The following is a 56,317-nucleotide window of genomic DNA, read 5'->3' as shown; positions in this document are numbered from 1 at the left end:
TCACCGCCCTCAAGGGCATCGACCTCACCGTCCGCCAGGGCGAGGTGGTCGCCCTGCTCGGCGCCAACGGCGCGGGCAAGTCGACCACGCTGCGGACGATTTCGGGCCTGCTGCAGCCGGTCTCGGGCGAAGTCCGCTACGGCGGCGAGCGGATCGACGGGGTCCCCGCCCACCAGGTGGTGAGCCTCGGCATCGGGCACTCGCCGGAGGGGCGCCGCGTCTTCGCCGACATGACCGTCCTGGAGAACCTCCGGATGGGCGCCTACCGCTTCGGCAAGGCCGACCCGGCCGATCTCGACCGCGTCTTCGCCCTCTTCCCCCGCCTCGCCGAACGCCGCCGCCAGGCCGCCGGCACCCTCTCCGGCGGCGAACAGCAGATGCTCGCCATGGGGCGCGCCCTGATGGGCCGGCCCGACCTGCTGCTGCTCGACGAACCCTCGATGGGCCTGGCCCCCATCATCGTGGCCCAACTCTTCGACATCATCCGCGAGATCAACACCCAGGGCACCACCGTCCTGCTGGTCGAACAGAACGCGGCCCAGGCCCTCGCCCTCGCCGACCGCGCCTACGTCCTGGAGACCGGCACCATCACCGTCCACGGGCCGGCGACCGACCTGCTCCACGATCCGCGCATCCGCGAGGCCTACCTCGGCGGGTAGCACTTTCTGAGGCAGTACCTTCTCTGGGGCAGTACCTTCTCTGGGGCAGCACCTGCTCTGGGGCAGCACCGCCAGGGGCGCGGGGAACTGCGCGAAGCGGAAGGAACCGGCCCGCGGCCTCCCGCTTCGCGCAGTTCCCCGCGCCCCTGGGATAGTGCAACTGGCTCCATGCGAAGCCGATCTGCGACGCCTCTCCCGATTTCGCGCAGTTCCCCGCGCCCCTAGCGAAGGCACTGCCCCACAAAGGTGGAGGCCAGCTCCGGTGCGCCGGCCCAGTGCAGGTGCAGGTACGAGGCGTGGACAGAGCCCTGGACGAAGCCCTCCGTCCTCGGTGTCCCGTCCGGCCCCCGCCAGCCCCAGGCCGGCTGCTCGCCCGCCCCCGGCTCGACCACGGTGCGGTGGAACTCGTGGCCGCGGACCCGCGTGCCCGCCGGGGCCAGGACGGAGTCCCCGAGCGCGACCGCCTCCCGGTAGCCAAGGGTCAGCCGCTTCGTCATCCGGGCGGAGCCGTCGAGCACGCCGCACATCGCCTCCCCGTCCAACTCCCGCCCCAGATACAGCAGTCCGGCGCACTCCGCGCTCACCGGCAGCCCCGCCGCAGCCCGAGCCGCGATCTCCTCCCGCAGTCGCACGTTGGCGCTCAACTCGCCCACGTACATCTCCGGGAAGCCGCCGCCGATCACCAACCCCCGGACGTCCTCCGGGAGTTGTGAATCCCGCAGCGGATCGAACGGCACGACCTCCGCCCCCGCCGCCGCCAGCAGCTCCGCGTTCTCCGCGTACGAGAACGAGAACGCCGCCCCCGAGGCCAGCGCGATCCGGGGCCGCCCGGCCGCCGCGGACACCTCCTCGGCCGCCGACCAGGCCGCCCCTCCCAGCGGAGGAGCGCTCTGCGCCAGCGCGACCACAGCGTCCAAGTCGACCGACGCGGCGACCAGTTCGCCCATCTCCCGGACCGCCGCCACCGCCTCGGCCGAGCGCTCGACGGCCGGCACCAGCCCGAGGTGCCGAGAAGGCGTCGCGACGGACGAAGCCCGCCGCACGGCGCCGAGCACCGGCACCCCCGACCCCTCCTCCAGCGCCTCCCGCAGCAGCTGCTCGTGGCGGTCGGAGGCGACCCGGTTGAGGATCACCCCGGCCAGGCGCACCTGCGGATCCCAGGAGGCGAAGCCGTGCACCAGCGCGGCCACCGACCGGGACTGCGAGGAGGCGTCGACCACCAGCACCACCGGCGCCCGCAGCAGCTTCGCGACATGCGCGGTGGAGGCCAGCTCCCCACGCCCGGCAGCGCCGTCGAAGAGGCCCATCACGCCCTCGACCACCGCGATGTCGGCCCCCGCCGCGCCGTGGTGGAAGAGCGGGGCGATCCGCTGCTCGCCGCACATGAAGGCGTCCAGGTTGCGCCCGGGGCGCCCGGCGGCGAGCCCGTGGTAGCCCGGGTCGATGTAGTCCGGGCCGACCTTGTGGGGGGAGACCTTGAGGCCGCGCGCGCTGAGCGCGGCCATCAGGCCGGTGGCGATGGTGGTCTTGCCCGCGCCCGAGGAGGGCGCGGCGATGACGAGGCGGGGGATGTTCAACGGAGCTTCCGGTCTACCACTCGATACCGCGCTGGCCCTTGCGGCCGGCGTCCATGGGGTGCTTGACCTTGGTCATCTCGGTGACCAGGTCGGCGACTTCGAGCAGGGGCTCCTTCGCGTAGCGGCCGGTGATGACCACGTGCTGGCTGCCGGGCCGCTCCCGGAGCACCTGCACGACCTCCTCGACGTCCACCCAGCCCCAGTGCATCGGGTAGGTGAACTCGTCCAGCACGTAGAAGCGGTAGGTCTCGGCGGCGAGGTCGCGCTTGACCTGCTCCCAGCCCTCCTTGGCCGCCTCCTCGCTGGAGATCTCCGCCTCGGCGGAGCGCTGCACCCAGGACCAGCCCTCGCCCATCTTGTGCCAGGCGACGCTGCCGCCCTCGCCGGACGCGCCGAGCACCTTGAGCGCGTTCTCCTCGCCGACCTTCCACTTGGCCGACTTCACGAACTGGAACACCCCGACGGACCAGCCCTGGTTCCAGGCCCGCAGCGCCATCCCGAAGGCGGCGGTGGACTTGCCCTTGCCGGGGCCGGTGTGCACGGCGGTGATCGGCAGGGTACGGCGCTGGCGGGTGGTCAGGCCGTCGTCGGGGACGGACTCGGGAACGCCCTTCGGCATGGCTCAGGCAGCCTTTCGGTCGAACTTGCCAACGGATCGGTGCGCGTGCACCAGTGCTGCCACGCCCTCGGCGCGCAGCTCGTCCAAGGTGACGGCGGTGCCGCCGAGTTGACCCGCCAGGGTGCGGGCCAGGCCGAGCCGGACCGGCCCGGCCTCGCAGTCGAGCACCACACTGGCGATGCCCTGCGCGCCGAGCAGCCCGGCGGCCTGCCCGGCCCGGGCCAGCGCGTCCTTGCCGCCGGTGGCCCGGCCGTCGGTGACCACGACAAGCAGCGGGCGGCGGTGCGGGTCCCGCATCCGCTCGACCCGCAGCACCTCATGGGCCCGCAGCAGACCGGCGGCCAGCGGCGTGCGGCCGCCGGTCGGCAGCTGCTCCAGGCGGGCGGCGCCCACCTCCACCGAGGAGGTCGGCGGCAGCGCCAGCTCGGCGCCCGAGCCGCGGAAGGTGATCAGGCCGATCTTGTCCCGGCGCTGGTAGGCGTCCATCAGCAGCGAGAGCACGGCGCCCTTGACGGCCGTCATCCGCTGCCGGGCCGCCATCGAACCGGAGGCGTCCACCACGAACAGCACCAGGTTCGACTCCCGCCCCTGGCGCACCTGCTCGCGGAAGTCGTCCTTGCGCAGCACCAGGGCGCGCGAGGCCCGCCCGCGCGCCACCTGGTGCGGGGCGGCCGCCTGCAGCGTCGCGCTCAGGTGCAGCCGGGCCAGCAGGCCCTGCGGCCGCCGGGAGCGGATGGTGTGCCCGCCGTCGGTCTCGGCGGGGGAGCGGCGCCCCTGGGCACCCTTGCCCGTCCCGGGCACCTTGAACAGCCTGGTCCGGTACGGCTCCCCGGCCGCCGCCACCGGGCCCCCGGAGGGCGCGGGCGCACCGCTGCCCGGCGGCGGAGCGTCGGAAGCCTCCGGGCCGGCCTCGGGTGTGGCAGGCGCGGAGCGAGCCGAAGGCTCGGGAGCCCCGCCGCCGCCACCGTCCGGGCCACCGTCCGGGCCGTCGTCGCCGCCCTCCGGGCCGTCAGGACCTTCGGGGCCGGGGCCGTCCTCCCCCGACCCCGCTCGGTCAAAAGGGTCGCTGCCCTCCGGGGCCGCGTCGTCGGCGGAGTCGTCCGAAGCGGCGTGCTCGGCCAGCGTCCGGTCCAGCTGCTCCTCGTCCAGCCCTGGCGCGTCGAAGGGGTTGCGCCGCCGCCGGTGCGGCAGCGCCAGCTGCGCGGCCTTGCGGACGTCCTCCTCGAGCACCTCGAGCCGCCCGTTCCAGGCGGCCAGCGCGACGGCGGTGCGGGCCATCACGATGTCCGCCCGCAGCCCGTCCACCTCGAAGGCCGCGCAGACGGCGGTGATCTGCCGCAGCGCCTGGTCCGTCAGCTCGACCTGCGGCAGCAGCGCGCGAGCGGTGGTGATCCGCCCGGCCAGCGCCTCCTCCTCGGCCTGGTACGCGGCCGCGAACGAAGCGGGGTCGGCGTCGTACGAGAGCCGTCGCCGCACCACCTCGGCCCGCTCGCCCGGCTCCCGGGTGGCGGCGATCTCGACGGTCAGGCCGAAGCGGTCGAGCAGCTGAGGCCGCAGCTCGCCCTCCTCGGGGTTCATGGTGCCGACCAGCAGGAAGCGCGCGGCGTGCCGCACCGAGACGCCCTCGCGCTCGACGTACGAGCGGCCCATAGCGGCGGCGTCGAGCAGCAGGTCCACCACGTGGTCCTGCAGCAGGTTCACCTCGTCGATGTAGAGCACACCCCGGTGCGCCTTGGCGAGCAGCCCGGGCTCGTACGCCTTGACGCCCTCGGCGAGTGCCCGCTCCAGGTCGAGCGAGCCGACGATCCGGTCCTCGGTGACGCCGACCGGCAGCTCCACCAGGTGGGCCGGCCGGTCGGTGCCGGAGGCGGCGGCGTGCGGCCCGTCCGGGCACTGCGGGTCCGCCCCGGCGGGGTCGCAGGCGAACCGGCAGCCGGTGACGGTCGCGATCTCGGGCAGCAGCCCGGCGAGCGCGCGCACCATGGTCGACTTCGCGGTGCCCTTCTCACCGCGCACCAGCACCCCGCCCACGGCGGGGGAGACCGCGTTGAGCAGCAGCCCGAGCCGCAGGTCGGCCATGCCGACGATCGCGGTGAACGGGTATCGGACGTCAGTCATTCAGCTCTCCTGAGGCCGGGGCGCGCCCGGCGGTACGAACGGCAGCCCCTCGGCGGGCACCCCGCCCTCGATCAGCTTCCACAGCGCGTCGGTGTCGGCGTGCTCCTCGATCAGGTCGCCGAGGCGGTCCAGGCGCTCCTCGCGGGCGGCGGCGAAGCAGGTGTCCGGCGCGGGGACGAAGGCCCGGCCGGCCAGCTCGGCGACCTCGCGCAGGAAGGCCCGGCGGAAGCCGTCGTTCTCCAGCGCGCCGTGCCAGGTGGTGCCCCACACCGCCCCCTCCCGGCAGCCGTCCAGGAACGGAGAACCGCCCTCCACGGCCACCACCCCGTGGTGGATCTCGTACCCCTCCACCCGCTCGCCGTACGCCTCGCCGACCGGCCGGGCGAGGACCTTCTCCCGGCCGAACTCGACCCGGGTCGGCAGCAGCCCGAGCCCGGGCACCCGCCCGGCCTTGGACTCGACCTGGTCCACGATCTCCTGAGCCAGCATCTGGTACCCGCCGCAGACCCCGAGCACCGGCCGCCCCTCGGCGGCCCGGGCGAGCAGCGGCGCCTCCAGGCCGCGCTCGCGCAGCCAGGCCAGGTCCGCCACGGTGGCCCGGGAGCCGGGCAGCACGACCAGGTCGGCGTCGGCCAGCTCCTCGGGCCGGGTGGCCCAGCGCAGCAGCACACCGGGCTCCTGGGCCAGGGCGTCCAGGTCGGTGAAGTTGGAGAGCCTCGGCAGCCGCACCACGGCCACCCGCAGCACGTCGGCGCCGAACGGGCCCTGGACCAGGCCCCGGTCGACCACCGTGGTCAGGTCGAGCGAGTCCTCGGCGTCCAGCCACAGGCCCGACAGCATCGGCAGGGTGCCGATCACCGGACGGCCCGTCAGCTGGTGCAGCATGTCGAGCCCGGGGGCCAAGAGCCGGGTGTCGCCCCGGAACTTGTTGACGAACCAGCCGGCCACGTGCCGCTGGTCCTCGGGGGAGAGCAGCGCCAGGGTGCCGTACATCGCGGCGAAGACCCCGCCCCGGTCGATGTCCCCGACCACCACCACGGGCAGCTTCGCGGCGACCGCCAGGCCCATGTTGGCGATGTCCCGGTCCCGCAGGTTGATCTCGGCGGGGGAGCCGGCGCCCTCGCAGACCACCACCTCGTACCGGGACCGCAGGTCGGCCAGGCACTCCAGGGCGCGCTCGAGCAGGACGGGCTTGCGCTCGCGGTAGTCCAGCGCGCCGACCTCGGCGACGGCCTTGCCGAGCAGCACCACCTGGCTGCGGCCGTCCGCCCCGGGCTTGAGCAGCACCGGGTTCATCGCCGCCTCGGGCTCGATCCGGGCCGCCGCCGCCTGCATCGCCTGGGCGCGGCCGATCTCGGCGCCGTCGGCCGTCACGAAGGAGTTGAGCGACATGTTCTGCGCCTTGAACGGCGCGACCCGCACCCCCTGCCGGGCCAGCCAGCGGCAGATGCCCGCCGTCACCACGCTCTTCCCGGCGTCCGAGGTCGTCCCCGCCACCAGCAGTGCGCCGCTCATCCCTTGTTCCTCCTAAGCATCGCGGCAGCCACCGCCGTCACACCGAGCGCCAGCGCCCCCACCCGGCGGGAGAGCTGACAGGCCCGCTCCACGTCGTCCACCGTCACCGGCCGCAGCTCCCCGCCGAGCACCGGCCGGTGCTCCACGCGTTCGCCGTACTGCAGGGTGCCGCCGAGGCGGACGCCCAGCGCGCCCGCGAAGGCCGACTCGGCCTGGCCGGCGTTGGGGCTCGGGTGGGAGGAGCCGTCCCGGCGCCAGACCTTCCAGGCGGTGCCCGGCGAAGGCGCGGCGGCGCAGGCGAGCAGCGCGGTGAGCCGGGCGCCGGGCCAGCCGGCCACGTCGTCCAGGCGGGCGGCGGCCCAGCCGAAGCGCAGGTGGCGGGGGGAGCGGTGGCCGACCATCGCGTCCAGCGTGTTGACGGCCCGGAAGGCCAGCAGGCCGGGCGCCCCGGCCAGCGCGCCCCAGATCAGCGCGTTGACCACGGCGTCGGCGGTGTTCTCCGCGACCGACTCGACCACGGCCCGCGCGATCTGCGCCTCGTCCAGGCCGCTCGGGTCCCGCCCGCACAGGTGCGGCAGGCGCTCCCGGGCGGCGGTCAGGTCGCCCGCGCGCAGGTGGCCGCCGATGGTCCGGGCCTCCCGGGTCAGCGAGGTGCCGCCGAGCACCGTCCAGGTCGCGGCGGCGGCGAACAGCGCGCGGCCGGCCTTCCGGCGCCCGAGCGCCCGCTCGGCCAGCGCGGCCCCGGCCGCGACGCCGCCCACGCAGACGGCGGTGTGCAGGGCGCCCACACCGCGGTGGTCACGCCAGAGGGCCTGCTCGAGCCGGTGCGCGGCGGAGCCGAAGACGGCCACCGGGTGGCCACGCCTGGGGTCGGCGAAACGGACGTCGGCGAGGTACCCCACCACACTGCCGAGCGCGAAGGCGGTGCCCCGCCTCAACGCGCGCACCGCACAGCGGGAGGGGTCGGCGGTAGGTACGCCACGGTGACGGGTGTCCTCACTCAGGGTCCGCGCCCTGGCTCGACGAAACCGGAGGTGAGAGTCTCCTGGCTCCCGGGCCGCTTCCGCGTGCGCCCGGTGACAGTGGCGGGACCGCGCCGGACTCGCACCGGCTTCCTCTCCTTGCCTCCGTTTGGCTGAAAGATCCCACCACGCGCCCGGACCGGGAGTCAACAAACCGTCACGGTGGGCTGGGTCACCCGGCGGGCCGGACGATGACCCGTCAGTATCTCCGAGACCGGAGCCCGCTCGGCCCTCGAGGGTTGTGCGATCAGCCAGGGGCGGGTGGGCCCCGGCGGGCCGGGGTTCGTGTGTTCAGCGGCTGTGGGAGCCGTGCGGGGCCCCCGTACGGTCACCAGGTATGCGACGCAGACCGCTTCCTCCTGCCACCCCCACGCCCGTCCCCTTCTCCCCGGCCGCCGCCCGGGCCCACCGGGCCGGCCTAGGCCTCACCCCGGGGCAGGTGGCGGAGGGGATGGCGGCGCACGGGGTGCGGCTGCTGCCGGGGCACGTGCTCGGCTGGGAGAACGGCGAGCTGCGGCCCAGCGAGGAGGAGTTCGTCGCGCTGGCGCGGGCCCTGTGGTGCCCGCCCGCCCAGCTGATGGGCGCAGCCCCGGCCACCCTGCGGGACTTCCGGGTGGCCCGCGAGTACACCCAGGAGCAGGCGGCCCAGCGGCTCGGGCTCTCGCTCGCGGCCTACGCGAAGGCCGAGACCATCGGCCGCTGGTCCGGCGACGAGGAGCAGACCCACACCCTGGCCCACGTGCTCGGGATCGGCCTGCGGAGCCTGGTCCGGGTGACCGGACGTCAGGACGAGTTCGAGCAGTGCCTGCGCAGCAGCATCGACGGCCGCTGGCAGGCCCAGCTGGGGCCCCTCGCCCGCCTGGTCCCGGCCCCCCGCTCCGCCCTCACCGCCGTCCTGACCGCCCTCCAGTCCGAGTACCAGGTCCCGCTCTCCTGGGGCACCCCCGCCGCCGCCCCCACCACCCCGCTCCCCGACCGCTTCTGGCAGCTCCTCGCGGGCCACGACACCGACATCCCGGTCTGAGGCTCCGGCGGGCCCCTGAACAGCCGCCCCGGCTGGCGGGCCCCGGCCCCCGGTAGTGGGATGGAGTGCGAACGGTCCGTCACCAGCGACTCCCAGGGAGCGTCATGCGCTGGCAATCCGCCGCCTTCATCGCCGCCGCCGGCGCCGGAGCAGGGATCCTGCTGCTCGGCCGCAAGCTCTCCGAGGGGGCCGTCAACCCGGCCGCCGCCCAGCAGGAGTCCGTCCGCCCGCCCGCCGTGCTGAAGGTCCGGGCCCTGGGCCCGGGCCGCGTGACGCTGACCCGGACGCCCGACTCCGCCCGCCCGGGGCGGTACGCGCTGGAGTGGGGCGAGGACGGCCACGCCGTGGTCGGCGGGATCCTCGCCTCGGACGCCGCGGGCGTCACCCGCCGCCTCGAGCGCGCCGACGCCGGCACCCTGGCCGTCGGCACGGAGCTGCGGATGACCCCGCGGGTGCTCCTCGGCGACCCCACCTCCGCGCTCGCGATGGACTTCGCCGAGACCACCGCCGTGGGCGAGCTCGGCCCGCTCCCGGCCTGGCTCACGCCCGGCGTACGCGGCACCTGGGTGATCCTGGTCCACGGCCCGGGAGCGGGCCGTGAGCAGGCCCTCCCGGCCCTCCCCACCCTCGCCTCGCTGCGCCTGCCGACCCTCACCGTCACCTACCGGGGTGACGAGGGCGCCCCGGCCTCCCCGGACGGCCTGAGCCACTTCGGTGAGACCGAGTGGCGGGACGTCGAGGCGGCGCTGCGGCTCGCGCTGGACAGCGGCGCCGGGCGGGTCGTGCTGTACGGCTGGTCGCTGGGCGCGACCATGGCGCTGCAGACGGCGGCCCGCTCCGACTGGCGGGACAAGATCGCCGGCCTGGTCCTCGACTCGCCGGTGCTCGACCCGTCCGCGAGCATCCGCCGGGACGCTGTCCGGTCCGGGGTGCCCGCCGCCCTCGCCGAGCTCGGCGCCCTCGCGGCCCAGGGCCGCACCGGGGTCGACCTGGCCGGCTTCGCCCGCCTCGCCTCGGGCGCCGACCTGACCGTCCCCACTCTGCTGCTGCACAGCCCGGCCGACGCCTCCGCACCGTACGAGGCCGCCGCCGCCCTCGCCCACCACCGCCAGGAGCTCGTCAGCCTGCACCCCGTCCCGGACGCCGAACACGCCGCCCTCTGGAACGCCGACCCCGACGCGTACGCCGAGGCCCTGCGCCGCTTCCTCACCCCGCTGCTCTGAACCCCGCTGCCCTGACCGAGAACCTGACCAGCTCATGGCGTGGACATGGCAGCCAAGGGCCCGGTTTGCGCTGTGTTGCCCGATCTCCGGCGGCAGTTCGGCCTTGGCGCCGAAAGAAGCCGGTTGGCGGATGTGACAGAAGGCCGGTGCACGGGGAAGACTGCACGGCGTGACGTCTCGGAACCCGCGCGACCGTGATGCCCCGCTCCAGCCGACGATCGGTACGGGTGCGACGGTGACCCGTCTCCCCGGAGCGGCCCGCCGTGCCGACGGCCCCCGCCAGGCCGACGGCCCGGCCCGTCGCCGCACGCCCGCCAAGCCCGGCCGCGGCCGGGTGCCGGTGCCGGACGGCTTCCCCGCCCCCGCGGAGCTCGCTCCGCTGGCCCGGCGGATGCTCGCCGACGCCGTCAGGATCGCCCGCTGGGCGGGCGAGCTGGAGCGCGTGGACAAGCGGGGCGAACTGCTCCCCGAGGACGCCCGCGCGGCCGGGCGCGCCCTCGCCATGACCGTCGGCGCCGCCGCCAAGGCGTGGGGCCAGGCCCTGCTGGTCGGCCTGGTGGAGGCCCGGGACGGCGGCGCCGCCCCCGGCTGGCGCCTGCACGCCTGGGAGCACGACGACGAGGCCGTGGTCCGCGGCTGGTCCGCACTCTTCGACGCCTGGACGCTGCTCGCCCCCGTCCCGCCCGCCCCGCTGCGCGGCGTCTTCGCCGTGCTCGCCGGGCAGGCCGTGGACCAGGCGCCGCAGCTGCTCTCCTTCCTGCACCTGGTGGCCGGCCCGGTGGCCGACAGCGAGCTGCTCGAGCTGCTCCGCCGGGGCCTGGACGAGCGCCGCCACGGCGCCGGCACCGGCGCCGCGGTGCTCTCGCCCGTGCCGCACGCCGCCTCGGCCGTCTCCGCCGTGCGCGGCACCTGCCGCGAGCCGCAGGTCGACACCCCGCCGGCCGTCGCCGACGTGGCGGCCGTCCTGGACTGGATGCTGGACGGCCTGGCGGCCGTCGGCGCCGTGGTCCGCCGGGACGAGGCCGCCGAGCTCTCCCCGCTGGGCCACTGGGCCGTGCGGGCCAAGCTGGAGGAGATCTGCACCGTCGCCCAGACGGCGGCCGGCCACATCGAGCAGAGCGCCCTGGAGCTCCTGGACGCCTGCGCCCGCTACACCCCGGGCCCGGCCCGGGCCGAGTACCGCGCCTGGGTCGCCGCCCGCCCGGTGGACCGCGCCGTGGCCGAGCTGCTCGACGCCGCCCAGGGCGAGGACGCCCTGCGCCGCGGCCTCGCCTTCGAGGCCCTGCGGGTCGCCGGCGGCACCGCCGAGCAGGCCGTCCGGGCGGCCGTCGAGATCCCCGTCCTGCGCCCCTACGCCCTGCTCTGGCTGGCCGAGCAGTCCGAGGAGGAGGGCATCTCGCCCTCCGACGTCCTGACCGCCGAGGACGCCGCCTGGCTCTGGGTGGACACCGCCGCGGCCGTCCTCGACCACGGCGAAACGGAACTGCTGGTCGGCCACGTCGAGGGCGCCTCCGCCGGCGAGCCCGTCCGCCTCTTCAACCGGGCCCGCCAGTCCGGCCACCCCCGCGCCGCATCCGTCCTGACGGCCGTCAGCTCCGTCCACCCCGACCCGGCCGTGGCCCGGGCGGCGAGGCGCAGCGCTTTCAGCGTCCATCGAGGTGGCGCGTAAGTTGCACTATCCAGGGGCGCGGGGAACGGCGCGGCCAGCCACCCACCTCGCGTCACTGAGGGCACAGCAGTCAGTTGCACTATCAGCGGCATCAGTAAGCAGAAGGGCCCCACTCCGGTTCACCCGGAATGGGGCCCTTCTCGCGTCCAAGCGACTAGCAGCCGCGCGACTCCGCGCGGCGCGCCCGCACGTCCCCGACCTTCTGCCCCACCTTGCGGCGGATGACCAGCAGCGGAGCCATCGCGGCCAGCGTGATCTGCGCGATCGCACCGATGTGCATCAGCGTGTCACCGCCCGGCAGCCCGGCCGCCCAGGCCGCCAGGCAGCCGATCGAGACGACGATCCAGCACAGCGTGGCGGTGGCCAGCAGGCCCTGCGGCTTCGGGTACTCGATCCGGCTCACCATCAGGTAGGCCACCCCGAAGATCATCGCCAGCCCGATCAGCATCGGCGGGTCGAGCAGCACGATCGCGATGACCGTCATGGCCCCCATCGGGCACGGCATGCCCTGGAAGACCCCCGGCCGCATCTTGACCGCCGAGAAGCGGGCGAGACGGAGTACGACCGCCAGCAGCACCGTCAGGGCGATGAACGCCGACAGCTGCTGGTTGCTGTCGGGGGAGACGATGCCCCAGACGGCCACGAAGTACGCCGGCGCGATCCCGAAGCTGATCAGGTCGGCGAGGTTGTCCAGCTCCGCGCCCAGGGCGGAGGAGCGCAGCTTGCGCGCCACCAGCCCGTCGAAGAGGTCGCACATCGAACCGATCAGCAGCAGCGTCACCGCGGTGGCGGCGCTGTTGCGGTTCGGCGAGGAGGTCTCCCCGGTGAGGTGCGGCATCAGGACCCCGGTGGTGATCGAGTAGATCGCCAGGAAGCCGCAGACGGCGTTCCCCAGGGTCAGGAAGTCGGCGGTGGAGAGGTGCTGGGGCGAACGGGGAGCGCGGAGCTCGCGGTCGCGCGCCCAGCGGCGGCGGCGCAGGTCCGTCTCCTCGTCCTCGCCCAGGCCGACGAGCGTCTCAGGATCAGTCACGGTCAAGGCGCGTCACCCCGGCGGTGGTCTTCTGGCCCACCTCGACGCCGACCTCGACGCCGGGCGGGAGGTAGGTGTCGACGCGGGAGCCGAAGCGGATCAGACCGACCCGCTCGCCCTGCTCGACCTTGGTCCCGGCGGCCATGTACGGCACGATGCGGCGGGCCACGGCCCCCGCGATCTGCACCATCTCGATGTCGCCGATCTCGGTGTCGAAGTGCCACACGACGCGCTCGTTGCGGTCGCTGTCCTTGTTGAACGCCGGGACGAAGCCGCCGGCGATGTGCTCGACGGAGGTCACGGTGCCCGGCAGCGGCGCGCGGTTGACGTGCACGTTGAGCGGGCTCATGAAGATCGCGACCCGGGTGCGGCCGTCCGGCCACGGGTCGATGCTCTGCACCACGCCGTCGGCGGGGGAGATGACTCTCCCGGCGCTGATCTCACGCTCGGGGTCCCGGAAGAACCACAGCATGCCCGCGCTCAGCGCACAGGCCGGTACGGCCGCCAGGGCCCACTTGCCGCTGCGCCGGGTGAGGGCGGTGGTGATCGCGGCGGTGGCCAGGGTCGGCACGAACCAGGGGGTGGCTCCGCGGGCGATGGTCACGCGCGGACGGCGACCGGCCGCCTGGGCGGCGAGGGCGTCGCCGGCCGGAACGGAGGTGTGAGGGGACGGGCTGATGGGCATCGAAGACCTTAGTCGCGGGGGATCATGGCCGCTGGACGGGGGCCACCGCGGGGATCGAGTGAAAAGGGGACGGCTGCTGTCCCGGGGATGCTATCGGGACCAGGCGGTAGGTGGGCAAGCCGCCTGCATGTCCAGGTGTCCGTCGCGGTGCCGATCTGTGCCTGCTATGTATACGACCGTAGCTCGGGGAGTGGCGGTTCCCCAAGGGCTCGGAGCACTCGCGTGAGCCATGTCTCAATACGAACAGGGCAGGCTTACCCGCACGTTCGGGCGGTTTCGGTGGTGTGCGCGGAACCGTAGGGCGCGCACCAGGTGGTGCGCGCCCTACGGCCCTTTCCCCGGGGCCGCCAGCCCGCTCCCCCCGGCTGACCAGGCCGGGGATCGGTACGGTCGTGGCGGCGGGCGGAGGACGGGCCCGCACGCCCGGTCCTCCTGGTTCATGGTCCGGGCGGACCGGTGCCGTCGGGCGGATTCGAAATCCGGACGGCCGATCTCTTTCCCGGAGTCAGCGGTGAGCTGCGCGGATCACTCCGCGATCTTGTACTCCTCGAGCAGGCGGCGGCCCACGATCATCTTCTGGATCTCCGCCGTACCTTCACCGATCAGCAGCATCGGAGCCTCGCGGTAGAGGCGCTCGATCTCGTACTCCTTGGAGAAGCCGTAGCCGCCGTGGATGCGGAAGGCGTCCTCCACGACCTCCTTGCAGTACTCGGAGGCCAGGTACTTGGCCATGCCGGCCTCGAGGTCGTTGCGCTCGCCGCTGTCCTTCTTGCGGGCGGCCATCACCATCATCTGGTGCGCGGCCTCGACCTTGGTGGCCATCTCGGCCAGCTTGAACTGGATGGCCTGGTGCTCGGCGATCTTCTTGCCGAAGGTGGAGCGCTGCTGGGCGTAGGAGATGCCCAGCTCGAAGGCGCGGCGGGCGACGCCGCAGCCACGGGCGGCGACGTTGACGCGGCCGACCTCGACGCCGTCCATCATCTGGTAGAAGCCCTTGCCCGGGACGCCGCCGAGGACGCGGTCGGCCGGGATGCGGACGTCCTGCAGCACCAGCTCGGTGGTGTCGACGCCCTTGTAGCCCATCTTCTCGATCTTGCCGGGCACGGTGAGGCCGGGCACCGACTCGTTCGGGCCGAAGCCCGGGGTCTTCTCGATCAGGAAGGTGGTCATGTTCTTGTAGGGGCTGGAGCCGCCCTCGTCGGTCTTGCAGAGCACCGCGACGACGCTCGAGGTGCCGCCGTTGGTCAGCCACATCTTCTGGCCGTTGAGGACGTAGAAATCGCCGTCCTTGACGCCCTTGGTGGAGATCGCCGAGACGTCGGAGCCGAGGGCCGGCTCGGACATCGAGAAGGCCCCGCGGAGCTCGCCGGCGGCCATCTTGGGCAGGAAGTACTCCTTCTGCTCCTGGGTGCCGTGCGCGTTGATCATGTGGGCCACGATGAAGTGGGTGTTCACGATGCCGGAGACGGACATCCAGCCGCGGGCGATCTCCTCGACCACCAGGGCGTAGGTGAGCAGCGACTCGCCGAGGCCGCCGAACTCCTCGGGGATGGTCAGGCCGAACAGGCCGAGCTGCTTCATCCCCTCCACGATCGCGGTCGGGTACTCGTCCTTGTGCTCCAGCTCGGTCGCGACCGGGATGATCTCCTTCTCGACGAAGTCCCGCACGGTGGCGAGGATGTCCCGCTGGATCTCGGTGAGGCCGTCGGTCTGTGCGAGGCGTGCCATCGTGCGGCTCCTGGTCAGGGAAGTGGGGGGTGTCGCGCGCAGCGCGTCCCAAGAAGGGTGGCGGCGGGCGACGGGTGGGCGAGGGTGAGTTGCGGGGGCTCCGCGAAGCGTGACTTCCGCGGAGCCCCCTGGCCGGTGGAGCGAGCGATGACGGCGCGCGCCCCGGACCGGGGTCCTTAGGAGAGGGGAGTGGGGCGGCCGGGCTGGTCGCCGCCACGCTCCTCGAGGTACTTCTCGGTCGGCACCATCACCTTGCGGCGGAAGATGCAGACGACCGTACCGTCCTGCTTGTAGCCCTTGGTCTCGACGTAGACGATGCCGCGGTCCGGCTTCGAGGTCATGTTCTTGTCGAGGACCGTGGTCTCGCCGTAGATGGTGTCGCCGTGGAAGGTCGGCGCGATGTGGCGCAGCGACTCGATCTCCAGGTTGGCGAGCGCCTTGCCGGAGACGTCCTCGACGCTCATGCCGAGCAGCAGCGAGTAGATGTAGTTGCCGACCACGACGTTCTGGCCCTGCACGGTGGTGGTCGCGTAGTTGGCGTCCATGTGCAGCGGGTGGTGGTTCATGGTCAGCAGGCAGAAGAGGTGGTCGTCGTACTCGGTGACCGTCTTCCCGGGCCAGTGCTTGTAGACGGCCCCGACCTCGAACTCCTCGTAGGTGCGTCCGAACTGCATGGCTCAGCTCTCCGGGATCTCGAACTTGGTGGTGCGCTCCATGCCGGCGGCCCGGCCCTTGCCCGCGATGACCAGGGCCATCTTGCGGCTGGCCTCGTCGATCATCTCGTCACCGAGCATCGCGGAGCCCTTGGCGCCGCCCGCCTCGGAGGTGCAGTAGTCGTACGCGTCGAGGATGAGCTCGGAGTGGTCGTAGTCCTCCTGCGAGGGCGAGTAGATCTCGTTCGCGGCGGCGACCTGGTCCGGGTGGAGCACCCACTTGCCGTCGAAGCCCAGCGCCGCGGAGCGGCCGGCCACCTCGCGGTAGCCCTCGGCGTTGCGGATCTGCAGGTAGGGGCCGTCGATGGCCTGCAGGTCGTTGGCACGGGCGGCCATCAGGATGCGCATCAGGATGTAGTGGTAGGCGTCGGCGTTGTAGCCGGGGGGCTGCTCGCCGACCACCAGGGACTTCATGTTGATCGAGGCCATGAAGTCGGCCGGGCCGAAGATGATGGTCTCCAGGCGCGGCGAGGCCTCGGCGATCGCGTCGACGTTGATCAGGCCCTTGGCGTTCTCGATCTGCGCCTCGATGCCGATCTTGCCGACCTCGAAGCCCATGGTCTTCTCGATCTGGGTGAGCAGGAGGTCGAGCGCCTTGACCTGCTCGGCGGTCTGCACCTTCGGCAGCATGATGCAGTCGAGGTTCTGGCCGGCGCCCTCGACGACGGTGATGACGTCGCGGTAGGTCCAGTGGGTGGTCCAGTCGTTGACCCGGACGACCTTGGTCTTCTTGCCCCAGTCGCCGTTGTTCAGCGCGTCCACGATGTTGTGGCGGGCGCTCTCCTTGACGAGCGGCGCGCAGGCGTCCTCCAGGTCGAGGAAGACCTGGTCGGCCGGGAGGCCCTGGGCCTTCTCCAGGAAGCGCGGGTTGCTGCCCGGGACGGCCAGGCAGGAGCGGCGCGGGCGGAGGCGGTTGACAGTCATGAGGTCCTTCCGGGGTCAGCTCGTGGCGGCCGTGGTCGCGGCCCAGGGCTGAAGCCTGTTGGCCAGCCGGATCTCGTCGACGATCCGGCCGATGATGGTGGTGATGCCGAAGTCCTTCGGGGTGAAGACCGCGGCGACGCCGGCGGCCTTGAGGGCCTCGCCGTCCGCTGCGGGGATGATGCCACCGACGATCACCGGCACATCCTCCACCCCCGCGCGCCGAAGTCGGTAGAGCACGTCCGGCACCAGCTCCGGGTGGGCACCCGAGAGGATGGACAGGCCCACGCAGTGCACGTCCTCCGCGACGGCGGCGGAGACGATCTGCTCGGGGGTCAGCCGGATGCCCTGGTAGACCACCTCGAACCCGGCGTCGCGGGCCCGGACGGCGATCTGCTCGGCGCCGTTGGAGTGGCCGTCGAGGCCCGGCTTGCCGACCAGCAGGCGCAGCTTGCCCGCGCCGAGCTCCTCGGCGGTCGCGGCCACCGCCGCGCGGACGGCGGCCAGCTCGCTGCCGTCCTCGGCCGCGACGGCGACGGGCGCGCCGCCCACGCCGGTGGGTGCGCGGTACTCGCCGAACACCTCGCGCAGCGCGAAGGACCACTCGCCGGTGGTCACCCCGGCGCGGGCGCAGGCCAGGGTCGCGGCCATCAGGTTGGCCTCGGTCGCGGCCACGGCCTTGAGCTCGGCCAGTGCGGCCTGCGCGGCGGCCTCGTCGCGCTGGCCGCGCCAGGCCTCCAGCTGGGCCAGCACGGACCGCTCGGAGGCCGGGTCGACCACCATGATCGCGGTGTCGAGGTCGGCCGTCAGCGGGCTCTCCTCGGTGGTGTCGAAGCAGTTCACGCCGACGATCTTGTCCTCGCCAGCCTCGATCCGGGCCCGGCGCGCCGCGTGCGCGGCCACCAGGTTGGACTTCAGGTAGCCGGACTCGACGGCCGGAATGACGCCGCCCATCTCGAGCACCTTGGCGATCTCCGCCTCGGCCCCGGCCAGCAGCTCGGCCGTCTTGGCCTCGATGACCGCCGAGCCGTTGAAGATGTCGCCGTACTCGAGCAGGTCCGACTCGTAGGCCAGCACCTGCTGGATGCGCAGCGACCACTGCTGGTCCCAGGGCCGGGGCAGGCCCAGCGCCTCGTTCCAGGCGGGCAGCTGGACGGCGCGGGCGCGGGCGTCCTTGGAGAGGGTGACGGCCAGCATCTCGAGCACGATCCGCTGGACGTTGTTCTCCGGCTGCGCCTCGGTCAGGCCCAGCGAGTTGACCTGCACGCCGTAGCGGAACCGCCGCTGCTTGGGGTCGGTGATCCCGTAACGCTCGCGGGTGACCTTCTCCCAGAGCTGGGTGAAGGCGCGCATCTTGCACATCTCCTCGACGAACCGCACGCCGGCGTTGACGAAGAAGCTGATCCGCGAGACCACCTCGCCCATCCGTTCCGGGGCGACCTGCCCCGAGTCACGGACGGCGTCAAGGACGCTGATCGCCGTGCACATCGCGTACGCGATCTCCTGGACGGGGGTCGCCCCGGCCTCCTGCAGGTGGTAGCTGCAGATGTTGATCGGGTTCCACTTGGGGATGTGTCCGACGGTGTACGCGATCATGTCGGTGATCAGGCGCACCGAGGGGCCGGGCGGGAAGACGTGCGTCCCGCGCGACAGGTACTCCTTGACGATGTCGTTCTGGGTGGTGCCGGTGAGCTTGGCGATGTCCGCGCCCTGCTCCTCGGCGACCACCTGGTACATCGCCAGCAGCCACATGGCCGTGGCGTTGATCGTCATGGAGGTGTTGGTCTGCTCCAGCGGGATGCCCTCGAAGAGCGTCCGCATGTCGCCGACGTGGCCCACCGGCACCCCGACCCGGCCGACCTCGCCACGGGCCAGCACGTGGTCCGAGTCGTAGCCGGTCTGGGTGGGCAGGTCGAAGGCGACCGAGAGACCGGTCTGGCCCTTCGCCAGGTTGCGCCGGTAGAGCGCGTTCGAGTCCTTCGCCGTCGAGTGGCCGGCGTAGGTACGCATCAGCCACGGGCGGTCGCGCTTCAAGGGCTCGCTCATCAGATGTTCCGGAAGCGGTTGATCGCGTCGAGGTGCGTGGCGCGGAGCTCGTGGTCGCGGACGCCCAGGCCCTCCTCGGGGGCGAGGCAGAGCACGCCGACCTTGCCCTGGTGCTTGTTGTGGTGCACGTCGAGGGCGGCCTGGCCGGTCTCCTCCAGGGAGTAGACCTTGGACAGGGTCGGGTGGATCTTGCCCTTGGCCACCAGGCGGTTGGCCTCGAAGGCCTCGCGGTAGTTGGCGAAGTGCGAGCCGACGATGCGCTTGAGCGACATCCACAGGTAGCGGTTGTCGTACTGGTGCATGTAGCCCGAGGTCGAGGCACAGGTCACGATGGTGCCGCCCTTGCGGGTGACGTAGACCGAGGCACCGAAGGTCTCGCGGCCCGGGTGCTCGAAGACGATGTCCACGTCCTCGCCGCCGGTGAACTCGCGGATCTTGGAGCCCAGGCGCTTCCACTCGCGCGGGTCCTGGTTGTTCTCGTCCTTCCAGAACTTGTAGCCCTCGGCCGAGCGGTCGATGATCGCCTCGGCGCCCATGGCGCGGCAGATCTCGGCCTTCTGCTCGCTGGAGACCACACAGATCGGGGTGGCGCCGCCGGCCAGGGCGTACTGGGTGGCGTAGGAGCCGAGGCCGCCGCTGGCACCCCAGATCAGCACGTTGTCGCCCTGCTTCATGCCGGCGCCGTTACGGCTGACCAGCTGACGGTAGGCGGTGGAGTTGACCAGGCCGGGGGAGGCGGCCTCCTCCCAGCTGAGGTGCTTGGGCTTGGGCAGCAGCTGGTTGGTCTTCACCAGGGCGATCTGGGCCAGGCCGCCGAAGTTGGTCTCGAAGCCCCAGATGCGCTGCTCCGGGTCCATCATCGTGTCGTTGTGGCCGTCGGGGCTCTCCAGCTCGACCGACAGGCAGTGCGCGACGACCTCGTCACCCGGCTTCCAGGCGTTGACGCCCGCGCCGGTGCGCAGCACCACGCCCGCGAGGTCGGAGCCGAGCACGTGGTACGGCAGGTCGTGACGCTTGGTCAGCGGGGAGAGGCGGCCGTAGCGCTCCAGGAAGCCGAAGGTGGAGACCGGCTCGAAGATCGAGGACCAGACGGTGTTGTAGTTCACCGAGCTGGCCATGACGGCGACCAGGGCCTCGCCCGGGCCGAGCTCCGGGAGGGCGACGTCGTCGAGGTGGAGGGACTTACGGGGGTCCTTGTCGCGGCTGTCGAGGCCCGCGAACATCTGCTCCTCGTCCTTGTGGAGCGTGACGGCTCGGTAGTGCTCCGGAAGCGCCAGGTTGGCGAAGTCCGCCGAGGTGCTGTCGGTGGAGAGGATTGCGTCGAGGATTTCCTGCATGGCTGCCTCCGAAGGCGTACCTGTGTGAGGGGGCACAGGGCGTCTGGGGGAGCCGGGAGCGGACACCGGCTTCGCTGTCGGTCTGAGGGTGGTCTTCGGGTGGTGCGGCGACGTCTGGTGGGGTCGCACAGACGAGGCGCGCCATGGTGGGAAGCCGCGGCGCCGCGACTGATGGGTAACAAGGTAGTGGCACCCTGTGCCACTCGTAAAGACACGCGGTGCCATCAAATCGCGGTGTCATCGAAGCGTGATCCGACCCCCTGCGAAGGCAAGGCAAAGGCCCGCCCCACGGCACTGGGACGGGCCTTATCTACCCCACTGACCTGCGAAAACGCAGTGGTCAGTTGGATCTTGGGCTGCCGAGGGCAGCACGGATGGAGTCCACCACGACGTCCAGCGGAGCGTCCGTGCGGGCGACTGTGATGAGCACCTCACCGCCCGGCGTGGCACTGAGTGCGCTGATGGCACTCGCCTCGTCCGGAGTGACTGTGTCACCACTGGCACCGGGTGCCACACCGAAACCGCGGCGCCGGGAGCCCCGCGGCGCGGTCGCCCAGAAGGTGTTCCGGATGACCTCGAAGGAGTGGTCGAGCTGCGCCTCCGGGTCACCCAGACCGCCCGCCCGCAGCCAGCGCCGCAGCACGTGGTTGTGGGCCGCGACCACCGCCGCAGCCGAGACCTCGGCCAGCATCGAGTCGTCGTCCCCGCCGCGCTGCCAGCCCGGCGGGATCTCCTCGGCCGCGTCGAAGCGGCCGAGCAGGTAGCGGGTGAACAGCCGCTCGTACCGGGAGACCACCGCGATCTCGCGCTCGCGCAGGGCCGGCACCTGGCGGATCAGCTGGTACCGCGCGACGGACACCCCCGGGGTGGAGGCGTACATCCGCAGCACCTCCTTGATGCCCCGGCAGACCACGTCGAGCGGGTGCTCCTCGTAGTCCGCGCTGGCCAGCAGGTCCGCCACCCGCACCAGGGTGTCGTCGTGGTCCGGGAAGATCGCCTCCTCCTTCGACCGGAAGTACCGGAAGAAGGTGCGCCGGGCCACTCCGGCGGCGGCCGCGATCTGGTCGACCGTGGTCTCCTCGTACCCCTGGGTGGCGAACAGCTCCATCGCCGCCGCCGCCAAGTCCTGCCGCATCTGCAGGCGCTGGGCCGCCGCCCGCCGGTGACCCGCGCCGGCTTCGGCGGGGCGCGCCGCCTCCGGCGGCTCGACGGGCTGCGGGGCGGTCTCGGAGGTGTCGGTGGTTGACTGTGGCCGGTCCATGCCCGGAACGCTACACGGCTGGGCGGGGCCGGTGCCGGGCCCACGGCGCCGGACCGGGGCCACCGGCCCACCGGCCACCGGCCGGGGCCAGTGGGCCGAGGGGGCGGCCGGGTTCCAGGCCGGCCGCAGTGGCGCCGGCACTCCTCGGGACCCGCCGCCGGGCGGCGGGGTCGACAGGGCACTCATCGGCGCGCGTGGTCGCGGAAGCCGCGCCCGGTCTTGCGGCCCAGGCAGCCGGCCGCCACCAGGTGCTCGAGCAGCGGCGCCGCGGCCAGGCCCGGCTCGCGGAACTCCTGGTGCAGCACCTGCTCGATGGTCAGCGAGACGTCCAGGCCGACCACGTCGAGCAGCTCGAACGGGCCCATCGGGTAGCCGCAGCCCAGTTTCATCGCGGTGTCGATGTCGTCCACCGTCGCGTAGTGCTCCTGCAGCATCCGCACCGCGTCGTTCAGGTACGGGAAGAGCAGCGCGTTCACGATGAAGCCGGCCCGGTCGCCGCACTCCACGGCGTGCTTCTTCACCTTGCCGCAGAGTTCGAGCACGGTTGAGGTCACGTCCTCGGCGGTCAGCACGGTGGAGACCACCTCGACCAGCTTCATCGCCGGGGCCGGGTTGAAGAAGTGCATCCCGATCACGTCCTGCGGGCGGCTGGTCGCCGTCGCGCAGCTGATCACGGGGAGGGAGGAGGTGGTGGTCGCCAGTACTGCGCCCGGCTTGCAGATCTTGTCCAGGGTGGTGAACAGCTCGCGCTTGATCGCCAGGTCCTCCGCGACCGCCTCGACCACCAGGTCGGCGTTCGCCAGGTCCTCGTAGCGGCCGGTGGGGGTGACGTTGGCGAGCGCGGCGTCGCGCTGCTCGGCGCTCAGGCGGCCCTTGGCCACCGAACGCTCCAGCGACTTCGCCAGCTGCGCCTTGGCCTTGTCGGCCTTCTCCTGGCTGCGGGCGGCGAGGAGCACCTGGTACCCGGCCTTGGCGAAGACCTCCACGATGCCGGTCGCCATGGTGCCGGAGCCGCAGACGGCGACCTCGCGCACCTCGCGACCCGCGACCCGCTCCTTGGCCGCCTTGGCGCTCTCCGTGACCACCTTGGACGAACCCGGCGCCTCGTAGGTGTAGAAACCACGCCCGGTCTTGCGGCCGAGCAGTCCGGCCGAGACCAGCTGGCCCAGGATCGGCGCGGGGGCGTGCAGGCGGTCGCGCGACTGCTCGTACATCGCCTCCAGGACGGTCCGGGCGGTGTCCACGCCGATCAGGTCGAGCAGCGCGAGCGGGCCCATCGGCAGGCCGCAGCCGAGCCGCATCGCGGCGTCGATGTCCTCCCGGGTGGCGTACTTGGACTCGTACATCGCGGCGGCCTGGTTGAGGTACGCGAACAGCAGGCCGTTCACCACGAACCCGGCCCGGTCCCCGGCCGCCACCGGCTCCTTGCCCAGCTCACGGGCGAAGGCGGCGGCCTCCTCCGAGACCTGAGGGGCCGTCAGGACGGTGCGGACGATCTCGACCAGCTTCATGGTGTGCACGGGGTTGAAGAAGTGCAGGCCCAGCACCCGCTCGGGGCGGCCCGTCGCAGCGGCGATCCTGGTGACGCTGAGCGCGGTGGTACCGGTCGCCAGCACCGTCTCCGGCGGGCAGATCCGGTCCAGCTCGGCGAAGATCTCCCGCTTCAGCTCCAGCTGCTCGGGGACCTCCTCGATCACCAGGTTCGCCGCCGCCGCTGCCGTCAGGTCTGCCCCGACGGAGATGTTGGCCAGCAGCGCGGCACGCTCCTCTGCGGTGAGCCGCTCGCGCTGCACCGCGCGCTCGGTGCTCGCCTCGATCCGGGCCAGCGCCCGGACGGCGGCCGGCCCGTCGGCCTCGATGCCGATCACCTGCCGCCCGCTACGGGCGATCGCGACGGCGACACCGGCACCCATGGTGCCGAGGCCGACCACGGCGACGGTGGGGAAGGGACGCTCCATTGTCCTGACTCCTTGTCATGGACCCCGGGCAGCAGCCTCTGTTTTCGGGTATGCCGAGTGGCAGGCCCGGAGGCGAGGGAGGGTACGGCGGCACGGGGCGGCGGGAATGACGGTTGCGGCACACGCTGCGGCAGGCCGGTCCGCTCCGGCCGTGCGCGGGTGTGACGTGGTGCTCAGGCGCTGAAGATGTCGCTGCGCTGCACTCGGCAATACCGGCACCCGAACCCCGCCCGGACAGCGTGCGTTGGCACGACGGGCGGCGGCCCCGCTGGTGCGGCTCCCGAAGCCCAGCGGTGGTGCGTGCGGTCACTGTAGCGAAGTTACCGCCCGGTAGGAAGGGGTCAGTCTGTAACGGAACCCGGGGTGTTCTCGGCTCAGTTGTCGGCTGCCCGGCCCGGCCCGCCGGAGGTGTCCGGGTCGGTCGCCAGCAGGTACCCCAGGTGGGTGCGGTTGCGCGCGCCGAGCCGGGTCATCAGCTTGGCGATGTGCTGGCGGCAGGTGCGCTCGCTGATGCCGAGCTGGCGGGCGATGGCGACGTCCTTGTCCTCGTGCAGCAGCAGCCGGGCGATGGCCCGCTGCATGTCCGGGACGATCAGCTTCTGCTTGCGGGTCTCGTAGGCGGAGGCGAAGGGGATCGCGCTGCTCCAGGACGCCTCGAAGGTGCCCACCAGGAAGGCGATCAGGTCCGGTTGCCGGATCTTCAGTGCGCCGCCGCCCTCGGCCGGGACGAAGGCGAGTCTGCGGTCGAAGACCAGCAGGCGGGGGAAGAGCGTGTTGAGGGTGCGGATCTCGGCGCCCGCCGCGGTCAGGCGCTCGGCGTAGGCCTCGGTCGCGGGGTTGAACCGGGCGCTGTGCTGGTAGATGGTGCGCATCCGGACGCCGCGGTCGAGGAGCTCGGAGTCCCGGGTCAGCGCCTCCGCCAGCACCTCCACCGGTCGGGGTCCGCCGGGCTGGGCGGTCAACAGGTCCGTCGCGCACTCGGCGGCCGCCTTGTCCAGCAGCACGTTGACGTCGGAGGCCGGGATCACCGCCACGGCCCGGTCGTCGGCCCGGCCGCCGGTGGCCTCCGCGAACACCGTGCGCAGGGCGTCGAACCCGACCGTCGCGCCGTCGATGCGCTCCTGCACGTCCTGCAGCCGGGCCCGCAGCGGCCCGAGCGTGCGGGCCTCCGCCACCTGGGGCGCGCAGGCCCGGAGGGTGCCGTCCTCGGCCGGCTGCAGCAGGTGGAAGGCCAGCAGCTGTCCGACGGCGGCCTCGGCCCCGGCCTCGGACAGACCGGCCGTCGCGGCCAGCTGCTGCCGCGTCAGCGGGCCCTCGCGCAGGGCCGCGGCGTACATCCGCTGCAGGTCAGGGGCGTACGGGCCGGAGAGCGGTCCGATCTGTCCGTTTACCTGGTGTTCAGATGCCATTTGTACTGCCTTCATGTTCCGTCATTGCCTCTACATGATCCCTGACGGAGGTGGTCCGTGCACTGACCGGAGGTGATGATCGGAACGAGCCGAGGGTGCGACCGAGCACCGAAGGCCGGCTCGGAACGTGCAAGAGCAAAACGGGGTGGAGCTCCACATGAACAAGATCAAGCGCTGGATTCTCGTGCTCACGGCGGCCGCCGCCGTGACGGCCGGCCTGCAGTCGGCCGCCGGGCTCGAGGCCGGTGGCCACCAGCTGGGCGCCGGCCGGCCGGTCGCGCACCTGGCCACGAAGGACACCGGCTGGGGATGAGCCGACCGCCCGCCTCCGGTCGTAACCATCCTCGAACGAAAGTTGTCGCCATGGACGCGAAGGACCTCCTGCTGCTGGTCCGCGTCGGCTGTCTGCGCGAGCAGGCGCTGACCTCCTGGACCGCCCGGCCGGACCTCGAACTGGCGGTGGCGGAGAGCGCCACCGCCGCCTACCTCCGGCTGGCCGAGCGCCAGATCCCGCTCTCGCCCGAGCGCCCCGCGGAGGAGGTGTACCAGGCCTGTCGCGCCGTGCTGGCCGCCGCCGACGGCGCGAAGGGCGTGATCGGCTTCCTCGACTCGACGCTGCCCCTGGTGGCCCGGCTCGCCGAGGAGTTCGGCCTGCCCGGCTGCTCGCCGCAGACGCTGCAGCACCTCACCGACAAGGCCTGGGCGCGCGGACGCTTCGCCGAGTCGGGCGTGCCCGGCCCCGGCTTCCGCACCCTGCGGGCCGGCACCGCCGCCGGAAACCGGCCGGCCGCCGTCGCGGGGCTCGACTACCCGCTGATCCTCAAACCGGCGGACTCCTCGGCCGGCCGCGGGGTGATCCGGGCCGCCGGGCCCGAGGAGCTCGACGCCGCCTGGGAGACCGCGGCCCGCTTCACCAAGTCGGGGGTCCTGCTCGCGGAGGAGGAGTTGATCGGCGAGGAGATCAGCGTCGAGACGGTCACCGTCGCGGGCCGCACCGTGGTGCTGGCCTGCACCGAGAAGCTCAGCACCCGCGGCGAGGCCTTCGTCGAGCTCGGCCAGGCCACCCCGGCCCGCCTCGACGGCGCGCTCGGCACGGAGGTCCGCGAGATCGCCACCGCCGCCCTGAAGGCGGTCGGCTTCGACCACGGCATCGCGCACACCGAGATGATCCTCACCCAGGCCGGCCCCCGGATCATCGAGGTCAACCCGCGCCCGGCCGGCGACTGCATCATGGACCTCGTCCGGCTCACCACCGGTGTGAACGTCTACGACCTCGCCGCCGACCTGGCGCTCGGCCGGCCGGTCGACCTCGACGCGCTGGAGCGGACCGCCTTCACCGGCGGCGCGGCGATCCGCTTCCTGACCGGCGAGCCCGGCGTCGTCCGCCGCATCGACGGCGTGGCCGCCGCGGCCGCTCGGCTGGACCCGGCCCGCGAACGGATGGTCCTGCTGACCAGGCCGGGCGACACCGTCGACGCCGTCTCCACCAACCTGCACCGCCTCGGCTACGTCATCGCGGTCGGCGACTCCACCGCGGCGGCGCTGGCGCGAGCCGAGGAGATCGCCGCGCTGGTCACCGTCACCACCTCCGCCGCCGCCCAGGGCGAGCGGCCCGCGCACCGGCTGCCCAGTTCGGAGTGCTGGACCTGATGAGCGGCCCCACCACGACAAGGACCACCATGAGCTCGCCCGACTCCTACTGGCTCGCCACCGGCCCGGCCTGGACCAGGCCCGCCGCGGCCCTGCCCGCCCGGGCCGGGGTCTGCGTGCTCGGCGCCGGGGTGATGGGTGCCACCCTCGCCTACTGGCTCACCAGGGCCGGGCACCGCCCGCTGGTGATCGAGCGCAACACCGCCCCCGCCATGGGCTCCTCCGGCCGCAACGCCGGCCGGCTGATCCAGGGCGGCAACGCCCAGCACGCCCTCGCCGTCGAGAAGTACGGCCACGCCGAGGCGCTGGCCATCTACCGGGCCACCCTCACCAACCGGGACCTGGTGCGTGAGGTCGCCGCCCGCGAGGGCATCGCGGCCACCCGCTTCCCCACCGCCAAGCTCGACCTCGCCGTCGAGGAGGACGAGGCCCTCGAACTGAAGCGGACGGCCGAGGCCCTGCGCGCCGACGGCATCCCGGCCGAGTGGCTGGACCTGCCCGGCTCGCGGGCGGCCTTCGGCACCGACCTGCCCGACACCGTGCTCGGCGGCCTGTACCGGCCCGACCAGGACTCGGTGCACTCGGTCGGGTACGTCCGCGGCATGGCGGAGGCCGCCGCGCGCGGCGGAGCCGAGTTCGCCTGCGGCGTCACGGTGGCCTCGGTGGCACCGGCCGCCGGGGGCGGCTGGCTCGTCGCCACCGACGCCGGCCAGGTCCACGCCGAACAGGTGGTGGTCGCCCTCAACGTCTGGACGCCCCACCTGCTGCCGGAGCTGGCCGAGGTCATCACCCCCGTCCGGGGGCAGCTGGTGCAGACCGCCCCGGTGGACTTCCGCATCCCGCAGTGGGGGCTCGACCGCGGCCTGCTCTACGGCGGACAGACGCCGGACGGCTCCCTGCTGATCGGCGGCCTGCGCAACACCGTGCCGGGCCGGGACGAGGGGATCGAGGTGCCGGCCGGCAGCAACACCCCGGCCTTCGCACCCGACCTGGCCGACCGCCTCGCCATGGCGCTGCCCGCGCTGCTGCCGGAGGCCGCCGGGGTGCCGGTGGTCCGGGCCTGGAGCGGCGTGATGGCCTTCACCCCCGACCGCTGCCCCCTGGTCGGTGCCTGGCCGGGCACCGAAGGCCTCTGGGTGCTGGCCGCCTTCAACGGCCACGGCATGCCGTACTCGCAGGTCATGCCGGAACAACTCGCGGAGCGGATCCTCGGCGGCCGGGGCGCAGGCATCCCCGCCGCCTTCGACCCCGCCCGTTTCCACTGAGGGGGAGCAACCATGTCGAACTCAACCACCCTGGACCGCCACCCGGCCGGGGAGGCCTGGGAGACCGGGCCCGCCGGTGCCCCTCTGCTGGTCATCGGCGCCGGCCCCAAGGCCATCGCCCTCGCCGTGAAGTCGCGCGTGCTGCGCGCCGCCGGCTTCGACGTACCCGAGGTGCTCGCCGTCGAGCGGGACTCCACCGCCGCGAACTGGCGCGAGGGCCGGGGCTGGACCAACGGCCTGCAGCGGCTCGGCACCCTCCCGGAGAAGGACCTCGGCTTCCCCTACGACTGCAGCACCTGGGGTGACGCCGACGACCCGCTCACCGGCGAGATAGCCCGGCGGATGGCCGGCTTCAGCTGGTCCAGCCACCTGCTGGACCGGGGCAGCTACGCCCGCTGGATCGACCGGGGCCGGCCGCAGCCGAGCCACCGCGAGTGGGCGGCCTACCTCGAGTGGGCGGCCGAGCGCGCCGGCCTGCGCACCGTCATCGCCGAGGTGCGGCACGCCGAGATCACGGACGGCGGCTGGACGCTCACCGTGCACGACGGCGAGCGCACGAGCGAGGTGCACGGCTGCGGCCTGCTGGTCTCCGGCCCCGGCCCGACCGCCGGTGCCGTCGACCCCGACGGCACCCGGGTGGTCGACACCGCCGGGTTCTGGCGGCTCGTCACCGAGGGGCTGCCAGCCCGGGCGCGGCAGGTCACCGTCATCGGCGCCGGCGAGACCGCGGGCACCATCGTGCGCGAGCTGGCCGTCGGCCTGGACCGCCAGGTCACCGTCGTCACCCCGCGCGCCACCCTGTACAGCCGGGGCGAGAGCGCCTTCGAGAACCGCTACTACAGCGACCCCACCGGCTGGACCGGGCTCACCGAGGCGGACCGCCTCGAGTTCATCCGCCGTACCGACCGCGCCGTCTTCTCCCAGGACGTGCAGGACGACCTCGCCCTGACCAGGAACGTCACCTGGGAACCCGGCCGGGTGGTCGGCACCGGGGAGGCCGGCACCGGGCAGGTCGAGGTGGAGATCGCGTACGGCGGCCGCCGCCACAGCCACCTCGCCGACCTGGTCGTCGACGCGACCGGCGGCGACCCGATGTGGTTCACCCGCCTGCTCGGCCCGCGCGCCGAGCAGGCCCTGCGCGACGCGCTCGGCGGCGACCTCGCCCGCGAGCGGGTCGAGCGGACCATCGACACCTCCCTCGCCGTCGACGGCATGCCCGCCCCGCTGCACCTGCCGAACCTGGCCGCGCTCGCCCAGGGCCCCGGCTTCCCCAACCTGAGCTCGCTCGGCCGCCTCTCCGACCGCGTCCTCGCGGCCTATCTGCCCGCCCCGGCCGCCGAAGACCGCGCCCACGCCCACTACGAAGGAGCAGCACAGCGATGACCCGGCAGTACGCCACCGACGACCCGGCCCTCGAGGTCGACCTCGTCCAGCTGCTCTTCACCGACGTCGCCGGGCGCCTCAAGACCCTGGAGGTCCCCGCGGACCGCTGGGCCGAGGTGCGCGACCGCGGCTGGACCCTCGACGGCTCCGTGCTGCTCGGGTACGGCGACCCCGAGCACAGCGACCTGCGGCTGCGGCCCGACCCCGCCACCTTCGTCCACCGCCCGTGGACCACGCCCGCCGGACGGACGGTCGGCCTGGTCTTCTGCGACGTGCTCGACGCCGCCGGGCAGCCCTTCGCCGCCGACCCCCGGGCCGTGCTGCGCCGGGCCGTCGCGGCCGCCGAGGCCCGGGGGCAGAGCCCCGTCTTCGGCGTCGAGGCCGAGTTCTATCTGCTGCGCGCGGCCGCCCCCGGCACCGCCGGGGAGCCCGCCGACGGAGCCGGCTACTGGGACCTGAGCGTCGACGAGCAGGCCGACGAGGTCTGCCGGGACATCGCCGAGGCGCTGGCCCTGATGGGCCTGACCGTCGACGGCCACCACCACGAGGTCTGCCCCGGGCAGCGGGAGCTCGTCTTCCGCCACGGCGGCGCGCTGGAGACGGCGGACCGCCTGCTGCTGCTCAAGCACACCGCCAAGGTGATGGCGCGCCGCCGCAACCTGTCGGCGGTCTTCATGCCCAAGCCGCTCGCCCACCTCTACGGCAACGCCCTGCACGTCCACGTCTCGCTGGACGGCGAGGCCGGGCCGCTGTTCCACGACGCGGCCGACGCCGACGGCATGTCCGAGCTGTTCCGCCACTCGCTGGCCGGCGTCCTCGACCACGCCCCGGCCCTGACGGCCCTCGGCAACCCGAGCGTCAACTCGTACAAGCGGCTCGTCCCGGCCTCCGGCACCCCGGTGCACGCCAGCTGGGCCAGGCACAACCGCTCCACCGCGTTCAAGGTCGCGGGCGACACCGCCGCGCCGCGCTCGCTGCGCCTGGAGCTGCGCAGCCCGGACCCGTCGGCCAACCCGCACCTGCTCTTCGCGGGCGTGCTGGCGGCCTTCGCCGACGGACAGGACCGGGCGCTGAAGCTGCCCGAGGCCTGCGAGGAGCCGGCCGACACCCTGACCGCCGCCGACCTCGCCGCCCGGGGCATCGCCGCCCTGCCCACCGACCTCCCCACCGCGCTGCGCGCCCTGGAGGAGGACGCCACGGTGCGCGCCGCCCTCGGCGAACTCGCCGCCGGTGCCGTCGTGCGCAACTCCCGCAGCGACTGGGCCGCCTGGCACCGTGTCGTCACACCGTGGGAGATCGAGCAGTACGCCCAGACCGTGTGACCCAGCCGCCCGCACCACCGATCCACCGAGGAACCACCATGCACCTCACCGTCGAGACCACCGAAGGCCCGATCGCGGTCCCGTCCCCCGAGCACCGCTGGACGGCGCTGTTCTTCATCACCGAGCCGGGCATCGGCGAAGTCCTGCCCGAGCTGGCCGGGTGCACCACCGGGCTGTGCTCGGTGCGCGACACCGCCGCCCGGTTCGCCCGGGCCGGCGTCCGGGCGCTCGGCGCCAGCGCGCACGCCCCGGGGCGGCTGGCCGAGTTCGCCCGGACCCGCGAGCTGGGCTACCCGCTGATCGGCGACGGCGACCTGACGCTGGGCCGGGCGCTCGGCGTGCCGGAGGTGACGGCCGACGGGCGCACGCTGTTCGCCCGGGCCGCGGTGATCCTCGACCGCGGCGGTGAGGTGCGGGCCCTGCTGCACCCGGTGCCGGACCCGGAGCGGCACGCGGAGATCGTCCTGGAGCGGATCGCCGAGCTGGAAGCGGCCGACGGTGTCTGACCTCCGGGGCCGGCTGCGTGCGCTGCTGCCGGAGCCGGGCGCGCCCCGGGCGCTGGCCCTGTCGACCCTGGTCGGCCAGACCGGCAGCGGGCTCCTGCTGCCGGTGAGCGCCCTGTTCTTCACCCGGTCGGTGGGGCTCGCCCCCGCCCAGGTCGGCCTCGGGCTGGCCGTCGCGGGGCTGGTCGGGCTCGCCGCGGCCGTCCCGATCGGCCGGGTCGCGGACCGCTTCGGCGCCCGTGGCACCTATGCGCTCGCCCTGCTCGGGCAGGCCGTGGCCACGGCCTCCTTCGCCCTGGTCCACTCCCTGTGGGCGTTCGTGGTGGCGAACACCCTCGCCGCCCTCGCGCAGCGCGGCGGCAGCGCCGCCCGGGGCGCCGTGATCGGCGGACTCGGCGAGGGGGAGGCCCGGGTCAGGCTGCGGGCCCTGCTCAAGTCGGTGACCAACGCCGGGCTGAGCATCGGCACGGCGCTCGCCGCCCTCGCCCTGGCCGCCGACACCCGGGCCGCCTACCTGAGCATCGTCCTGGTCAACGCGGCCACCTACGTCGGCGCCGCGCTGCCGCTGCTGCGGGTGCCCGCCGTCGCGCCGGCCGGCCCCGGGCCGGGCGCGCCACCGCGCCGCGCGGTGCTGCGCAACCGCCCGTACGCGGTGGTCACCGCACTGTGCGGGCTCACCAGCATCCACTACGACGTGCTGTCGCTCGGCCTGCCGCTGTGGATCGCCGGCCACAGCCACGCCCCCCGGTGGAGCATCTCCGCGGTCATCCTGGCCAACACCGTGCTGGTCGTCCTGCTCCAAGTCCCCTTCGCCCGGGGCACGGGCGAGGCGGCGACGGCGGCAGCGGCCGTCCGCCGCGCGGGCTGGGTCCTGTGGGCGGGCTGGGCGGTGATCGCGGCCGCCGCCTTCACCGGCTCCGCCGCTGCGGCCTTCGCGCTGCTCGTGGCGGGCATGGTGCTGCACACCGCGGGTGAACTCTGGCACTCGGCGGGCAGTTACGGGCTCAGCTACGAGCTCGCACCGGCCGGATCCCACGGCGAGTACCAGGGGTTCTTCTCCCTCGGCAGTGGTGCCACGGCGGCGGTCGCCCCGCTGGTGGTCACCACCGTCTGCCTGGCAGACGGCCCGACCTGGCGGCCCGCCACCGGCTGGTTCCTGCTCGGCCTGGTGGTCGCGGCGGCCGCCGCCGCGGTGCCCGCCGCGACCCGCCGGGCCGAGCGCGACCACGTACCGATCCCCGCCCCCGCGAGGGGCCCCGTACTTCAGGAGTCGGCATGACCACCACCCCCACACCCGCCGTGCTGGTGCTCGGCGGCGGCACCCGGCTGCCCAAGGCCCTGCGCGAGCACGGTAGTTACGTCGTCTACGGCGGCACGCCCGAGGAGTTCACCGCTGCTCACGCCGAGGCCTGCCACGAGGCCTGGCTGCTGGCCGAGGGCGAGCCCGAGGAGTGGGTGCGCCGGGCGGTGGCGCTGCACCAGGTGGTGCCCATCCAGCGGGTGGTGACGGTCCGGGAGCGGTTCCTGACCACCGCGGCCCGGATCACCGACGCCCTCGGGCTGGCCGGCAACCCGCTCGGCACCGTCCTGCTGCTCAAGGACAAGTCCCTGATGCGGGAGGCCTTCGACCCGGCCGTCGACGACAGCGCCGTCCGCGCCCGGCTGATGCACAGCCCGGCGGACGTGGACGCGTTCGTGGCCGAGGCCGGCCTGCCGGTCGTCCTCAAGCCGCGGGACGGCTCCGGCAGCGAGGGCATCGCCGTCCTCCGGGACGCCGAGGGCGTCGCCGCCGCCCGCGCCCGGGTCGGGAGTCGGCCAGGCGAGCTGCTCGCCGAGGAGTTCCTCGCCGGGCCTGAGTTCAGCGTGGAGACCTTCTCCCACCAAGGCGGCCACCAACTCCTCGCCGTCACCGAGAAGTTCACCGGTGACAACGCCGTGGAGATCGGTCACGTGGTGCCGGCCCGGGTGCCCGCCGAGGTGCGCGCCGCGCTGGCGGAGGCCACCTGCCGCTTCCTGGACGCGATCGGGCTGGTCGAGGGCCCCGCGCACACCGAGGTCATCCTCACCCCGCGCGGTCCCCGCATCGTGGAGTCGCACAACCGGCCGGGCGGGGACGGCATCGTCGACCTGGTCCGGCACGTCACCGGCCTCGACATCCGCGACCTGCTCGCGGCCCAGACGGCCGGGGTGCCCGCGCCCCGGGCCGCCGGGGAGCCGGCCGGCGCCGCCGCCACCTGGTTCCTCACCGCCGCCCCCGGCCTCGCCACCGAGGTCTCCGGCTGGGACGCGGCCGCCGCCGCACCCGGGGTGGTGTCGGTGGACGCCACCACCCGCACCGGCGACACCGTCCGCGAACTGCGCGGCTCCGGCGACCGGTGCGGCTCGGTGACCGCCGTCGCCGCCACCGCCGACGAGGCCCTCGGCCGGGCCCGCGAAGCGCTCGCCCTGGTCACCGTCAGCACCAGCGACCTCGAGAACGGAGCGGCCCGATGACCACCGCGACCACGGCCGGCGCCGTCCGCGACCCCCTCACCGAGCGCTACCTCGCCTCGGCGGCGGGCCGCCGCCCGGCCTGGCCCGCCACCCCCGACCCGGCCCGGCTCGACCGCGTGCACACGGCCCTGGAGGACCGTTTCCTCACCCGGCCGGTGTTCCAGACGGCCGAGGAGGCGGCCCGGCTCGCACAGGACCTGAACGGCATGATGGACCTGCTGTTCTCCCTGCCCGACCGGCTCTTCGGCGGGGACGCGCACGCCTTCGCCACCGCCGTGGGCCTGCGCCCCGAGCAGGCCCGGCTCGCGCTGCGCCTCCCGGGCCAGCAGCCGGCCCGGATCGGCCGCGCCGACCTCTACCACGACGGCAGCGGCTTCCGGCTCCTCGAGTTCAACCTCAGCAGCGCACTGGGCGGCCTGGAGACCCCCGAGCTCAACCGCCTCCTCCTGGAGGACCCGGCGACGGCTGCCTTCGCCGCGGCGGAGGGCCTGGCCTTCCCCGACACCCTGGGCCTGCTCGCCGCCCACATCGTCCGCACCGCCCAGGACGCCGGCCGCGCCGGCGACACCCCGCGCATCGCGATCATGGACTGGCCGAGCGGCTACCTCGAGACGGCGCCCTCGATCCGTACCGTCTGCGCCCTGCTCGCGCCGTACGGCATCGAGGCCGTGCCCTGCGACACCGACGCCGTCCGCGAGGAGGCCGGGCGCATCATGGTCGACGGGAGCCCCGTCGACCTGGTCTACCGCTACTTCACCCTCGGCGAGCTCACCGCCGACGCCGCCTCGATCCGGCGTGCGGAGGAGCTGCTCGACGCCTTCGCCCGGTGCGGCGTCCCGGTGCTGTCCCCGGTGCGCACCTCCATGCACGGCAACAAGCGGGCCCTCGCCATGCTGTGGGAGGACCGCTGCCAGGAGACCTACGACGGCGCCGAGCGGGATCTGGTGGAGCGGTTCCTGCCCTGGACCCACGAGCTGCGGCCGGGCACCGCCCTGGTCCACGGCGAGGAGACGGACCTGCTCGCCCACTGCGTGCGCAACCGCCACCGGCTGGTCCTGAAGCCCTCGCACGGCCTCGGCGGCTCCGGCACCGTCCTCGGACGCAGCGTCAGCGACCAGGAGTGGACCGCCACCCTGGCCGGCGCCCTGGCCGGGGGCCACATCGTCCAGGAACTCGTCACTCCCCAGCCCGAACCGTTCCCCCATCCGGAGACCGGCGAACCCACCCCGTGGGTCCTCAACTGGGGCGCCTTCCTGATCGGCCGCCAGTACGCGGGCGCCTTCCTGCGCGGCCTCCCCGCCGACCGCGCGGACGTCATCTCCTACGGCAACCAGGCCCACGCCGGCTGCGTCTTCCAGGCCGCCTGAGCACCTGCCGTTCCGAGCACCTGCCCCGGGCCGGCCTGCGGTCCGGGGCAGTGGTGCGTTCAGCCCTTGCGGGCGTGGAGGGCGGTGCCGCCGAGGGGGAGGGGGCTGAGGCCGGTCAGGGTGAGGCCGGCGTCGGTGAGGAGGCGGGTGTAGTGGGGGGTGGTGCGTTCGCGGCCGCCGACGTTGCAGAGCATGTGGAGGTCCCAGGCGGTGGCGAGGGAGGGGGAGCCGTCGGTGGGGAGGACGCGTTCGACGATCAGGAGGTCCGCGTGGTCGGGCATGGCCTTGGCGGTGTGGAGCAGGATCTCGCGGCAGCGGTCGTCGTCCCAGTCGTGCAGGATCCGGGAGAGGACGTAGACGTCGCCGCCGGGCGGCACGTCCGCGAAGTCGCCGATGTGGAAGGTGCAGTGGTCGGCGGGGAGGCGCCGGCGGGCGGCTTCGATCACGTGCGGGCGTTCGAGCAGGGCGCCGCGTAGCTGCGGGTGGGCGGTGAGGAGACCGGCCAGGAGTTCGCCGGTGCCGCCCGCGATGTCCACGACCGTGCCGCCGGCCGAAGCGGCGGCGGTGATCGCCGGGTGCTGGGCCAGCGGCTCGAACATCCGGGCGCTGGCGGCCATCGAGCGGTCGAAGAGGTCGGCCAGCTCCGGATCCCGGGCGAAGTGCTCGAAGTGGTTCTCGCCGTGCAGGTGGTCGAAGGCGGTCTCGCCGGTGCGGACGGTGTGGGCCAGGTGCCCGAAGGACCGGTAGAACGGCCCGCCGTACATCAGCGCGAGTGGCTGCAGGGAGTGGGCGTGGCTGCTCCGCAGCAGGGCGCCGAGTGCGGTGAGCCGGAAGCCCGCACCGTCCCGGGCGACCACGCCGAGCATCGCGAGGTAGCGGAGGAGAGTGGCCAGGCTGGTCGGATCGGCCCCGACGGCACGGGCGAGAGCGTCGGTACTCACGGCAACCCCGGTGTCCATCGCGTCCGGTACCCGCAGCCGGGCGAACACCGCGAGCGCCTGGGTGGTCCACGCACCAGTCATCAGCCGCAGAAGCGTTTCGGCCGAGACGGTGTCGGAGGGCGTGGCCGAGAGGTGGGCCGCCAGGGCCTGGCGGTGGTCGCCGGGGGCGTACAGCTCGATCCGGCGGTAGCTGGTGAGCGAGGGGACGGTGAAGTAGAGGACGGTGCCGTTCTCGTGCGGGTTGAAGCCGCCGCCGTCGGCCACCGCGCCGTGCTGGGTGAGCAGGGCGGTCAGGCCGCGCAGCGCCAGCGGGTCGGGCCGGAGCACCTCGAAGGCCAGGTGGGCCTCGTGCTGGGTGGCCCGTTCGTGGGCGGCCACCGCGGTGAGCGGCGAGCCCGGCGGGACGGTCAGCGTGAAGACCTCCACCATGCGGGTCGAGCCGTCCGGGCCGGTCACGGTCGGCCGCAGGATGCGGACGTCCAGCTCGGCCGGGTCGAGCCCGTGGCGGTGGGCGAGGCGGTCGCGGACCACCACGCTGAGCTGGGTGCCGGTGCCGGTGGGCAGCCCGGCGGCGGTGAGCGCGGCGCGTAAGGCCTGCTGGTCGGCGGGGAAGACGGAGACCGCGGCGTGGGCGAAGCGGCAGCGGGCGGCCAGCGCCCGCAGCTCCGGCCCGGTCAGGCCGGGCAGCAGGCGGGGGAGCAGCGCGGCGGCGTCCTGCTCCCGGACGAACTCGGCCGCCGCGCGCAGCCGCGCTTCGTCGCCGGGCCCGTCGGGCGCGGCCGCCGGGGCCGGTACGGTCGGTGGGGACTCGACAGTGGTCATGCTGTCCTCAATCGTGGTGGGGCGTACGGGGTCAGATGCCGACGTAGTGCTCGGCGAACCAGCCTTGGAAGCTGCGGGAGGTGCGCAGCGACTCCAGGCGGGAGCGGCGAAGGCGCTCGTCGAAGGCTGAGGAGCGGTCGGGGTGCAGCAGGCGGACCATCCAGCGGGAGAACTCCTGGGCCCGCCAGATCCGGCCGAGGCAGCGCTCGGAGTACCGGTCGAGTGCGGTGGCATCCCCGTGCGCGAGCGCGTCGATGAGCGCCTCGGCCAGCAACTCGGCCGCCAGTACGGCGAGGTTGGCGCCCTTCGCGGCGGAGGGGCTGATCAGGCTCGCCGCATCGCCCGCGAGCAGCAGCGAACCGTGTCGCAAGGTCTCCAGGACGTCCGACTCCAGGGTCACCAGCGCCCGCTGGGTGATCGGCCCTTCGTTCAGCGGCCCGTACCGCTCGGCGCCGAGCCGAAGCCGCAGTTCGGCCCAGATCCGCTCCTCGGGCCAGGCCTCGAGGCCTTGCTCGCACTGCAGGTAGTAGCGGGTGAGCTGCGGCGTACGGGCCATGTGGCCGGCGAATCCGCGCGGGTGGACGGCGTAGGCGACGGCGTCCAGGCTCGGCGGGGCTTCGGCGAGCAGGGCCAGCCAGGAGGCGCCGTGGTCGCGGCGGAGAGAAGTGGCGCCCGGCGGCAGGGAGCGCCGGGCCGCGCCGTGGCGGCCGTCGCACCCGGCCACGTACCGGGCCTCCCAGCGGACCGGCGCACCCTCGGCCGAGCGGGCCGACACCCACGGCCGGGGGCCGTCGGCGTCGTGGACGGCCAGTGCTTCGACGCCGAAACGAATCTGCCCACCGGCGGCCTGGTACGCGGCCAGCAGGTCCGCCACCAGCTCCTGCTGCGGGTAGACGGTGTGCGGTTCGCCCAGGCTGCCGTAGTCGAGCCGGAACCGGCCCGCCTCGGTGCGGAACTCGCAGCTGTCGTGCCGGGTGCCGTGCCGTAACAGCCCGTCGGCCAGCCCGTGGCGTTCCAGCGTCCGTACGGTCTCCGGCGCGAGGTACCCGGCCCGGGCCCGCTCGGCCAGCGACGCCTGGCCGGAGCGTTCCAGCACCACGCAGTCGATGCCGCCGCGCTGCAGCAGGTTGGCCAGCACCAGCCCGGACGGACCGGCGCCGAGGATCAACACCCCGGTGGTGCGGTCTTTCTGATCTTCTGTCACAGGAAGTGGATCTTAAGCATGGAAAACCGCCCCGAACGGCCCAATTCACCCGTATGGCGGCGAGGCGGGTGGAACTGGGGGTTCCGTGCGGGGCCGGACACGACAGCGGGGTGCGGGGCCTACCTCAGGAGGAGGCCGGCCGCTGTGGCCAGCAGCAGGCCGGAGAGCGTCCAGAGGACGATCTCCGCGCGGCCGGCGGGCGGGTCGGGGAGGTCACCGGACCGGGTGGGCCGGGGGCCGAAGAGCGCTCGCAGCTCGGGGCCGGTCAGGTTGACGTTCTTGACCACCGACTCGCCGAAGGCGGCCGTGGTGTCGATGCGGATGCCTGACACCGGGTAGGGGAACTGCTCCCAGAAGACCCGGGCCTCGGCGTGGGCGAGCGCGAGGGCGTCGTCCACGTCGTGTTCCTGGCCCGAGTAGCTGACGTCCAGCCGGTAGCCGTCGGCCGTCCGCTCGCCGGCGGTGAAGCAGGCGTACGTGGGCAGCGCGGCGACCAGCTGGTCGACGCCCGGGTAGGAGGGCTGGCAGGGCCCGTTCCAGCGGTCGGCGGTGGCGGCCGCCCCGCCGGTCGCGAGAGCGGCCGTCAGGGCGAGGGCCGCCACTGCCCTACGCATCCGCGCCGACATCAGATGCCGCTCCGGGGGGTGTGGAGCTGACCGTTGCGGGCCTTCCGGTAGAGCTGGTGCTCGACCCGGCCGAGGCCCGCCCACCAGGGCGAGTCCGCCCGGGCGTGGTAGCCGCGCCAGTCGTTGGTGGTGTCCATGTATCCGTCCCAGTAGGGGCCCCAGCCGTCGTTCTCGTGGTCGAGCACCAGGTGGAACGAGCTCCAGGTCGGCTTCCTCGGCCGCGGCCCGGGTCATGGCACAGGACCAGCTGGTCCGGGCGCCGTGCTTGTACTGCTCCAGCATGCCCCGGCCGTTGTGCGGCCAGTACTTCGGGGTGCGGTGGTTGGTGATCGGGCCGCCAGCCGGACGCTCATCAGGACGTCTCCGCCGGGCGCTCCTGGCTGCCCGGCCACCTGTAGCGGGCACTCCGGGTGCCCGCGAGCGGGTTGCCGGACTCGTCGCTCGCCTGGCCGCAGACCCGCCCCGGAAATGCCGACGGCCTCCACGACCGGGGTGGTCGTGGAGGCCGCGGTTGGTGCGGGGTGCCTCAGTGGGCCATCACCGGGATGGCGTCCTCGGCGGTGGCACCGTCACCGGAGGCCACCTCGCGGGAGCCCTGGTGGCCGGCGTTGATCAGCACGGCGGCGATGGTCGCGGCCAGGATCAGGATGCCGAAGGACCACCAGATCGCCGTGGAGTAGCTGTGGACCATGGTCTCCAGCTTGAACAGGCCGAGCTGCGCCTGCGAACCACCGGCCGGGTGGTGCGACTTGCCGAAGGCGGTGGCGGCGCTGTTGGCCACGGTGGCCAGCAGGGCGGTGCCGATCGCGCCGCCGACCTGCTGCGAGGTGTTGACCATCGCGGAGGCGACACCGGCGTCCCGCGGCTCGACGCCGTAGGTGGCCAGGCTCATGGCGGGCATGAACGCCGTACCCATGCCGAGGCCCATCAGGATCAGGCCGGGCAGGATCTGCGCGGAGTAGTTCCCGTCCACCTTGATCTGGGTCAGGATCAGCATGCCGAGCGAGGCGACCAGGAAGCCCGGCGCCATCAGGTAGCGCGGGGCGACCCGGGTCATCAGGCGGGCGCCGATCTGGGTGGAGCCGGTGATCATGCCGGCGACCATCGGGAGGAAGGCCAGGCCGGTGGTGACCGGGGTGTAGCCGAGCACGACCTGCAGGTAGTAGGTCAGGAAGAGGAACAGGCCGAACATGCCGATCACGGCCAGGCCGAGCGAGAGGTAGACCCCGCCACGGTTGCGGTTCCAGACCACGCGCAGCGGCAGCAGCGGCGCCTTGACCTTGCTCTCGACCAGCACGAAGGCGCTCAGCAGCACGGCGGCGGCGACGAACAGGCCGATGGTGACACCGGCGCTCCAGCCGTCCGTCTCGGCGCGGGTGAAGCCGTAGACCAGCGAGACCAGACCGGTGGTGACGAGCAGCACGCCGGGGATGTCGAGCTTGTTGCGGTTGCGCCCGCCCTCGGGCTCCCGGATGACCATCACGGCACCGGTGATCGCGACCACGGCGAACGGGATGTTGACGAAGAAGGTCCAGCGCCAGTTCATGTACTCGGTGAGCAGACCGCCGAGGATCAGGCCGATCGCACCGCCACCACCGGCGATGGCGCCGTAGATGCCGAAGGCCTTGGCCCGCTCCTTGGCCTCGGTGAACATCACCGCGAGCAGCGAGAGGGCGGCCGGGGCGAGCAGTGCGCCGAAGACACCCTGGAGGGCGCGGGCGCCGAGCAGCATCGAGGTGTTGGCGGCGGCGCCGCCGAGCGCGGAGGCGAAGGCGAAGCCGCTCAGGCCGACCACGAAGGTGCGCTTGCGGCCCCACAGGTCGGCGAGGCGTCCGCCGAAGAGGAGCAGGCCACCGAAGGCCAGCGCGTAGGCGGTGATCACCCACTGGCGGTTGGCGTCGGATATGCCGAGGTCGGCCTGGGCCGAGGGGAGGGCGATGTTCACGATGGTCGCGTCGAGCACGACCATCAGCTGGGCGAGGCCAATGAAGGCCAGGGCCTTCCAGCGCCGGGGATCCGGCAGCAGGGAGGTTTCGGACATGGTGGTACCCACTTACGTGTGTTTCGGGCGTGCGGAAGCGCTGGGTTACCGCGCGAAGTCTTTGCGGGAAGTCTCTGGGTGAAGTCTTGAGCTGTGGTCAGAGCTGACGGCGGAGGTCGGCCAGGGAGGTGGGCCGGCCCGGCAGCGTGGTCGCCGTCGGGGCCCGCAGGCCGTCGAGCAGCAGCTGCAGGAAGCGGTGGGCGTACGGGTCGAGGTCCAGACAGGCGGTGCCGGGGAGCGGACGGGTCAGCTGGGCGAGGGCGACCACGATGTCTCCCGCGCCGATGTCGGCGCGCAGCTGGCCGCTGCGGTGAGCCTGGTCGACCAGGCCGGTGACGGCGGCGTCCAGCCGGTCCTTGGCGGCCTGGATGTCGGGCGCGGAGTGGTCGACGTGGTCGGAGATCATCGGGCAGAGCGCGCCGATCCGCTCGTCCGCGGCGTTGTGCACGAATCGGCTGAGGGCCTCGAAGGCGTCGGGCTCCTCGGCGGCCGCGCGGTCGGCGCGGTCGGCGACCCTGGTCATCACGGCCAGCGTCACGTGGTGCGCCAGCTCGGCGCGGTCCGCGAAGTTCCGGTACAGCGTCGCGTTGCCGACGCCGGCCCGGCGGGCGATCTCGTCGAAGGGCACGTCGGCGCCCTGCTCCACGAAGATCTCCAGGGCGGCCGTGATGATCCGCTCGCGGTTGCGGCTGGCGTCCGCGCGCAGGCGCGGGGCCTTGGCCGGCGAGGCCTGGGTCAGCGAGGCCTGGGTCGGCGTGGCGGCGGTCTCGGTCGTGGTGGTCACTGTCGGTCTCCTCTCCGCCACGTACCGGGGAACTTTTCCCCGCTTCAGACATAGTAGCTAAACGGACAGACTTTCCCCGGATATTTCTGGCGGCTAAGTGGCCTGCGTCACATCCCGGCCGGTCGGTCCACGTCCGAGTGAATGGCTCGCCCGGCCTCCCGCCCGTCGGGGGCCGCCGGGGCCAGCATGGGCCGCATGACCACCACGCACCCCCGGGCCGACCGGGCCGCCCACGCCCGGGCGGCCGAAGCCCAGCTCGCCGCCGACGGAATCGACGGGGTGGTGTTCGGCTGGGTCGACAACTCCGGCCTCACCCGGGTGAAGTCCGTGCCGCTGGCCCAGCTCGAGCACGCCGCCGAGTACGGGGTCGGCGCCGCCCCCTGCTTCGACGTCTTCCTGGTGGACGACTCCATCACCAGCTCCCCGGACGGCACCGGCCCGGTCGGCGACCTGCGGCTCGTCCCCGACCTCGACCGCCTCACCCCGCTCGCCGCCCAGCCCGGCTGGGCCTGGGCCCCCGCCGACCGGTACCGCCAGGACGGCACCCCGCACCCCGGCTGCCAGCGCCGGTTCGCCCGGCAGGCCGTCGAGGCGCTCGAGCGGCGCGGGCTGACCGTTCGGGCCGGCATCGAGGTCGAGTGGATGGTCGCGCGGGAGGACGGCACCCCGGCTACCGTCGGGCCCGCGTACGGGATGACGCGGTTCGTCGAGCTCTCCGACTACCTCCGTGACGTCATGTGCGCGCTCACAACCCAGGGCCTGGCTGTGCTCCAGCTCCACCCCGAGTACTCCGCCGGGCAGTTCGAGGTCTCGGTCGCCGCCGAGGGGCCGGTCGAGGCGGCCGACACCGCGATGCTGGTCCGCCACACCGTCCGGGCCGTCTCGGCCCGGCACGGGCTGCGGGTCTCCTTCGCCCCCGTCTTCGCCGAGGGCGCCGTCGGCAACGGCGGTCACCTCCACCTCAGCCTCTGGCGTGACGGCCGGAACCTCGGCCACGGCGGCCCCGGCCCGCACGGTCTCCACCCCGAGGCAGAGCACTTCCTGGCCGGCGTCCTCGCCGAACTGCCCGCGCTGCTCGCCCTCGGTGCCCCCGGCGTCGCCTCCTACCTGCGGCTCGTCCCCTCCCACTGGGCCGGCGCCTACCGCTGCTGGGGCCTGGAGAACCGCGAGGCCGCCCTTCGGTTGATCACCGGCTCCGCCCCCGGCCAGGCCAACGCCGAGCTCAAGTGCTTCGACGCCGCCGCCAACCCGTACCTGCTGATCGGCGCCGTCCTCGCCACCGGCCTGGCCGGCCTCGACGCCGCCCTCCCCCTCCCACCCGAAACCACCGGCGACCCGGCCGGCCTCGACACCGCCGAACGCCTCCCCGCCTCGCTCCCCGAAGCCATCGACGCCTTCGAGAAGTCCGCCCTCCTGCGCGAGGCCCTCGGCCCCACCCTCTTCGAGTCCGTCCTCGCCGTCCGCCGCGCGGAGGCGGAGCTCTTCGCGATGCACACCGACGCGGATGTCATCGAGGCGGTGCGCTGGCGGTACTGACGGGCCCGTAATCCGCTGGTCCGCCGAGGCCGGGCGGCGGCATGCTGCCCGGATGACGACAGAATCCCGCGGCTGGATCTTCGGCGGCTACCTCAGGCCGTTCCTGGAGGTCCTCGCCGGGTACGTGGGCTACGCCTTCGACGACACCGATTGGCAGGCGGTCGAGTCCGGCCTGTCCGCCACCGACGACGAGCGCCCGGACGGCTGGTACGGCTACCCGCTGGTCGGCTCGCGGCAGCGGACCGACGTACGCCTGGCCAACGCGGTCGGGGGTGACGAGCTGTCGGTGTGTGTCGAGGGCGTGGCGGACCATCAGCTTTCGGTGCGGATCGACACCCTGTTCGCCGCCTACTCGGCCGCCTCGCCGCGCAGCCTGTTGCACTAGGGTGCGTGATCATGGCAGACGACTGGCGGAGTGACCGGATCAAGGCGGCCCTGGCGGGGACCAACCCCACGGTGCTGCGGCGGCTCGGGGCCGGGTTCGCGGTGATCGGGGATGTGCAGTTCCTGCCCGGGTACTCGGTGCTGCTGGTGGACCAGCCGGAGGTGCAGCGGCTCTCCGAGCTGCCCCGGGCCAAGCGGCTGGCCTTCCTGGCCGACATGGACCGCCTCGGCGAGGCCGTCGAGCGGGCCTGCCGCCGCTTCGACCCGGCCTTCCGCCGGGTCAACCTGGAGATCCTCGGCAACACCGACGGCTTCCTCCACGCCCACGTCTTCCCCCGCTACGAGTGGGAGCCCTCGGAGCGCATCCCCCACCCCGTCTGGCTCTACCCCCTCACCAACTGGAGCGACCCGGCCTGCGCCCTCGGCCCGCAGCATGACGCCCTCCGCGCGGCCATCGCCGAGGAGCTCGACCTGCTGGCCTGACCCGCTGCCCCTCAGGGCTGCCGCTCGGCCCAGGCCTGCTCGATCGCGGCGAGGCCCGCGTCCCACGGGAACTTCGCCGGGTTGCCCTGCTTCGGGGCGTGCGGTGCGAACTCGTCCTCCCCGTACAGGACTCGGACGCCCGCGCCGCGCAGGGTCTCGAGGCTGCGGTCGAACTGCGGGTGTGCCGCTAGTGCGGAGTTGACGCTCGGCAGCAGGACGAGCGGGATCCGCTTGCCGATCGCCTCGGCGGCGAAGGCCACCAGCCACTCCGAAGTCAGGCCAAGCGCCCAGGAGTTGATGGTGTTGAAGGTGGCCGGGGCGACCAGGGCGGCCGAGGCGGGCGGCCAGGGGTCCAGCTCGCCCGCGATGCGGTGGCGGTGCCGGATCGGGCGGCCGGTCAGTTCCTCCAGGGCGGGGAAGTCCTCCCGCAGCCAGGCGGCGGCGGAGGAGGTCAGCCCGAGGCAGACGTTCCACCCGGCGGTCTGTGCCCGCTCGATCACGGCGGGCAGGTCGAGCACGGCCGGGGCGGCGGAGCCGAGGAGGTAGAGCACGCGGTCAGATCCCATGGAGGCCAGCCAAGCAGAGACCGGGCCGGGCTCACCAGAGGCCGGGGCTCCAGAAGCCGTGGGGGTCACGGCCCGGACGGAAGCCGGCCGCCTCGGCCAGGTGCACCGCGTCGCGGAACCCCCGGGCGAGGGCTCCGGGGTCGTGGGCGTCACTGGCGAAGGTGATCGCCCGGCCGCCCTCCTCGCGCCACCAGCCCACCACCTCGGCGTGCAGCGGCACCCGGGTGTTCACCTCGAGGACCTTGCCGGCCGCCGCCAGGCGGCGCAGGACGTGCCGGTGCTCCTCCTCGAAGTCGTACGGGTCGTACGGCTGCCCGCCGGTGGGCCAGTGGCGGACCGGGTAGTCGATGTGGGCCAGCACCTCGAAGGAGTCGAACTTCTCGATCAGGGCGGCGGTTTCGGCCAGGTAGGCGCGGACCACCTCGACGGGTGGCTGATCGGCGTAGCGGTCGGTGACCTCGGCGAATCCGCCCCCGGCCGCCGCCGGGGCGGAGTGCACCGAGGCCAGCACCCGCTCGAAATCCCCGGCGGCCAGCAGGCCGGTGGCGCGGGCCCGGTGCCAGTGCGGTTCGCTCAGCTCGACGCCGGAGAGGATGCGCAGGTCCGGGTAGCGCTCGCGGCACCGCGCCAGGCACTCCCGGTAGCCGTCGAGGTCGAGCGGGGGCGGGGTCAGCACCCCGCCGGAGAGCAGCGCGTCCCACTCCTCGGGGAGCTGCTCGTCGGGGCTGAGGGTCCAGGGCGTGAGGTCCACGTGTTCGGTGAACGCCACCGAGGGCAGGCCGAGTTCGAGCGCCCTGCGGCAGGTGCCGTCCATCGACCCGCCCGGTGCGTCCCACGACCACTCACTGTGCACATGGCTGTCCGGCGGCAGCACGGCGTCCCCCCTTGTCGATCACCATGCGAGCGTAGAACACCCGGCCGAAATGACCACGCCCGCGGTGACGGCCCGCACCTAAGGTTTCCGCATGCAGCCGCTTGCCCTCTTCGACCTCGACAACACCCTCCTCGACCGGGACGCCGCGTTCGCCGCCTGGCTGGACGAGTTCGTCACCGACCACCGCCTCGACGACGCGGCCCGCGCGTGGCTCGCGGCGGCGGACCGCCGCCACAGCGGGCCGATGGACGGCTGGTTCCGGTTGGTCCGCGAGGAGTTCGGGCTCGCCGAGACGGTCGAGGTGCTCTGGGGGCGGTACCGGCGGCGGATGCCAAGGCTGGCGGTGTGCCGGGCCGAGGACAAGGCGGCGCTCGGGGAGTTGCGGGCCGCCGGGTGGCGGACGGCGATCGTGACCAACGGGATGACGGACAACCAGGAGGCCAAGATCCGCCGCACCGGCCTCGCGAAGCTGGTCGACACCTGGTGCATCTCCGCCGAGGTCGGCATCCGCAAGCCCGAGCGCGGGATCTTCGAGCTGGCGGCCCGGCGCTGCGGCGCCCGCCTCGCCGACGGCGGCTGGATGACGGGCGACAACCTCCTCCAGGACATCGCCGGTGCCCGCGCCGCCGGCCTGCGGACGGTCTGGCTCCACCACGGCCGCCCCCGCCCCGAGGCCGGCCCGGCCGCGCCCCACCACGTGGTCGGCACCGTGGCGGAGGCGGCCGGAGTCCTGCTCGGAGCAGGGGGCTGACCATCAGGCGGGGGCTGACGGTCAGCAGGAGACGGCGGTCACGTTGCTGGTCGGCATGGTGACGTTCGCGTACTCGGTGGTGTAGTGACCGAACCAGTCCGTCTGCACGATCTGGTAGACCACGGTCTGGTACTCCATTTCCAGAGCCCAGGTCTGGCCCGGCTTGAGCGTGACCTCCGCGTTGTAGTTCTCGGTGAACGTGGTGTTGATCTCGGTGCCGAGGCTGGCCTTGAGTACCTTCTCCGCCTCGACGGTGAGGTTCGTGCTGGCCTTGATGCTCCACTGGTAGGAGGCGCCATGGCTGTACTTCATGTCCACAACGCCGTCGTTGCGGAGGCAGTTGGTCAGCCGTTGGCGCCACTTCTGGCCCGAGCTCCACACACGCGCAGTCTGCCCGCCGAAGATCCCACCCCCAGTCGTGCTCCCATCCGAGATCCCGCTGCTGGGCGGGAACTGGGGGACGGGGGGAGTGATGGGCGGCTCGGGGCGCTTGCCCTTGATCTCGACCCTGTTATCGGTGCCTGCCACGTAATCGCCGACCTCGCCGTCGATGCCGTCGAGGAAGCCGAGGTCGCTACCGGCCATGTCGCCGCCGCCGACCCCGCCGCCCAGGTCGCCGCCGCCGACCTCCCCGCCGCCGAGGTCGCCGCCCGAGTCGTCACCTCCCGGGTCGCCACCACCGTCGCCGGGGTCGCCGCAGTCGGACATGGCGTCCGACGAGCAGGAGGAGGCGGCTGCCTCGTGCGGGGCGACCAGCGCGGGCACGGCGGTGAGCACGGAGGCGCCGAGGGCGGCGGCCACCACGAACTTCTTGAGGTCCACTGTCTTCTCTCTAGGGAAGGCTGTCTGGTGACGACGAGTCAGCGGTCGGTGCGCGGGCCGCCGGCCGCCGAGTTCACCAGGCCCCCGGCGGCGCGGCGCAACAGTGGCAGAGCGGCGGCGCCGTCAGCCAGGATGGATTTCAGCCACCACGCCAGTCGCTTCAGCCACCTTGAGCGCCAGGCGTCACAGACCGTGCGGAGGCCTGCCGCTTCGGTTGGTCGCGTCTCATCAAGTAGGGCACTGACGAGGCTTCTGTGAACGTGCCGTGAAGGCGGATGCCGACCGGACCGGCGGGCGGGGCCGGTAGCTGCCGGTGATCAATTGCGGTCGCCCGGCGCGCACGGCCCCGGCCGGCAGAATGGCTTGATCATTTTGCGAATGAGGGGGAGTGCTACCGCGCGGTACGGTCCGGGATGTGCTGGAGCCAGGCCGGGCGGCCGGCCAGGGTGGCGGCGGCGCGGCGGTCGGCCTCGGCGCGGAGTTGGTCGGGGGAGGAGAAGTGGTCGGGGAGCCAGTGGGCGGAGCCGGCGGCGCGGGCGGTGAGGTGGTGGACGTACGCCTCGCGGACCTGCTCGACGGAGTCGAAGCCGGGTTCGTCGGCCAGCCAGGTGTCCGGGACGAGCGCGACCACCTCGCGCAGCAGTTCGGCCGTCACTCGCGGTGCGAGCTCGGCGTCGGCGGCGCGGACGTCGGGGGAGTAGGTACCCAGCGCGTGGTCGCGCAGGTCGTAGGCCTTGAGCAGGGAGGCGTGGGCGCCGGACCAGCGGTGGTGGAAGATCAGCCCGGCGCCGTTGTCGATCAGCCAGAGGGCGCCGTGCCAGACCATCAGATTCGGGTTGGCGCAGCTGCGGTCGACATTGCCGGTCAGCGCGTCCAGCCAGACCACCCGGCCGGCCTCGGCGGGGGAGACGTCGATCATGCCCGGCTTGAAGTCCCGGGAGCCCGGCAGGTAGTCCATCCCGAGGTTGACCCCGGCGCTGGCGTGCAGCAGGTCCTGGATCTCCTGGTCCGGCTCGTGCCCGCCCACCGCCGGGTCGAAGTCGACCAGCACCAGCTCCGGCACCCGCAGCCCCAGCCGCCGCGCCAGCTCCCCGACGATCACCTCGGCCACCAGCGCCTTGTACCCCTGCGCCGCCCCCGTGAACTTCACCACGTACGTCCCCAGATCGTCCGTCTCGACGATGCCGGGCACCGAACCACCCGCCCGCAGCGGGTCCAGATACCTGAGAGCCGTCACCTCGTTCAGCACGCCTGCCACCCTAACCCCCGGCCCCGGTTTGGCCTGTGAATAAGGCGGTGGTTGGCTTGGCATCAGCAGTGCCCACAGCTGTACGTACCGAGGAGAGTCACGATGGGACAGGTCCACGCCGCCACCGAGCGGGTCTACCAGGCGAGCCCGGAGCGGGTGTTCGAGGCACTGGCGGACTACTCGGGGACCAGGCCCAAGCTGCTGCCCGCGCAGTACAGCGAGTACGAGGTGCGGGCCGGGGGGACGGGGGCCGGGACGCAGGTGCACTGGAAGCTGCAGGCGACCGAGAAGCGGGTCCGGGACTGTCTGTTCACGGTGACCGAGCCGGGTGGGCGGCGGCTGGTGGAGACGGACGCCAACTCCTCGATGGTGATCACCTGGACGGTCTCCGGGGCCGGGGAGCAGGCCAAGGTGTCCGTCGAGGCGACCTGGCAGGGCGCCACCGGCATCGGCGGCTTCTTCGAGCGGACTTTCGCCCCCAAGGGCCTGAACCGGATCCACGACGCGGTGCTGGCCCGGCTGGCCGAGGAGCTGTAGTACTGCATCCGACGGAACCTGGGCGGGTTCGGCGCCGTGGCGGCGGGAGCACCGCACTCACCCGGCCGGATAGTTCGTGCATGACCCAAACGGAAGACATCCAGCTCGTGCACGAGCTCGACGCCGCGTGGATCCTCGCCCTCTGGATCTTCATCCACGGCGGTGACCCGGCCCCGGGCAGCATCAGTGTCGACAGGGCCGCGGTCCTCGCCGCGGCCGGCCTCTCCGAGCACCTCGCGGCGAAGATCAAGCCGTCCCAGCGGGTGGTGAACCTGGAGCAGCTCCAGGCGAAGCTGAAGCCCCTGGGCATCCAGGTCGAGCGGGGCGAGGCCCGGCACGAGAAGCCGGCCGACGAGCCGCAGACGATCCCGCGGCGGCCCTACTGCTTCACCTGGAAGGGCGAGCAGTACTGCATCGTCATCCCGCGGACGCACCTCCCGCTCACACCCGGTTAGGGCAACTTTCCGCTCGTACGGGTGACGATGGCCCGGTCACGGCCGTGAGCCAACTTAGGCTCACGGCCGTGCGCATGACGATCCTTCACATCTCCCAGCCCGTGGACGGCGGCGTCGCCCGCGTCGTGGTGGACCTGGTCCGCGGGCAGCGGGAGGCCGGCTGCCGGGTGCTGGTGGCGTGTCCGCAGGGCGGGCGGCTGGCGGCGGAGGCGGCCACGGCGGGGGCGCTGGTGCTGGACTGGCCGGCCACCAGGTCGCCGGGGAGTACGACGCTCGCGGAGGCGTTCCGGCTGCGCCGGATCGTCAAGGCGGCCAAGCCGGACGTGCTGCACCTGCACAGTGCCAAGGCCGGTCTGGCCGGGCGGCTGGCCGTCCGGGGCAAGGTGCCGACGGTGTTCCAGCCGCACGCGTGGTCCTTCGCCGCCGTCGAGGGGCCGCTCGCGGCGGCCACCCTGCGCTGGGAGCGGTACGCGACCCGCTGGGCCAGGGCCGTGCTGTGCGTCAGCGAGCAGGAGCGGCAGGACGGCGAGGGGGCGGGCCTCGAAGCCGCCTGGCACGTGGTGCCGAACGGCGTGGACGTGCGCCACCACGCCCCGGCCGACTCCGCGGCCCGCCGTGCCGCCCGGATGTCGCTGGGGCTCGACCTGGACGCGCCGTTGGCGGTCTGCGTCGGGCGGCTGTGCCGGCAGAAGGGCCAGGACGTGCTGCTCGAGGCCTGGCCCGAGGTGCTGGCCGCGGTGCCGCAGGCCCGCCTGGCGCTGGTGGGCGGCGGCCCGGACGCGACGGCGGTGGCCGACCGGGTGCGCGAGCTGCCCGAGCCGGCCCGGGTGCGCCTGGCGGGGGACGTGCCGGACCCGCGGCCGTGGCTCGCGGCGGCGGATCTGGTGGTGCTGCCCTCCCGCTGGGAGGGGATGGCGCTGGCGCCGCTGGAGGCGATGGCCACGGCGCGGCCGGTGCTGCTCTCGGACGTGCCGGGCGCCCGGGAATGCCTGCCGCCGGGGCAGGCGGCGCACGCCCTGGTGGAGCCGGAGAATCCCGCCGATCTGGCCCGTGCGTTGATCGAGGCGTTGGCGGATCCGATCGAATGCGAACGTCGTGGCGCGGCCGCCCGCGAACATCTGGTCGAACGCCATGACGTTCGGAACACCGTCGCCCAGGTGGACGCGGTCTATCGAACTCTCCTTCGGCCGCAGGACGTGTCACGGCCTCCCCGGCAGCGGGCGGCGCACCGCAGGAGCCGTGTCCCTGGGCGGCTCTGATCGTTTCTCAGACCGTGAATGCTCGCCGCGAAGGTGCTGCCGTGTTCGCGCCTGTTCCGGGGCCAGCCGAGGATACAAAATCCAAAAGTCTGATTAATGGGCAGGTGGAATGAAATGGCAAGTCAACTTCCCGGATCCAAGCCAGCGTTCGGTATTGTCTGATTTTGCCTGCTTCTTCCACTATTTCCGGTCGTTGCCCTCCCATGAGCCGAGCGGGAATGTCCGAATGCCGCCCATGGCATGCCACTCACGGCAGCAGGTGCTACCTGGACCGCAGCCACCGGGCCGGGTCGCAGGGTCGGCTCGCCCCGGCCCCCGGCGGCCCGTCGCGGCGGGTACACAGCAGGGGAGTTCGCGCGCTGATGACCATTGACCACGAGAGTGTGCCTCGGCCGGGCCAAACCCTGCCGCCCTCGCGGCGGCTCGCCACCGGCCTGCTCGACCGCCCCGCCTCGGCGTCCCGCGCCAGCTCGGCGCCGCTGGTCGGCCGCCACCGCCGGGGGCTGCGCTCACGCGCCGCCCTGCCCGCCGCACTGGTCAGCACCGACTCACTCGCCGTCCTCGCCGCCGCCGCCCTGACCACCCTCGCCGCCGAGGGCCGCCCGCACTCCCTGCTCGGCTCCGCCGCCGTGCTCCCGCTGCTGCTGCCGCTCAACATGGCCGGCGGCCTCTACCGCACCCGGCTCACCCTCTCCGCCCTCGACGAGATCCCCGCACTCGCCGCCCGCGCCGCCGTGGCCACCGCCTTCGCCGTCTCGCTCGCCGTCTGCCTGGGCGCCTGGCCGGACGGCGCCCCCGAGACACCCGGGCGCCTGGCCGCCCAACTGCTGCTCTTCCTGGTGCTCGCCGCCGCCGGCCGGGGGTTCTGCTACCGCGCGCTGCGCCAGGCCCGCCGCCGCCGGCCGAGCCCGGTGCTGGTGCTCGGCGCCGGGCAGCTCGGCCAGCGGGTGGCCGCGGTGCTCGCCGAGCGCCGCGAGTACGGCATGCGCCCGGTCGGCTTCCTCGACCCGCACCCGGCGCTGATCGGCGAGGGCTCCCGGCTGCCGGTGCTCGGCGGCAAGGAGGTGCTCGAGCGCGAGGTGCGGCGCCACCGGGTCCACCACGTGGTGGCCACCGAGGGCGCGGCCGACGAGTCCGAGACAGCCGCCGCCCTGCGCGAGGCCGGCCGGCTCGGCTGCCAGGTCTGGCTGGTGCCCGCCCTGCGCGAGTACGGCGCGGTCGGCGGGCCCGCGCGGGACCACCTCTTCGGCTTCCCCTGCGTCCAGCTCGGCCGCCCGGCCATGCGCCGGCCGGGCTGGCTGGCCAAGCGGGCGCTGGACGTGACGGCCGCCGCCTTCGGGCTGGTGCTGCTCTCCCCGGTGCTCGCCGTCTGCGCGCTGGCCGTCCGCTTCGACACCGGGCCGGGCGTGCTCTTCCGCCAGCAGCGCACCGGCCTGGACGGCAAGGTCTTCACCGTCCTCAAGTTCCGCACCCTGCGCCCGGCCAACGAGCACGAGTCCGCCACCCACTGGAACATCGCCCAGGACCACCGGATGAGCCGGATCGGCCACCTGATGCGCTGCAGCTCCCTCGACGAACTGCCCCAGCTGTGGAACGTGCTGCGCGGCGACATGAGCCTGGTCGGCCCCCGCCCCGAGCGGCCGTACTTCGTGATGCGCTTCGGCCAGGCCTACCCCGAGTACGCCGACCGCCACCGCGTCCCGGTCGGCCTCACCGGCCTGGCCCAGGTCAACGGCCTGCGCGGGGACACCTCGATCGAGGCCCGCGCCCGCTTCGACAACCGCTACATCGAGAGCTGGAGCCTCTGGCAGGACGTCAAGCTCCTGCTGCGCACCGCCGCCCTGATGCTCCACCCGGACGGGAGCTGAACCCGATGGCCCTCGCCCTGCCGATGCCCCGAGCTCTGCCTCGCGCGATACAGCGCATCACCGCCCGCCCCAGCCTGCTGGCCGCCGCCACCGTGCTCCTGGTCTGCGTGCCGACCGGCGAGAAGGACGTGGCGGCCGCCGTCCACATCACCGCCGCCGACCTCGCCTCGCTCGCCCTGGTCGCCCTCACCGCCGTCGAGCTGCTGCGCGGGCGCACCCCGGCGCTGCCCGGCCGGGCGGCCGTGCTGTTCGGCGGGATCGTGTTCGCGGCCGCCGTCGCCACCATCGGCTCGATCGACCCGGCGACCAGCCTGACCGGCTTCGTCCGGCTGGTGCAGGTCTTCGTGCTGGTGCCCGCCTCGGTGGTCTGCGCCCTGCGCGACCGCACCGACCAGCGGCTGGTGCTCGGCTCCTTCGTCACCGCCGCGCTCATCCAGGGCGTGGTCGGCGCCAACCAGTACCTGACCAGGACCGGCGCCTCCTACACCGGCCAGCCGATCCGCGCGGTCGGCACCTTCGGCGCGCTCGACATCATGGCGATGTCCACCGTGGTCAGCTTCGGCCTGCTGGCCGCCCTCGCCCTGGCCCTCGCCGAGCGCGGGCCGGGCGGCCACGCCGGGCTGCGCCGCGCGATGTTCGCCGCCGCCGCCTTCCTCACCTTCCCGCTCGCGGTCTCCTTCAGCCGGGGCGCCTGGATCGCCTGTGCGGTGGCCGCCACCGCGCTGCTGCTGCGCGCCGACCCCCGGCTCGCCGTGCGCGGCGTGGTGCTCGCCGCCGCTGCCGCGGTGGTGCTGGTCGGCAGTGGTGCGGTCGGGTCCGACGGCGTCACCGAGCGGCTCAGCAGCATCGGCAAGGTCGAGGCGGCCCCCGACCAGTCGGTCAGCGACCGGTACGACCTGTGGGCCACCGCCGGGCGGATCTGGCAGGACCACCCCGTCACCGGGGCCGGCCCCAAGGCCTTCCAGCAGCTGCGCGACAGCCACGCCCCGCTGCGGCTCTCCTCCGGCAGCGACACCGCCGACCCGAGCATGGGCTTCCAGCGCGAGCCGCTGCTCTCCCCGCACAACATGTACTTCCTGGTGCTCAGCGAGCAGGGCCTGATCGGCGCCGTCGCCTACCTGGCGCTGTTCCTCACCCTGCTCGTCGGCACCCTGCGCCGGGCGAGCGGGCCCGGCCTGGCCGCGCTGGCCCTGCTCACCTGGCAGCTGGTCGACTTCAGTTACGGCGACATCGGCGGCACCACCACCGTGCTCACCTCCGTGGTGCTCGGTCTGGCGGCCCGTGCCGCCTTCACCCCCACCCCGGGAGCGCGCCCCGCATGACCACCGACCGGCCCAGCGCCGTCGCGCCCCTGCTCCCGGCCGCCCGTTCGCCCGAGCCCGTCGCCGCCGAGGAGCCCGCCCCGGCCCGCCGGGGCTTCCTGGCGCGGGCCTTCGGCGTGACGGCGCTGCTCAGCGCGGCCGGCTCGGCCCTCGGCCTGCTCCGCGACCTGCTGCTCGCCCGGTACTTCGGCGCCAACCAGGGCACCGACGCCTTCCTGGTCGCCTGGACGGTGCCGGAGACGGCCGCGCCGCTGCTGATCGAGGACGCGATGGCCTTCCTGATGGTGCCCGCGTTCAGCCTCGCCCTGGTGCTCCGGGAGGAGCGCCCGGACGGTCCCGACCCGGTGCGCCAGCTGGTCCGCGCCACCCTGCCCTGGCTGCTGGCCGCGCTCTGCGCGCTCTCCGCCGCCGTCGCGCTCGGCGCCCCCCAGCTGGTCGACCTGCTCGCCCCGGGCCTGGCCGACCCGGGCCTGGCCGTCACCTGCACCCGGATCACCGCGCTCACCATCCTGCCGTTCGGCGTCGCGGGCTACCTGGGCTCCGCGCTGCGCGCCCACCACCGCTTCACCGCCCCGGCGGCCATCTACGTGGTCTACAACCTGGCCATCCTCACCCTGCTGCTCACCTGCCACGGCCTGCTCGGCGTCCGCTCGGCGGCCGTCGGGGTGGCCTTCGGCAGCGCGCTGATGGCGGCCGTGCTGGTCGGCCCGTTCACCCGCCGCCTGCGCGAGGGCCACCGCCGCCGCCGGGGCCGCCGCTCGGCCGGGCTCGTGCTCATCCCCTTCGCGATGCTCCCGGTGGCCGCCTTCACGCTCACCCGGCAGGCCCAGGTCTTCATCGAGCGCTACCTCGGCTCCGGCCTGCCGCCCGGCACCATCTCGCACCTCAACTACGCCGCCAAGGTCTCCCAACTGGCCATGACGGCGGCGCTGTTGATCTGCACCGTAACCTTCCCCCTGGTCGCCCGGGCGCTCGCCGCGGGCGACCTGACGGCGGCCCGGGACAGGGTCGAGAAGGACCTCGGGCAGGCCGCCGCCGTCGTGCTGGCCGGCACCGCCTTCCTGATGGCCTGCGCCCCGCCGGTGGTCTCGCTGCTCTTCGAGCGCGGCGCCTTCGGCCCGGCCGACACCGGCGCCACCGCCGCCGTGATCCGGGTCTACAGCTTCGGCCTGCCCGCCCAGGCGCTGATCGGCGTGATGGTCCGCCCGTACTTCTCCGTCCGCCCGGTGGTCCGCCGCGCCGACCAGCCCACCGGGCAGCGCAGCACCCTGCTCGACTGGTACCCCGTCGCCGCGATGGCGCTCGGCCTGGTGGTCACCGTCGGAGTCGGCCTCGCCGCGCTGCCCCGCTTCGGCGCGCTCGGCCTGGCGGCCGGCAACGCGGCCGGCATCACCACCACCGCCGCGCTGCTGATGCGCGGCCTGCTGCTGCGCGGCATCGCGCTGCGCCTGCCCAAGGTGCTCGGCGGCCAGGCCCGGCTGCTCGCCGCCGCCGTCGGCGCCGCGCTGGCCGGCACGGCGGCCGGTCACCTGGCCGCCAATCCGCTGCTCGCCACCCTGCTCGGCGGCCTGTGCGTCCTGCTCGTCTTCGCCGCCCTCGGCACCGCGCTGGGTGCGGCCGAGGTGCGCGGCCCCGTGCTCGCCCTGGTACGGGCCCTGAACCCCCCGGCCGCTGAAGGGAAGCTGCCCGATGGATCGTGAACCCACCCAGCCGCTGCGCCTACCGGCCCAGGCGACCGGGAGCCGGGCCGCGCCCTGGATTCTGATGTACCACTCGGTGGCCGACGAGGAGGAGGACCCGTACCTGCTCACCGTCAGCCCCCGCCGGTTCGCGGCCCAGATGGAGTGGCTGCACCGCACCGGCCGACGCGGCGTCAGCATCCGCGACCTGCTCCGCGCCCAGGCCGACGGCCGGGCCGACCGCCTGGTCGGCCTCACCTTCGACGACGGCTACGCGGACTTCGCCCGGCACGCCGTGCCCGTGCTGCACCGCTACGGCTTCACGGCCACCGCCTACGTCGTCCCCGACCTGCTCGGGCGGGACAACGGCTGGGACGTCGAAGGGCCGCGCAAGCAGCTGCTCACCGTCGACCAGGTGCCCGAACTGGCCGACGCGGGCTGGGAGATCGGCTCCCACGGCCTCGGCCACCAGGCCCTGCCCGGCCTGCCCCCCGAGGTGCTCGCCACTCAGACCAGGGAGAGCCGCCGCGCCCTGGAGGACTTGGTCGGCGGCCCGGTCACCGGCTTCTGCTACCCGTACGGAGCCGTCGACCTCCCCGCCACCCTCGCCGTCCGCGACGCCGGTTACGACTACGCCTGCGCCATCGCCCACAGCGAACTCACCGGCCGCTTCGCCCTCCCGCGCTGCTACGTCGGCGACCGGGACGGGGCGCTCCGCCTGACCGCCAAGCGCGGCCGCCACCGCCTGCGGGACGCCGTCACCGCCCTGCGAAGGATGGCCGACCGATGAGCCGGATCTTCTGCACCGCCAGCCAGTTGCACCACCCAGGGGCGCGAGGAACTGCGCGAATCGGCAGGCGCACACCCGTCACGTCCCCGGAGCGCACCCCGTGAAGATCCTCCACGTCATCACCGGCCTCGCCGCCGGCGGAGCCGAACGCCAGCTCCAGCTCCTGCTCCGCCACCTCCCGGAGCGCCACACCTGCGAGGTGGCCACCCTCACCAACCCCGGTGCGGTGGCCACCGCGCTGCGCTCGGACGGAGTCACCGTCCACGACCTGCGCATGCGCGGCAACCGCGACCTCTCCGTGCTGCCCCGCCTCACCCGGCTGGTGCGGACCGGCGGCTACGACCTGGTGCACACCCACCTCTACCGGGCCGGCCTCTACGGCCGCCTGGCGGCCCGCCTCGGCGGAGTCCGCACCGTGGTCGCCACCGAGCACTCGCTGCACCCCGGCGTGATCGAGGGCCGCGCCGTCACCCCCGGCGTCAAGGCTCTCTACCTCGCCGCCGAGCGCCTCGGCTCCACCACCGTCGCCGTCTCCCGGCAGGTCGCCGGCACCCTCGACACCTGGGGCGTGCGCCGGGTCGACCTGCTGCCCAACGGTGTGGACGCCGCCCGCTACGCCCTGCCCACCGCCTCCCGCGCGGCGCTGCGCCAGGAGATCCGGGCCGGGCTCGGCCTGCCCCAGCAGGCCTGGGTGATCGGCGCGGTCGGCCGCCTGGTGCCGGGCAAGCGCTTCGAGCTCCTGATCGACTCGCTCGCCGAACTGACCACCCTGGCCGGGCAGCACCAGGCCCTGCGCGAGCCCTGGCTGCTCCTGGTCGGCGCCGGGC

50 protein-coding genes and 1 riboswitch (2 of these 51 only partly in view) are annotated in these 56,317 nt (G+C 73.6%); of the genes, 25 read left to right on the top strand and 25 right to left on the bottom strand.

The window, feature by feature from the left end; all coding sequences use genetic code 11:
- Window positions 1–659 carry the 3' portion of an ABC transporter ATP-binding protein gene (locus tag ABT095_RS06570; protein ID WP_350528169.1) on the top strand. Its footprint begins 91 nt before the window's first position, so 659 of the gene's 750 nt are visible here — the last part of the coding sequence; its start codon lies off the left edge, out of view; the stop codon is at window positions 657–659.
- Between the two features lie 221 nt (window positions 660–880).
- Here the strand turns inward: ABT095_RS06570 and ABT095_RS06565 are convergent, their stop codons facing one another.
- Genes ABT095_RS06565 through ABT095_RS06545 form a run of 5 tightly spaced genes read right to left on the bottom strand, consistent with a single transcriptional unit; the run spans window position 881 to window position 7,426 of the window.
- Window positions 881–2,236 (bottom strand): cobyrinic acid a,c-diamide synthase CobB, encoded by a 1,356-nt coding sequence (locus ABT095_RS06565; protein ID WP_350528168.1) that lies wholly within the window; start codon window positions 2,234–2,236, stop codon window positions 881–883.
- A gap of 13 nt (window positions 2,237–2,249) precedes the next feature.
- Window positions 2,250–2,855, bottom strand: coding sequence for a cob(I)yrinic acid a,c-diamide adenosyltransferase (gene cobO, locus ABT095_RS06560; protein ID WP_350528167.1), 606 nt, complete (start codon window positions 2,853–2,855; stop codon window positions 2,250–2,252).
- Window positions 2,856–2,858: 3 nt separating this feature from the next.
- Window positions 2,859–4,973 (bottom strand): putative cobaltochelatase, encoded by a 2,115-nt coding sequence (locus ABT095_RS06555; protein ID WP_350528166.1) that lies wholly within the window; start codon window positions 4,971–4,973, stop codon window positions 2,859–2,861.
- Entirely contained in the window at window positions 4,974–6,488 is a 1,515-nt protein-coding gene (locus tag ABT095_RS06550) for a cobyric acid synthase (RefSeq protein ID WP_350528165.1), read from the bottom strand.
- Complete coding sequence (locus ABT095_RS06545; RefSeq protein ID WP_350528164.1) at window positions 6,485–7,426, bottom strand: cobalamin biosynthesis protein; 942 nt, start codon at window positions 7,424–7,426, stop codon at window positions 6,485–6,487. Before ABT095_RS06545 ends, ABT095_RS06550 begins: the two co-directional genes overlap by 4 nt.
- A gap of 81 nt (window positions 7,427–7,507) precedes the next feature.
- Window positions 7,508–7,653, bottom strand: a riboswitch (cobalamin riboswitch).
- Between the two features lie 194 nt (window positions 7,654–7,847).
- Here ABT095_RS06545 and ABT095_RS06540 point away from each other — a divergent pair.
- The 3 genes from ABT095_RS06540 to ABT095_RS06530 all read left to right on the top strand — a co-directional run bounded on the left by ABT095_RS06540 (window position 7,848) and on the right by ABT095_RS06530 (window position 11,426).
- Window positions 7,848–8,534 carry a helix-turn-helix domain-containing protein gene (locus ABT095_RS06540; protein ID WP_350528163.1) on the top strand — a complete coding sequence of 229 codons (687 nt, stop codon included), beginning with the start codon at window positions 7,848–7,850 and terminating at the stop codon, window positions 8,532–8,534.
- Window positions 8,535–8,638: 104 nt separating this feature from the next.
- Entirely contained in the window at window positions 8,639–9,757 is a 1,119-nt protein-coding gene (locus tag ABT095_RS06535) for an alpha/beta hydrolase family protein (RefSeq protein ID WP_350528162.1), read from the top strand.
- Between the two features lie 169 nt (window positions 9,758–9,926).
- On the top strand, window positions 9,927–11,426 hold the full coding sequence (locus tag ABT095_RS06530) for a hypothetical protein (protein ID WP_350528161.1): 1,500 nt from the start codon (window positions 9,927–9,929) through the stop codon (window positions 11,424–11,426).
- Window positions 11,427–11,580: 154 nt separating this feature from the next.
- Here the strand turns inward: ABT095_RS06530 and ABT095_RS06525 are convergent, their stop codons facing one another.
- The 10 genes from ABT095_RS06525 to ABT095_RS06480 all read right to left on the bottom strand — a co-directional run bounded on the left by ABT095_RS06525 (window position 11,581) and on the right by ABT095_RS06480 (window position 24,514).
- Entirely contained in the window at window positions 11,581–12,462 is an 882-nt protein-coding gene (locus tag ABT095_RS06525) for a CDP-alcohol phosphatidyltransferase family protein (protein WP_174805578.1), read from the bottom strand.
- Window positions 12,449–13,141, bottom strand: coding sequence for a phosphatidylserine decarboxylase (locus ABT095_RS06520; RefSeq protein ID WP_350528160.1), 693 nt, complete (start codon window positions 13,139–13,141; stop codon window positions 12,449–12,451). The genes ABT095_RS06525 and ABT095_RS06520 overlap by 14 nt, the downstream gene beginning before the upstream one ends.
- 525 nt (window positions 13,142–13,666) lie before the next feature.
- The gene (locus tag ABT095_RS06515; RefSeq protein WP_350528159.1) at window positions 13,667–14,869 is read right to left on the bottom strand and encodes an acyl-CoA dehydrogenase family protein; all 1,203 of its coding nucleotides are present in this window, start codon (window positions 14,867–14,869) and stop codon (window positions 13,667–13,669) included.
- A gap of 176 nt (window positions 14,870–15,045) precedes the next feature.
- On the bottom strand, window positions 15,046–15,543 hold the full coding sequence (locus ABT095_RS06510) for a MaoC family dehydratase (protein ID WP_350528158.1): 498 nt from the start codon (window positions 15,541–15,543) through the stop codon (window positions 15,046–15,048).
- A 3-nt stretch (window positions 15,544–15,546) separates the two neighbouring features.
- The gene (locus tag ABT095_RS06505) at window positions 15,547–16,506 is read right to left on the bottom strand and encodes an HpcH/HpaI aldolase/citrate lyase family protein (RefSeq protein WP_350528157.1); all 960 of its coding nucleotides are present in this window, start codon (window positions 16,504–16,506) and stop codon (window positions 15,547–15,549) included.
- 15 nt (window positions 16,507–16,521) lie between these two features.
- Complete coding sequence (locus ABT095_RS06500; RefSeq protein WP_350528156.1) at window positions 16,522–18,549, bottom strand: ethylmalonyl-CoA mutase; 2,028 nt, start codon at window positions 18,547–18,549, stop codon at window positions 16,522–16,524.
- A complete protein-coding gene (ccrA, locus tag ABT095_RS06495) occupies window positions 18,549–19,886 on the bottom strand; it encodes a crotonyl-CoA carboxylase/reductase (protein WP_350528155.1) in 1,338 nt (445 codons plus the stop codon). Before ccrA ends, ABT095_RS06500 begins: the two co-directional genes overlap by 1 nt.
- Before the next feature lie 340 nt (window positions 19,887–20,226).
- Window positions 20,227–21,147 (bottom strand): TetR family transcriptional regulator, encoded by a 921-nt coding sequence (locus tag ABT095_RS06490; RefSeq protein ID WP_350528154.1) that lies wholly within the window; start codon window positions 21,145–21,147, stop codon window positions 20,227–20,229.
- Between the two features lie 182 nt (window positions 21,148–21,329).
- Window positions 21,330–23,105: a 3-hydroxyacyl-CoA dehydrogenase family protein gene (locus tag ABT095_RS06485; protein ID WP_350528153.1), complete on the bottom strand. Its 1,776-nt coding sequence runs from the start codon at window positions 23,103–23,105 to the stop codon at window positions 21,330–21,332.
- 374 nt (window positions 23,106–23,479) lie between these two features.
- Window positions 23,480–24,514, bottom strand: a complete 1,035-nt coding sequence (locus ABT095_RS06480) for a helix-turn-helix transcriptional regulator (protein ID WP_350528152.1) — start codon at window positions 24,512–24,514, stop codon at window positions 23,480–23,482.
- A 157-nt stretch (window positions 24,515–24,671) separates the two neighbouring features.
- Between ABT095_RS06480 and ABT095_RS06475 the strand changes: the two genes are divergently transcribed.
- The 9 genes from ABT095_RS06475 to ABT095_RS06435 are packed head-to-tail and all read left to right on the top strand — an operon-like array spanning window position 24,672 to window position 34,497.
- Window positions 24,672–24,827 (top strand): hypothetical protein, encoded by a 156-nt coding sequence (locus ABT095_RS06475; protein ID WP_350528151.1) that lies wholly within the window; start codon window positions 24,672–24,674, stop codon window positions 24,825–24,827.
- 50 nt (window positions 24,828–24,877) lie between these two features.
- Complete coding sequence (locus ABT095_RS06470; RefSeq protein WP_350528150.1) at window positions 24,878–26,164, top strand: ATP-grasp domain-containing protein; 1,287 nt, start codon at window positions 24,878–24,880, stop codon at window positions 26,162–26,164.
- A gap of 29 nt (window positions 26,165–26,193) precedes the next feature.
- Window positions 26,194–27,429, top strand: a complete 1,236-nt coding sequence (locus ABT095_RS06465; RefSeq protein WP_350528149.1) for an NAD(P)/FAD-dependent oxidoreductase — start codon at window positions 26,194–26,196, stop codon at window positions 27,427–27,429.
- 12 nt (window positions 27,430–27,441) lie between these two features.
- Entirely contained in the window at window positions 27,442–28,812 is a 1,371-nt protein-coding gene (locus tag ABT095_RS06460) for a SidA/IucD/PvdA family monooxygenase (RefSeq protein ID WP_350528148.1), read from the top strand.
- Window positions 28,809–30,134, top strand: coding sequence for a glutamine synthetase family protein (locus tag ABT095_RS06455; protein WP_350528147.1), 1,326 nt, complete (start codon window positions 28,809–28,811; stop codon window positions 30,132–30,134). Before ABT095_RS06460 ends, ABT095_RS06455 begins: the two co-directional genes overlap by 4 nt.
- A 38-nt stretch (window positions 30,135–30,172) precedes the next feature.
- Window positions 30,173–30,640 carry a redoxin domain-containing protein gene (locus ABT095_RS06450; RefSeq protein ID WP_350528146.1) on the top strand — a complete coding sequence of 156 codons (468 nt, stop codon included), beginning with the start codon at window positions 30,173–30,175 and terminating at the stop codon, window positions 30,638–30,640.
- Window positions 30,633–31,916, top strand: a complete 1,284-nt coding sequence (locus tag ABT095_RS06445) for an MFS transporter (RefSeq protein WP_350528145.1) — start codon at window positions 30,633–30,635, stop codon at window positions 31,914–31,916. Before ABT095_RS06450 ends, ABT095_RS06445 begins: the two co-directional genes overlap by 8 nt.
- Complete coding sequence (locus tag ABT095_RS06440) at window positions 31,913–33,130, top strand: ATP-grasp domain-containing protein (protein ID WP_350528144.1); 1,218 nt, start codon at window positions 31,913–31,915, stop codon at window positions 33,128–33,130. The genes ABT095_RS06445 and ABT095_RS06440 overlap by 4 nt, the downstream gene beginning before the upstream one ends.
- A complete protein-coding gene (locus ABT095_RS06435) occupies window positions 33,127–34,497 on the top strand; it encodes a hypothetical protein (RefSeq protein WP_350528143.1) in 1,371 nt (456 codons plus the stop codon). The genes ABT095_RS06440 and ABT095_RS06435 overlap by 4 nt, the downstream gene beginning before the upstream one ends.
- Window positions 34,498–34,556: 59 nt before the next feature.
- Here ABT095_RS06435 and ABT095_RS06430 read toward each other — a convergent pair whose 3' ends face one another.
- The 6 genes from ABT095_RS06430 to ABT095_RS06405 form a co-directional block, all read right to left on the bottom strand.
- Window positions 34,557–36,260: a methyltransferase gene (locus tag ABT095_RS06430; RefSeq protein ID WP_350528142.1), complete on the bottom strand. Its 1,704-nt coding sequence runs from the start codon at window positions 36,258–36,260 to the stop codon at window positions 34,557–34,559.
- Between the two features lie 31 nt (window positions 36,261–36,291).
- Window positions 36,292–37,464, bottom strand: coding sequence for a 4-hydroxybenzoate 3-monooxygenase (locus tag ABT095_RS06425; RefSeq protein WP_502884828.1), 1,173 nt, complete (start codon window positions 37,462–37,464; stop codon window positions 36,292–36,294).
- 119 nt (window positions 37,465–37,583) lie between these two features.
- The gene (locus tag ABT095_RS06420; protein ID WP_350528141.1) at window positions 37,584–38,078 is read right to left on the bottom strand and encodes a hypothetical protein; all 495 of its coding nucleotides are present in this window, start codon (window positions 38,076–38,078) and stop codon (window positions 37,584–37,586) included.
- An 11-nt stretch (window positions 38,079–38,089) separates the two neighbouring features.
- Complete coding sequence (locus tag ABT095_RS06415; protein ID WP_350528140.1) at window positions 38,090–38,275, bottom strand: hypothetical protein; 186 nt, start codon at window positions 38,273–38,275, stop codon at window positions 38,090–38,092.
- Window positions 38,276–38,616: 341 nt separating this feature from the next.
- Window positions 38,617–40,131, bottom strand: a complete 1,515-nt coding sequence (locus tag ABT095_RS06410) for an MFS transporter (RefSeq protein WP_350528139.1) — start codon at window positions 40,129–40,131, stop codon at window positions 38,617–38,619.
- 97 nt (window positions 40,132–40,228) lie between these two features.
- Window positions 40,229–40,915 carry a TetR/AcrR family transcriptional regulator gene (locus tag ABT095_RS06405; protein ID WP_502884827.1) on the bottom strand — a complete coding sequence of 229 codons (687 nt, stop codon included), beginning with the start codon at window positions 40,913–40,915 and terminating at the stop codon, window positions 40,229–40,231.
- Window positions 40,916–41,110: 195 nt separating this feature from the next.
- Between ABT095_RS06405 and ABT095_RS06400 the strand changes: the two genes are divergently transcribed.
- Genes ABT095_RS06400 through ABT095_RS06390 form a run of 3 tightly spaced genes read left to right on the top strand, consistent with a single transcriptional unit; the run spans window position 41,111 to window position 43,318 of the window.
- Complete coding sequence (locus tag ABT095_RS06400) at window positions 41,111–42,451, top strand: type I glutamate--ammonia ligase (protein WP_350528138.1); 1,341 nt, start codon at window positions 41,111–41,113, stop codon at window positions 42,449–42,451.
- 52 nt (window positions 42,452–42,503) lie between these two features.
- Window positions 42,504–42,836, top strand: a complete 333-nt coding sequence (locus tag ABT095_RS06395; protein WP_350528137.1) for a hypothetical protein — start codon at window positions 42,504–42,506, stop codon at window positions 42,834–42,836.
- 11 nt (window positions 42,837–42,847) lie between these two features.
- Window positions 42,848–43,318 carry an HIT family protein gene (locus ABT095_RS06390; RefSeq protein WP_350528136.1) on the top strand — a complete coding sequence of 157 codons (471 nt, stop codon included), beginning with the start codon at window positions 42,848–42,850 and terminating at the stop codon, window positions 43,316–43,318.
- A gap of 11 nt (window positions 43,319–43,329) precedes the next feature.
- Here the strand turns inward: ABT095_RS06390 and ABT095_RS06385 are convergent, their stop codons facing one another.
- Together ABT095_RS06385 and ABT095_RS06380 are read right to left on the bottom strand one after the other, a co-directional pair.
- Window positions 43,330–43,884 carry a flavoprotein gene (locus ABT095_RS06385; RefSeq protein WP_350528135.1) on the bottom strand — a complete coding sequence of 185 codons (555 nt, stop codon included), beginning with the start codon at window positions 43,882–43,884 and terminating at the stop codon, window positions 43,330–43,332.
- Between the two features lie 31 nt (window positions 43,885–43,915).
- Window positions 43,916–44,758: a PHP domain-containing protein gene (locus ABT095_RS06380; RefSeq protein ID WP_350528134.1), complete on the bottom strand. Its 843-nt coding sequence runs from the start codon at window positions 44,756–44,758 to the stop codon at window positions 43,916–43,918.
- A gap of 91 nt (window positions 44,759–44,849) precedes the next feature.
- Here ABT095_RS06380 and ABT095_RS06375 point away from each other — a divergent pair, with 91 nt between their 5' ends.
- A complete protein-coding gene (locus ABT095_RS06375) occupies window positions 44,850–45,509 on the top strand; it encodes an HAD family hydrolase (RefSeq protein WP_350528133.1) in 660 nt (219 codons plus the stop codon).
- Between the two features lie 21 nt (window positions 45,510–45,530).
- Here ABT095_RS06375 and ABT095_RS06370 read toward each other — a convergent pair whose 3' ends face one another.
- On the bottom strand, window positions 45,531–46,331 hold the full coding sequence (locus ABT095_RS06370) for a DUF6426 family protein (protein ID WP_350528132.1): 801 nt from the start codon (window positions 46,329–46,331) through the stop codon (window positions 45,531–45,533).
- Window positions 46,332–46,722: 391 nt separating this feature from the next.
- On the bottom strand, window positions 46,723–47,580 hold the full coding sequence (locus ABT095_RS06365) for a HipA family kinase (protein ID WP_350528131.1): 858 nt from the start codon (window positions 47,578–47,580) through the stop codon (window positions 46,723–46,725).
- A gap of 102 nt (window positions 47,581–47,682) precedes the next feature.
- Between ABT095_RS06365 and ABT095_RS06360 the strand changes: the two genes are divergently transcribed.
- From ABT095_RS06360 to ABT095_RS06325, 8 genes are all read left to right on the top strand, one after another.
- Window positions 47,683–48,117, top strand: coding sequence for an SRPBCC family protein (locus ABT095_RS06360; protein WP_350528130.1), 435 nt, complete (start codon window positions 47,683–47,685; stop codon window positions 48,115–48,117).
- Between the two features lie 80 nt (window positions 48,118–48,197).
- Entirely contained in the window at window positions 48,198–48,572 is a 375-nt protein-coding gene (locus tag ABT095_RS06355; protein WP_350528129.1) for a hypothetical protein, read from the top strand.
- Window positions 48,573–48,646: 74 nt separating this feature from the next.
- Window positions 48,647–49,831 carry a glycosyltransferase gene (locus tag ABT095_RS06350; RefSeq protein WP_350528128.1) on the top strand — a complete coding sequence of 395 codons (1,185 nt, stop codon included), beginning with the start codon at window positions 48,647–48,649 and terminating at the stop codon, window positions 49,829–49,831.
- Window positions 49,832–50,193: 362 nt separating this feature from the next.
- Window positions 50,194–51,699 carry a sugar transferase gene (locus tag ABT095_RS06345; protein ID WP_350528127.1) on the top strand — a complete coding sequence of 502 codons (1,506 nt, stop codon included), beginning with the start codon at window positions 50,194–50,196 and terminating at the stop codon, window positions 51,697–51,699.
- A gap of 5 nt (window positions 51,700–51,704) precedes the next feature.
- Entirely contained in the window at window positions 51,705–53,021 is a 1,317-nt protein-coding gene (locus tag ABT095_RS06340) for an O-antigen ligase family protein (RefSeq protein WP_350528126.1), read from the top strand.
- On the top strand, window positions 53,018–54,721 hold the full coding sequence (locus tag ABT095_RS06335) for a lipid II flippase MurJ (protein ID WP_350528125.1): 1,704 nt from the start codon (window positions 53,018–53,020) through the stop codon (window positions 54,719–54,721). Before ABT095_RS06340 ends, ABT095_RS06335 begins: the two co-directional genes overlap by 4 nt.
- Window positions 54,711–55,490 (top strand): polysaccharide deacetylase family protein, encoded by a 780-nt coding sequence (locus ABT095_RS06330; RefSeq protein ID WP_350528124.1) that lies wholly within the window; start codon window positions 54,711–54,713, stop codon window positions 55,488–55,490. The genes ABT095_RS06335 and ABT095_RS06330 overlap by 11 nt, the downstream gene beginning before the upstream one ends.
- Before the next feature lie 100 nt (window positions 55,491–55,590).
- Window positions 55,591–56,317, top strand: partial view of a glycosyltransferase gene (locus ABT095_RS06325; protein WP_350528123.1) — the 5' portion only. Its footprint extends 434 nt past the window's final position; the window shows 727 of its 1,161 coding nt (coding positions 1–727); it begins with the start codon at window positions 55,591–55,593; its stop codon lies beyond the right edge, outside the window.

This window comes from Kitasatospora sp. NPDC002227, from assembly GCF_040296285.1.
Classification (GTDB): domain Bacteria; phylum Actinomycetota; class Actinomycetes; order Streptomycetales; family Streptomycetaceae; genus Kitasatospora.
Note: the sequence above shows the minus strand (reverse complement) of the source record. Positions and strands in the feature narration are given on the sequence as shown.

Bases quoted from the DNA above. Each gene is read 5' to 3' on its own strand.
- ABT095_RS06470 (WP_350528150.1), top strand. From the start codon at position 24,878: ATGGACGCGAAGGACCTCCTGCTGCTGGTCCGCGTCGGCTGTCTGCGC.
- ABT095_RS06485 (WP_350528153.1), bottom strand. From the start codon at position 23,105: ATGGAGCGTCCCTTCCCCACCGTCGCCGTGGTCGGCCTCGGCACCATG.
- ABT095_RS06490 (WP_350528154.1), bottom strand. From the start codon at position 21,147: ATGGACCGGCCACAGTCAACCACCGACACCTCCGAGACCGCCCCGCAG.
- ABT095_RS06360 (WP_350528130.1), top strand. From the start codon at position 47,683: ATGGGACAGGTCCACGCCGCCACCGAGCGGGTCTACCAGGCGAGCCCG.
- ABT095_RS06420 (WP_350528141.1), bottom strand. From the start codon at position 38,078: ATGCGTAGGGCAGTGGCGGCCCTCGCCCTGACGGCCGCTCTCGCGACC.
- ABT095_RS06515 (WP_350528159.1), bottom strand. From the start codon at position 14,869: ATGGCACGCCTCGCACAGACCGACGGCCTCACCGAGATCCAGCGGGAC.
- ABT095_RS06435 (WP_350528143.1), top strand. From the start codon at position 33,127: ATGACCACCGCGACCACGGCCGGCGCCGTCCGCGACCCCCTCACCGAG.
- ABT095_RS06500 (WP_350528156.1), bottom strand. From the start codon at position 18,549: ATGAGCGAGCCCTTGAAGCGCGACCGCCCGTGGCTGATGCGTACCTAC.
- ABT095_RS06455 (WP_350528147.1), top strand. From the start codon at position 28,809: ATGACCCGGCAGTACGCCACCGACGACCCGGCCCTCGAGGTCGACCTC.
- ABT095_RS06390 (WP_350528136.1), top strand. From the start codon at position 42,848: ATGGCAGACGACTGGCGGAGTGACCGGATCAAGGCGGCCCTGGCGGGG.
- ABT095_RS06410 (WP_350528139.1), bottom strand. From the start codon at position 40,131: ATGTCCGAAACCTCCCTGCTGCCGGATCCCCGGCGCTGGAAGGCCCTG.
- ABT095_RS06465 (WP_350528149.1), top strand. From the start codon at position 26,194: ATGAGCTCGCCCGACTCCTACTGGCTCGCCACCGGCCCGGCCTGGACC.
- ABT095_RS06340 (WP_350528126.1), top strand. From the start codon at position 51,705: ATGGCCCTCGCCCTGCCGATGCCCCGAGCTCTGCCTCGCGCGATACAG.
- ABT095_RS06460 (WP_350528148.1), top strand. From the start codon at position 27,442: ATGTCGAACTCAACCACCCTGGACCGCCACCCGGCCGGGGAGGCCTGG.
- ABT095_RS06520 (WP_350528160.1), bottom strand. From the start codon at position 13,141: ATGCCCATCAGCCCGTCCCCTCACACCTCCGTTCCGGCCGGCGACGCC.
- ABT095_RS06375 (WP_350528133.1), top strand. From the start codon at position 44,850: ATGCAGCCGCTTGCCCTCTTCGACCTCGACAACACCCTCCTCGACCGG.
- ABT095_RS06335 (WP_350528125.1), top strand. From the start codon at position 53,018: ATGACCACCGACCGGCCCAGCGCCGTCGCGCCCCTGCTCCCGGCCGCC.
- cobO (WP_350528167.1), bottom strand. From the start codon at position 2,855: ATGCCGAAGGGCGTTCCCGAGTCCGTCCCCGACGACGGCCTGACCACC.
- ABT095_RS06480 (WP_350528152.1), bottom strand. From the start codon at position 24,514: ATGGCATCTGAACACCAGGTAAACGGACAGATCGGACCGCTCTCCGGC.
- ABT095_RS06475 (WP_350528151.1), top strand. From the start codon at position 24,672: ATGAACAAGATCAAGCGCTGGATTCTCGTGCTCACGGCGGCCGCCGCC.
- ABT095_RS06450 (WP_350528146.1), top strand. From the start codon at position 30,173: ATGCACCTCACCGTCGAGACCACCGAAGGCCCGATCGCGGTCCCGTCC.
- ABT095_RS06330 (WP_350528124.1), top strand. From the start codon at position 54,711: ATGGATCGTGAACCCACCCAGCCGCTGCGCCTACCGGCCCAGGCGACC.
- ccrA (WP_350528155.1), bottom strand. From the start codon at position 19,886: ATGCAGGAAATCCTCGACGCAATCCTCTCCACCGACAGCACCTCGGCG.
- ABT095_RS06555 (WP_350528166.1), bottom strand. From the start codon at position 4,973: ATGACTGACGTCCGATACCCGTTCACCGCGATCGTCGGCATGGCCGAC.
- ABT095_RS06350 (WP_350528128.1), top strand. From the start codon at position 48,647: ATGACGATCCTTCACATCTCCCAGCCCGTGGACGGCGGCGTCGCCCGC.
- ABT095_RS06550 (WP_350528165.1), bottom strand. From the start codon at position 6,488: ATGAGCGGCGCACTGCTGGTGGCGGGGACGACCTCGGACGCCGGGAAG.
- ABT095_RS06400 (WP_350528138.1), top strand. From the start codon at position 41,111: ATGACCACCACGCACCCCCGGGCCGACCGGGCCGCCCACGCCCGGGCG.
- ABT095_RS06535 (WP_350528162.1), top strand. From the start codon at position 8,639: ATGCGCTGGCAATCCGCCGCCTTCATCGCCGCCGCCGGCGCCGGAGCA.
- ABT095_RS06540 (WP_350528163.1), top strand. From the start codon at position 7,848: ATGCGACGCAGACCGCTTCCTCCTGCCACCCCCACGCCCGTCCCCTTC.
- ABT095_RS06505 (WP_350528157.1), bottom strand. From the start codon at position 16,506: ATGACTGTCAACCGCCTCCGCCCGCGCCGCTCCTGCCTGGCCGTCCCG.
- ABT095_RS06440 (WP_350528144.1), top strand. From the start codon at position 31,913: ATGACCACCACCCCCACACCCGCCGTGCTGGTGCTCGGCGGCGGCACC.
- ABT095_RS06430 (WP_350528142.1), bottom strand. From the start codon at position 36,260: ATGACCACTGTCGAGTCCCCACCGACCGTACCGGCCCCGGCGGCCGCG.
- ABT095_RS06345 (WP_350528127.1), top strand. From the start codon at position 50,194: ATGACCATTGACCACGAGAGTGTGCCTCGGCCGGGCCAAACCCTGCCG.
- ABT095_RS06385 (WP_350528135.1), bottom strand. From the start codon at position 43,884: ATGGGATCTGACCGCGTGCTCTACCTCCTCGGCTCCGCCGCCCCGGCC.
- ABT095_RS06510 (WP_350528158.1), bottom strand. From the start codon at position 15,543: ATGCAGTTCGGACGCACCTACGAGGAGTTCGAGGTCGGGGCCGTCTAC.
- ABT095_RS06355 (WP_350528129.1), top strand. From the start codon at position 48,198: ATGACCCAAACGGAAGACATCCAGCTCGTGCACGAGCTCGACGCCGCG.
- ABT095_RS06395 (WP_350528137.1), top strand. From the start codon at position 42,504: ATGACGACAGAATCCCGCGGCTGGATCTTCGGCGGCTACCTCAGGCCG.